Raw genomic sequence first — 45891 nt, forward strand, 5'->3', positions numbered from 1 at the left:
ATCTGTGGCTGCCACACTGCTTTCATCGGTACTCACGCCGTGTCTCGCCGCGGCCCAGGATCGCTCGCAGTCGCGGTCGATGGTGTCGTCCAAACAGGGCGTGGTGGCCAGCGAGAGCGTGCTGGCGTCGCAGGTCGGCGCCTCTGTGCTGGAGCGCGGGGGCAATGCCATCGACGCCGCCGTGGCCATGAATGCGATGATGGGACTCATCGCACCGATGAACGACGGCATCGGCGGCGATCTGTTCGCGATCGTGTACGAGGCGAAATCGGGCAAGCTGTACGGGCTCAACGCGTCGGGCTGGGCGCCCAAGGCGCTCACGGTGGACCATCTGCGCGCCAAAGGACGCACCAGTATGCCGGCACGCGGGATCGACGCGGCGACGGTGCCCGGCGCCGTGAACGGATGGGAGAAGCTGCTTACCCGATTCGGCCGCAAGAAATTCGCCGAGGTGTTGGCGCAGCCGATTGCCTACGCTGAAGCCGGCTTCCCGGTGGGTGAAGTCGTGAGCGTGTTCTGGAAGGACAGCGAGAAGGTGTTGCGTGAAGACGCGGCCACCACGAAGACCTTTCTACCCGGCGGCCGCTTGCCGCAGTCGGGCGAGCTGTTTCGCAATCCGGAGCTCGCGTGGAGCTACCGCCAAATCGCGAGAGGCGGCGCGGCGGCATTCTACAAGGGGGCCGTGGCGGCCAAGTTGCTGGCGAGTAGCAAGAGTCACGGTGGCACGATGACGGCCGCCGACCTGGCGGAGTTCGACAGCGAATGGGTGGAGCCGATCTCTACGACGTATCGCGGGTGGACGGTGTACGAGTTGCCCCCCAACGGCCAGGGCATTGCCGCGCTTGAGATGCTGAATATCATGGAGACGTTTCCGCTCGCCTCGATGGGGCACAACTCGGTGCCGGCCTTGCATCACATGATCGAAGCGAAGAAGCTGGCGTATGCCGACATGCAGCAGTTCGACGGCGATCCGCGATTCGTGAAGATCCCGGTCGAGGCGATGCGCTCGAAGGCGTATGCGGCGGAGCGCGCGAAGCTGGTGAATGCGACGAAAGCCACCTGCAGTCCTGATGCCGGCATGCCCAACGGTACCGACAACGGTACCGACAACGGCACCACGTATCTGAGCGCGGTGGACAAGGAGGGGAACATGATTTCCCTGATCCAGAGCAACTACTCCACCGTGGGTTTCGGTGCCGGTATCACGGTGGCTGACGCCGGATTCGTGTGGCACAACCGCGGCGCCGGGTTCTCCTTCGATCCCGCCAGCGCCAACGTGCTCGCCGGTCGCAAGCGTCCGCTGCACACCATCATCCCGGCGTTCATGGAGAAGGGCGATACGCGGGTGGCGTTCGGCATCATGGGGGGCTGGAATCAGGCGCAGGCCCATGCCCAGTTCGTGTCGAACATCGCCGACTTCGGCCTGAACATTCAGGGGGCACTCGATGCGCCGCGCTTTTCGAAGGAAACGTTTCTCGGCTGCGACGTGAACTTCGAGTCACGCATCCCGGAACGTGTACTCAAGGCGCTGGCCGCGATGGGTCATGAGGTCGTGATGCGCGGTGACTACTCGAGCACGCGCATGGGCGCCGGTCAGGCCGTGATGCGCAATTTCACCACGGGGATCAACTCCGGCGCCTCGGATCCGCGCAAGGATGGGTCGGCGGTGTCGGAACTGCTGCCGGTTCGGCCGACCGCGCCGGCGGCTGCCGCGAAGCGCTAAACGCTCGCGCCGGATGCAGGCACAGCCGTGGCACTGATTGTGGGCGCTAAGTTCTCCATTTCGACGTTGCGCGTGACGGTGACAGCTACATTGTCCGTCATGATCACCGTGCCTACGTAAGCAGGGAGCGCCATTAGTGTCACCACATGCCGAACCGCCGCGGGACGAAGCGTCGCAGCTGGCGCGTCGGCTTGTCGCGCAGGAGCTGGTAGGGGCGAGCGGAAACGAAGCGGCGATGGTATCGCGGCTCGTGGAGCGGGTGTACCTCGGCCTCTCGCGATGGTTTGGGCCGTACGGCGCCCTCGCCCTGATGACGCGTGCGATCGCTCGGGCACGATCTGACCACCCACTCCTGGCCGGTGTCGTCGCCAGTGCGACCACTACGCCAACGGTGACTGGCTGGCCCAACGGATCAACGACCGAGTCGGCGGCCGCGTTAGCCGACGCCGCCGTCGCGCTCATCTCAACGCTGCACGCGTCGTTGGCGCGACTCATTGGAGACGACTTGGCCGAGACCCTGATCGCGCAGAGCGACACGGCGCAAAGCGACACGGCGCAAAGCGACGCGGCGCCGTCGCCAGTCCCCACGGAGATGCCTGTCTTCCCGAACTTGAGCGACGCATGACCGACGAATCAAATCGCAGCGAACTATCGGGAGGTGCGGGTTCGCTCGTGCGCACCATGCCGCCCGATCGACGCGGCCTGCACACCATTCCGACCGGCGTCGCCGGTCTCGACGCCGTGCTTGGTGGGGGGATTCCGCAGTATTCGTTCAACATGCTGGCCGGCGGACCCGGCGCCGGCAAGACGACGCTTGCCCAACAAATTCTGTTCGCGAATGCCTCGCGGGAGCGGCCGGCGTTGTACTTCACGGTGCTGGGTGAGCCGACCGTCAAGATGCTGCGCTATCAGCGCCAGTTCAGCTTCTTCAAGCCGGAGCTCGTGGGGAGCGCCGTGCACTACCTCAATCTCAGCGAAGAAGCGCTGTCTGGGGACCTGAACGCGGTGCTGGGTCGCATGACCGACGAAGTGGAACGGCTGAATCCCGGCATCATTGTCGTGGATTCGTTCCGCACCATTCAGCCCACGGCGAGCGCAAACCGCCGCCTTCCCGAGCCGTCAACGGCGGCCGACGCGATGGCGCTCGAACAGTTCGTCCAGCGGCTGGCCTTGCTCCTCGCGACGTGGGAAGTCACGTCGCTCTTGATCGGCGAGTACAACGAGCCGGAGCAGCGTCAGCCTCTGTTCACGATTGCCGACGGCATCCTGTGGCTCACGCAAGCGACCGATCGCAATTCGGTCGTGCGCAAGCTGCAGGCCGTAAAGGTGCGCGGACAGGCACAGATGCCAGGACTGCATACGTTCCGTATTACCCGCGATGGGTTGCAGGTGTTTCCGCGCATCCCCGAACAGCAGGCGGATCGCAGCCACGCTCGGCCCCGCGCGAGTTTCCGGGTTGCGACCGGTGTGCCAGGGCTCGACGACATGATGGGTGGTGGCATTCCGTCGGGCGATGCCGTGATGGTGGCCGGGCCGACCGGTACCGGCAAGTCCACCTTCGGCATGCAATTCGTGGCCGAAGGACTGCGACGGGGCGAGTCGGTCGTGGTCGCGGTGTTCGAAGAGTATCCCGAGGCGTATCTGGCGCGCCTGAGTGCCCACGACATCGACACCGACGCGATGGTTGCCTCGGGCAAGCTCGTCGTGTCGTATCTCCGTCCGCTCGACCTTTCGGTCGACGAAACGCTGGCTGACATTCTGATGAGTGTGCAGACGACTGGTGCCGTGCGCGTGGTCATCGACTCCCTCACCGGCTTCGAGATTGCGCTGGCCCCAACCTTTCGCGAAGACTTTCGCGAGTCGTTGTACCGACTGGTCGGCGCGCTCACGGCCACTGGCGTCACGGTGTTCATGATTCTCGAATCCATCTCGACCTCACCGGATGTTGGCTTCACGGGTGAGCGCGTGTCGTTCATCACCGACGATATCATCGTGCAGCGCTACGTCGAGGTCGACGGGACGCTGGCGAAAGTGGTGTCGGTCATCAAGATGCGAGGCAGTGCCCACAGCTCGGCGTTCCGTCGCTATCAGATCTCCGACAAAGGAGCGACGATTGGCGACCCCGTCACCGATATCGACGGCCTGCTCACGGGGAGTCCTACACGACGCGTGGTCGATTCATGAAGCCCGCGTGATCGAGCTCAAGGAGCTCCACCAGCTCCAGCAGCTCACCGAGCGTGTCCTGCTCAGTGCCCTGCGAGAACAGGACGCGGCGGATGCCGCTGAGAATAAGCGCGGCGACGCGCAGTTCCTGGCGGATGCCGGGCTCGAACTGAGTGCGTCGCTCGATCAGGAGTTGACGTACAGAGCGATTGCCAATCTCGTGCTGCCGCGTCGCGCGGCGTGGTGCATCGTCGATGTGATCGAATCCGAGGGTGTGCTGCGGCGTATCGCCGTGATCCATCCCGATCCGCTCAAGCATGCCGCCGCTCGCGCGCTCGTAGACTACTGGAGGCCAGCGGCCGACGACGTGATTGGGGTTCCCGCGTTGGAAGTCCCCCCGCGCACGATTGAACGCAGCGACCCTCGCATCATCGTGACGGCCGCCGAACGCACTCCCGATACGAGTCGCGTGGTCGAGTGGCTCGGCACCGGGCCGGTTTTGATTGTGCCGCTGCTCGCCGAGGATCGTTTGCTGGGCGCGATCACCTTCGTCGGGCTACAGCACTCCTCCCCCTTCACGGTCGATGAGATCGCGCACAGTGACGCGCTGGCCGCGCTTTGCGCTCAGGCACTCGCGGGTGCCCGGCGCTTCGCCACAGTTCATGAGACCTCGCTCATCGCTGAGGCGAGTCGCGCCGATGCCGAGGTAGCTCGTGAGGTGGCGGAGAGCGCGAACAGCGCAAAGGATGGTGCGATCGCGATGGTCAGCCACGAACTTCGTTCACCGCTCGGTGCGATCGCCAACAATATCCAGATCTTACAGCTCGAGATCTGCGGGCCGGTCACCACGTTGCAGCGGGCTGTCCTGGACCGCATCGCGACGAGCCATGCGCACGTCATGGCACTCGTGGATCAGTTGCTGGACCTGCAGCGTATTGCCGTCGGCAAGATGCACTTCGAGATGGCGCCGGTGTCCGTGGCGTCCGCCATCGTAGACGCCGCCGACATGGCCACGTGGCATTTCACGCGGGCGAACGTGCAGCTGGAGCTGGGGGTCGATGAGAGGCTGGGCGAGCTGCATACCGACCGTCGCAAGTTCACCCAGATCATCCTGAATCTGTTGGCGAACGCAGCCAAGTTCACGCCGACCGGAGGGCGGGTGCTCCTCTCCGCTGAGCGTCTCGACGCCGCGATCCGTGTACGGGTAAGCGACACGGGTATCGGCATCGCGGTGGATCATCACGAAGCGGTGTTCGAGCCGTTTGTGCAGGTACGCGACGCTGCCCACCTGCACTCCGGTGGCGCCGGCCTAGGCCTCGCGATCAGTCGGCAGTTCGCGCGGGGGCTCGGTGGTGACTTAACGGTCGAAAGTGCGCCCGGCGAGGGGAGCACGTTCACGCTCGCCATTCCGGATACCCGCCCCGAGGCCGTCGCCGACGGCACGAGCCTATAGCCGCAGGCGTCGAACAACGGCGTCCCTTTCGTACTCTGTAAGGGGACGCCGTTGTTCGCCAGCGAAGCTAGAGGACCTTCCGTCCCTGAATCACGCGCACCAGAATAACCACCACGGCGATGACGAGCAGGATATGGATGAGGCCGCCCATCGTGTAGGCGCTGACCATGCCGAGCAGCCAAAGCACGACGAGGATAATGGCGAGTGTCATGAGCATGGTGTGTTCCCGGTAGAGGTGGTCATTGTGTCCGGACCGGCGTACCCAAGTGTGGGTATGCCGCGCCGTTCGACTGTTCCTATCGCAATGCTGGTGCCAGCGACTCAGAATGTCGTGTCGTCCCCGAGCACATCGTGCGACCAGCGCAACATTCCGCCCGTCACCGACGCGACGCGGGTGAACCCAGCGGTCTTCAGTTGGCGCGCGGCGTCGGCACTGCGTTTCCCACTACCGCAGATTACGACCAATTCACGTGAACGGTCGAGCGACGACATCGCGCCGGCCAAGGTGCCCAGCGGAATCAGGCGGGACCACGCAACGCGATCGTGCGCCGCCTCGTGTGGCTCACGTACGTCGATCAAGTCGAAGTCGTCTCCGCGCGCGTGGCGCAGCGCCAACGCGGCGGGTGTGATTTCAGTCACGTCCTCACCAGCGGTGGCGGTCGCGGGCCCGGCGGCGCCGCAGAATGCGTCGTAGTCGACGAGGTGGGTGAGTGTACGCGTGCCACAGGCCGGGCACTGTGGATCGCGTGTGATCGACACCGATCGGAATTGCATCGACAGGGCGTCGACCATGAGCAGGCGCCCCGCCAGCGTCTCGCCCGTATGCAGTATGAGCTTCAGCGCTTCCGTGGCCTGAATGGTCCCGATGAGTCCCGGCAGCACCCCGAGCACCCCGCCTTCGGCGCAGTTCTGTACCATGCCCGGTGGTGGTGGCACGGGATACAAGCAGCGGTAGCAGGGGCCGTGTTCCGTCGCGAACACCGATGCCTGTCCGTCGAACTGAAACACCGACCCATGCACGTTCGGCTTCGCCAACAGCACGCACGCGTCGTTCACGAGGTAACGCGTGTTGAAGTTGTCGGTGCCGTCGATGATGACGTCGTACGCGCCCACCAGCTCCATCGCGTTCGCCGATGTCAGCCAGGTCGGGTGCAGCTCCAGCTGCACATGCGGATTCACGTCGAGCAGCCGGTCGCGGGCCGACTCGAGTTTCGGCCGCCCGACATCACGCGTGCCGTGCAACAGCTGACGCTGCAGATTCGTCACGTCCACCACGTCCTGGTCGACGAGGCCGATCGTGCCGACACCCGCCGCCGCCAGATAAAGCGCGGTGGGCGAGCCCAGTCCTCCGGCACCGACAATGAGCACCCGTGCGGCTTTAAGGCGTTGCTGCCCTTCACGTCCGACGCCGGGGAGCGTGAGGTGCCGGCTGTAACGGTTGAGCTCGTCGGCGCCGAGCGGTGGGAGCGCTGTGCGGGCATCGGCGTGTCCGTGATCTGGTGCGTCCACGATGAATTCCGGAAGGAAGTGGAGTCAAACGTAGGAACACGTTGGTCATGGGCGATGCCGTTCGCAATCGTGACGATTCCTGAAGCGCCCCGTATACTTGCCACGACACCTGTAAGCGAGGAGCACGACATGAGCCGAGTGCGTGTACTGGTTGGGACCCGGAAAGGTGCGTTTATCCTGACGTCGGATGGCGCACGGAAACACTGGTCGGTCGACGGTCCTCATTTCCCCGGCTGGGAGATGTACCATCTCAAGGGATCTCCGGTCGATCCCGATCGCATCTACGCCTCGCAGTCGAGCGGATGGTTCGGACAGGTGATGCAACGCTCCGACGACGGTGGCAAGACGTGGGCACCAGTGGGCAATGCATTTGCCTACGACGGGATTCCCGGCACACACATGTGGTACGACGGCACGCCACATCCTTGGGAGTTCAAGCGCATCTGGCATCTCGAGCCGTCGCTCACCGATCGCGACGTCGTCTTTGCCGGCGCCGAAGATGCGGCGCTGTTCAAGTCCACCGATGGCGGTGCCACGTGGCACGAGCTGTCAGGACTGCGCGGACATGGATCCGGCGCCCACTGGCAGCCTGGCGCGGGCGGTCTGTGTCTGCACACGATCGTGCTCGATCCCACCGACGAGAATCGCATGTACGTCGCCATCTCGGCCGCCGGCGCGTTTCGCACGGTCGACGGCGGTGTGACGTGGACACCCATCAACAAAGGACTGCGCTCGGGCGGCATCCCCGACGAAGACGCGGAAGTGGGACACTGCGTGCATCGCATCGCGATGCACCCATCGAATCCGCAGCGTCTCTACATGCAGAAGCACTGGGACGTGATGCGGAGCGACGACGGTGGCGACCACTGGCACGAGGTCAGCGGCAATCTGCCCACCGACTTCGGCTTTCCCATCGATGTGCACGCGCACGAGCCGAACACGATTTACGTGGTGCCGATCACCAGCGACGCGCACCACTTCCCGCCCGACGGGAAGTTGCGGGTGTATCGCAGTCGCACCGGCGGCGATCGGTGGGAAGCGCTCACAGAGGGTCTGCCGCAGCAGGACTGCTATGTGAACGTGTTGCGCGATGCAATGGCGGTGGACACGCTCGAGTCATGCGGCATCTACTTCGGCACCACGGGCGGGCAAGTGTACGTGTCGAGTGATTCTGGTGATCACTGGGACACGATCGTCCACGATCTACCGGCCGTGCTGTCGGTGGAAGTGCAGACGTTGTCATGATCCGTGTAGTGCTTCCGTCGCCGCTACGGGCGTTGGCGCAGGTCGGCGCGGAGATCTCCGTGCCCGTGACCGGCGAGGTCACGCTGCGCCGTGTGCTCGATGTCGTCGAAGCGCAGCATCCCGCGCTGCGCGGGACCATTCGCGATCAGGTCACGCAGCAGCGGCGGGCCTTCGTGCGCTTCTTCGCCTGCGAGCGCGATCTGTCGCATGATTCGCCCGATGCGCCGTTGCCGCCGAGCGTGGCGACGGGGAACGAACCGCTGCTCATCGTCGGTGCGATGGCTGGCGGATAGCGAGGTCGGCGTGAGCCTTACTCGGTGTACGCCAACTGGCTAACGTTGGGTATGTCCAACTTCCGTTTCGAAACGACGCCGCGTGTGATCTGTGCTGACGGCGAGAGCGAGCGATTGGGGAGCCTGCTCCGTGAGTTCGGGATCAGCCGCCCGCTCGTCGTCACCGATCGCGGCATCGTGAGCGCGGGGTTGCTCGAGCCGTTGTTGGCATCGCTGCGCGCATTGGGCGTCGAGGTCACCGTGTTCGACGAGGTGCTGGCCGATCCGCCTGCATCCTGTGTCGAGGCCGCCGTGGCGATGGCGCTGGCGTCGCAGATCGACGGCGTGATCGGCGTTGGCGGCGGGAGTTCGCTCGATGTCGCTAAGCTGGTGGCGCTTTTGTCGCGCACGGAGCAATCGCTCGGCGCGATCTGTGGCGTTGGCTTGGCGGTTGGCCCGCGCTGGCCGCTTCTTCAAGTGCCGACCACTGCGGGCACCGGTTCGGAAGTCACGCCGATCGCGATTGTCACGACCGCGAGCGGCGAAAAGCAAGGCGTCGTGTCACGGTTGTTGTATCCCGATGTCGCCGTCCTCGATGCCACGCTCACGCTGGGGCTGCCGGCGCGCGTGACCGCGATGACCGGCATCGACGCGATGGTGCATGCGATCGAAGCGTACACCAGCCGTCACGCCAAGAACGTGCTGTCCGACACGCTGGCCGTACGCGCGCTTCGGTTACTCTCGGATCATATTGGCACGGCCATCGAGGACGGCTCCGACCTCGCCGCGCGCCGCGCGATGCTGCAGGGGTCGATGCTGGCCGGGATGGCGTTCGCCAACGCGCCCGTCGGCGCCGTGCACGCGCTCGCGTATCCGCTCGGTGGACAGTTTCACGTGCCGCACGGATTGAGTAATGCGCTCGTGCTGCTGCCGGTCCTCGAGTTCAACTTGCCCGAAGCGGAGCCGCTGTATCGCGAGCTGGCCGATGCCGTGCGCGCTGGAGAACGCACGTGGCACCGTAGCGCGAGCGGACGCGCCTTTGTCGATGCGATGGCCACCATCGTGGGTGAACTCGGCCTCGAGCGCACACTCGGAGATGTGGGCATCATCGAAGCGGACCTGCCGGGTCTCGCCGCCGACGCCATGAACGTGCAGCGGCTGCTGGTGAACAATCCGCGCGACGTAAGTTACGATCAGGCGCTGGCCCTCTACCGTGAGGCGCTGTGACCGAAACATCGGGTCCTCGAGCGGAGTACGCGCACCTGACGGTGATCGATACGCGGTGGATGGACAACGACGCGTACGGACACGTCAACAACGTGGTGTATTACAGCTTCTTCGACACGGCGGTAAACCGCTGGTTGATCGAGCGTGGCCTGCTCGACATCGCCGGCAGTGAGGCCATCGGCCTGGTGGTGGAGACACAATGCCGGTACGCGTCGCCGATCACCTTTCCCGACCGCGTGACCGCCGGCATCCGCGTGGTGCATCTCGGGCGCTCGAGCGTGTGCTATGAGTTGGCACTGTTTCGCAACGAGGACGAGGCGCCCGCGGCCACCGGGCACTTTGTGCACGTGTACGTCGACCGGGCCTCACGTACTTCGGTGGCGATTCCTGAGACGGTGCGTCGCGCCCTCGAGTCCCTCTGTGTTTCGCCCGCGACAACACTTCTGCCTTCGACCAGCTGATCCGTATGCGTGCTGTGCTGTGTAGTGCCTTCGACCAACCCGAAACGCTCGCGGTGGACACCGTGGCCGATCCCGCGGCTGCCGCCGGCCACGTGGTCATCGCCGTGCACGCCGCCGGTGTGAACTTTCCCGATGCGCTGATGGTGATGGGGCAATATCAGGTGCGTCCGCCCTTGCCGTTCATTCCCGGCGGAGAAGCGGCTGGTGTGATTGTCGAAGTGGGTACCGGGGTGAACCACCTGCACGTCGGACAGCGCGTCGTGGCGTTCACGCGAACCGGTGCGTTCGCCGAACGCCTCAGTGCGCCGGCGTCGGCCGTCACGCCGATTCCCGACGCGCTGGCATTCGAGATTGCGGCCACGCTGCCGCTGGCGTTCGGCACCGCGATGCACGCGCTGATCGATCGTGCGCGTCTTGCACCTGGGGACACGTTGCTCGTGCTCGGCGCATCCGGTGGCGTCGGACTGGCCGCCGTCATGATCGGCAAGGCACTCGGTGCGCGCGTGATCGCGGCCGCCAGCACCGACGACAAGCTGGCACTGTGCCGCGCGCACGGCGCCGACGAGGTGATCAACTACACCACCGAATCGCTGCGCGATCGGCTCAAGGCGCTCACCAACGGGCTCGGCCCCGACGTGATCTGCGACCCCGTGGGTGGTGATGTCACCGAGCCCGCGTTCCGCAGCATCGCGTGGGGTGGGCGGTACCTCGTAATCGGATTTGCCGGAGGCGCGATTCCATCGCTGCCGCTCAACTTGCCGCTGCTAAAAGGCGCGTCGGTGGTCGGCGTGTTCTGGGGCGCGTTCGAGCAGCGCGAGCCGGCCGCCAATGCTCGGCACCTGGCGCAGCTGATGCAGTGGGCGGTGGATGGCACGATCGTGCCGGTGGTCAGCGCGCGGTATCCGCTGGCACAGAGTGCGGAGGCACTGCGGGCCATGCTGGATCGACGGGTGGTGGGGAAGGTGGTGGTGGTACCGATCACGTGATACCGTCTTCCGCGGTCGTCATCCGTACAGCCACGAAGGCCGATCTGCCGGCCCTCGGACGCCTCGCCGTGCTGCTGGTGCGTCTGCATCACGACTTTGACCGCGCACGGTTCATGGCGGCCACCGACCAGACCGAGCGCGGTTACGGATCGTATCTCGGTTCGCAACTCGCTGAGCGGGATACGACGGTGCTCGTGGCTACCGTCGAGGAAACGGTGGTCGGCTACGCGTGGGGCAGTTTGGAGGGCATCGACTACATGTCGCTCCGCGGCCCGGCGGGCGTGTTGCACGATCTCGTAGTTGACGAGGCGCACCGACGCCGCGGCATCGGCAGTCTGTTGCTCGAGGCGGCCATCGCGTCGCTTGAGACGGCCGGAGCCCGACAGGTGGTGCTCTCCACCGCCGCGCGGAACGAGAACGCGCAACAGCTGTTCACGCGTCACGGATTTCGGGCCACCATGCTGGAACTGACACGTGATATGGAGCACCATGAATCCGAGCGTCGCGGCGAGGCGTAACCCTCGCACAGCGCAGCCGACCGGGCTGCCTTCTCAACGCGACTTTCCGGAGAGTTTCTCAATGCATAGCGTACTCAAGACAATCGCCGTATCCGCGATGTTGATCCTTCCCGCCGCCGTGCAGGCGCAGGGCATGTCGGACGGCACCAAGATGGTGGGCGGTGCCGCGATGTACCCCACCAAGGACATCATCGACAACGCCGTCAATTCCAAGGATCACACCACGCTCGTCGCTGCCGTGAAGGCCGCTGGCTTGGTGGAAACGCTGAAGGGGAAGGGGCCGTTTACGGTATTCGCGCCGACGAACGCGGCCTTCGCCGCGCTGCCGGCCGGCACGGTGGACAATCTGCTCAAGCCCGAGATGAAGGGCGCGCTTGCTGGCGTGCTCACGTACCACGTGGTGGCCGGCAATCTCGACGCCGCCGCGATCGTGAAGGCCATCAAGGCTGGCAACGGCACGGCCACGCTGACTACCGTGAACGGCGGCAAGCTGATGGCGATGATGCAGGGCGCGAACGTGGTGGTGAAGGATGAGAAGGGCGGCGTGGCCACGGTCACGATCGCCGATGTGAAGCAGTCGAACGGCGTGATCCACGCGATCGACCACGTGTTGCTGCCGGCCAAGTAAGCCGCACCCCGATACCAATGCCTGCGGTGAGGAAGCTCCATTACGTTAGATGGAGCATGCCCCACACGCCTTCTGCCACGTCACGCACACCCGAAGACGTCCTCCGCGACGTCTTCGGGTTTGATGCGTTCCGGCCCGGACAGCGCGAGGTCATCGATGCGGTGCTGGCCGGCAAGGATTGCATTGCGCTGATGCCGACCGGCGCGGGCAAGTCGCTCACGTATCAGCTGCCGGCGCGATTGCTCGAGGGTACGGTGCTGGTGATTTCTCCGCTGATTTCGCTCATGAAGGATCAGGTGGACGCGGTGGCGGGACTCGGATTCACCGTCACCGCCATCAATTCCACGCTCGACTTCGATGAGCGCCGTGCCCGCATGGACGCGTTTCGCGCCGGCGACTACGAATTGGTGTTTCTCGCTCCCGAAGCGCTCGACGGCTACCTCGGCGATTTTGTGCGCGACTGTCCCATCTCGCTGCTGGTGGTCGACGAAGCCCATTGCATCAGTCAGTGGGGACACGATTTCCGACCGTCGTACCGTCGCCTGCAAGGGCTCAAGGAGCAACTCGATGTGCCGGTGCTCGCGCTCACGGCAACCGCAACGAGGCGCGTGGCGCTCGATATTCTGCGTCAGCTCGGCATGCGCAAGCCGGCCGGATTCAAGGGCTCATTCTTTCGGCCGAATCTGCAGATCGCGACGCGCAAGAAAGGGCAGGGGGGCAATACCCGCGCCGAGATTCTCGCGCTCATTCGCGCGCACGATGGAGAGAGCGGCATCGTGTACTGTCAGAGCCGCAAAGGGGTGGACCAGACGGCGGAGTTCCTCGCCGCACAGGGCGTGCGTGCACGGCCGTATCATGCGGGGCTCGAGCCCGACGAGCGCGCGCGCAACCAGGAGGCCTTCCAGCGCGATGACATCGACGTGATTGTGGCGACCGTGGCCTTCGGCATGGGCATCGACAAGTCCAATGTGCGATTCGTGATTCATCGCGACATGCCAAAGGACATTGAGTCGTGGTATCAGGAAATCGGCCGCGCCGGTCGTGATGGATTGCCCAGTGATTGCGTGATGTTCTACTCCTGGGCCGATGTGAAACTGCACGAGCGTTTTCTGGACAATCTCGACGATGACAGCGTGCGCGAGCGCACGCGCCTCGCAACCGTGGCGCTGTTCGATCTCGTGGAGCGCTCGCGGTGCCGCCATCAGGCGCTGGTGGCGCACTTCGACGAAGTGATTGCGTCATGCGGCACGTCGTGCGATGTGTGTACGGGCCATCGCGCTGACGAGCGCATTGCGGAACTCGTGGAATCACAAGTGGGCACGGCGCGCGGTCGTCGCGCCGCAGTCCCAGTCGGCACGGGCGGGCGCACCTCGCGCGGTCCCGACGCGGCCATGCTCGACGACGAGGAACGCGAGCTGTTCGAGCGGCTGCGCGCGGTGCGGCGCGAACTCGCCGATGAAGCCGGCGTGCCGGCGTATATCGTATTCGGCGACAAGGTGTTGCTGGAGATGGTGGCGCGCCGGCCGGGCAGTCCGCGCGAGTTGTTGATGGTGCCGGGTGTCGGTGAGGCAAAACTCGAGCGGTATGGCTCGGCGTTTCTGGATGTGTTGCGGGGCGGATAGCCCTGCAAAGCGCGCAAAGCTGAGCTGGCTCGAAAGCTGCGGTGTATGAAGGGAACCACTCGGGCGCCGAAGCGGCTCGGGATGATCTTCTCTTCAGGGAGCTCCGTATGCGTCAGGCATGCATTCGCGTTATCGCGCTTTCCACCTTCGCGCTCACTGTTGTCGGTACCTCCGCTCAGGCGCAGGGCGCGAGCCAAGGTAAAGCAAAGAAGTCAGTCAACGCGGCGGGACAGAAGATCCCGCCCGGGCTCGCAAAGAAGCCCGGTGGCATGCCGCCCGGCCAGTACAAGAAGCGCTATGGCACGCGCGAAGGCGCGACGGTACTGGGCGACATCTTCGGCCGTAACGGCTATCCCGTGCGTCGCATCACCCCGTATGGTGAATCACAGTACGTGTACTACCGCATGCCCGATGGCTCGGAGCGTCGCGCTATCGTGAGCCCGGGCGCCGATCAGTTGCGGTTCAGCAACGTGCCGGCGACGCTGCTGCAGCAGGTGATCGCGCAGCTGTACCCGCGATAATGCCCGATACCGCAGGATGCAAATGGGGGGACGGCGGGAGGGGAACGATTCGTGTGCCTGGCGGATAAATTGATCGGCAGATCCCGCGTAGCGGACAACGGAATTCTCATCTCACCGTGCATTCATGATTCGACTTCGTTGCGGGGCACTCGTGGCGGCCCTTCTGTTGGGATTGGCCACCACGCTCTCCGGGCAGCAATCAGACAGTGGACGCGTACACGTCGCCGTTCAGGAGTCGATGGGCATGCTCGCCGGTTTCACCGTGCAGGCCGCCGGGCGAAGCGCGCAGACCGATAGCGTCGGTGTGGCCCGCTTGATGCTTCCGGTTGGGCGCCAGGTCATCGTCGTCACGCGCACAGGGTTCGCGACGACGCGGGTGGCGGTGGTCGTGGTACGAGACAGCCTCGTAACGGTGAGCGTCAGCGCGTCGATGAGCAATGCGGCGAGCGACGCTGCGGCGAGCGGTGCCGCCATGAGCGACATGGCCATGCCGATGGCGGAGGTTCGCGTCAGTGCCACGCGCATCGAGCGGCTGGCCGGGGAGTCGCCCATTCGGGTCGAGGTGGTCGACGAGATGGAGGTCGACGAGAAAACGTTGATGTCGCCGAGTGGCATCGGCATGTTGCTCAACGAGACACCAGGGCTGCGCGTGCAGGCGTCGGCACCGGGGCTCGGCACGGGAAGCGTACGCATTCTTGGGCTTCCCGGTCAGTACACCGTCATGCTCGCCGACGGGCTACCGTTGTATGGCGCGAGCGCAAGCGCACTGGGGCCGCTCGACATCTCACCGGTCGATCTGCAGCGGGTCGAGATCATCAAGGGCGCGGCGTCCGCGTTGTATGGCGGCCAGGCGTTGGGCGGCGTGATCAACCTGGTGTCGAAGGCGCCCACCGGAGGCAAGGAGTTGCTGCTCAATCGGCGCACGTTGGGTGTGACGGACGGCGCCACGTGGCTCAGCCATCGCTTCGGAAAAGGCGTTGGCGTGTCCTTGCTGGGCGCCGGGACCACGCAGAGCGCGCAAGACCTCGACAACGATGGGTGGTCTGATCAATCACGCGCGTCACGATGGAGCGTGCGTCCACGACTGCATGCGGTGGATTCACGCGGGCGCTCGCTGTTCCTGACCGCCGGCGTCGGCCGCGATGATCGCACGGGTGGCACCTTTGCTGGGGGGCGCGCGCCGGACGGGGCGCCATTCGTCGAGGCGTTGAAGAGTGGTCGCGCCGATGTCGGCGCTACCGCGCGCATGCCGCTCCAGAACGGAGGCGCGCTGTCGATGCGCGTGGCTCTGGCCAACAACGACCGGGAGCGGACATTCGGCGCGGGTCCACGCGAGGACGACCGCACCACCACCGGATTTCTGGAGCTCACCCGATCCTTCGATGCCTCGCAACGCGCGATCGTGCTGGGTGGGGTGCTGCAATTCGACGAATACGAGAACGGATTGAACGCCGCGTTCGATCACCGCTGGCTGATACCTGGTGCATTCGTGACCGCCGAGCGGGCAGTGGGCCCGCTGACCGTGTCCGCGAGCGTGCGGGCGGACGCGCATCCCGATGCCGGCGTACAGCTCACCGAGCGTGTGGCGGTGCTGGCGCGACCGGCGGAAGGCTGGTCGGTACGGGGCAGTGTTGGCACCGGCTACACCACGCCGACGGGGCGCACGGAAGAAACCGAAGCGACCGGGCTGCGCGCGGTACGCTTGGACCGCGCGCTCGATCCCGAGCAGAGCGTGGGCGCCATGATCGATGTGAACGGAACGGCGGCCGGCGCGGAGCTGCTGTTGACGGCGTACGGTTCGAGCATCGCCGACGCGGTGCAACTGGCCGACGTGCCGGGAGCGGTAGGTCAAACCGCGCTGCAGAATGCGTCAGCGCGCACGCGTGTCGGCGGCGTCGAGGCGCTCGCGGTCTGGCGATTCGCCGGCGGGAAGTTCATCGCCAACTATGGCTACGCGCGCGGCAGCCGACCGGACGTCGCGACCGGCGCTCGTGAAGGGCTGCCGTTGCTGCCGCGTCATCGCGTAGGCGGAGATCTCATGCTGGAGCGTCCCGGCGTATACCGTATGGGCATCGAGGGCACGTGGTTTGGCGCGCAGCCCCTTGATGACAATCCGTTTCGCACCACGTCGAAGCCGTACCTGTACATGATGGCGATTGCCGCACGGCAATTTGGTCCGGTTGAACTGGTGGCCAACTTCGAAAATTTGCTCAACGTCCGGCAGACGAACACCGATCCGCTGGTGCGTCGCACGCCGGGCATGGGCGGACGATGGACGACCGACGTGTGGGCGCCGCTCGAAGGGTTCATGGCAAACGTGGCCGTCCGGTATCGCTGGAAGTAGGAGCGCGCCTCGTATATCGCATGTCCTTCACCCGCGTCGCATCGAGCGCAAGGTGGGTGACCGCGCCGGCGGTATTGCGCTGGAACCGCGCTACGTAAAACGAGAATCGGAACACGTCGTTGCTCCGCTCTGGTTGCAGTGCGGTCAGGGGTAGTCCGCGTGCGGCAATCATTGCGCGCCCACCCTGCACAGTGACGTAGAGCGTGGCGTCGACGGCATCGCCCACATAGGTGCCGACGTAGGCGCGCAATACGGCCGGTGACACTATGCGCGTCACTTTCCGACGCAGTGGTGGCCCCGCCAACTCTCCAGTTGCGAGTTCGCGCCCGGTCAAGATCAGACCGCCAGGTGTGGAGTCGGAGTCGACAAAGGTGAACTGAACGATTCCTGCCCCGGCGAGATCGACGGAAAAACGTCGGTTCGCCAGCGTCAGGGCGGTGAACGCGCGACCATTTGGCAGCGTGAAGACTAAGGCCGTGTCGGGCACGTCGATGCGAACGCCGGCATCGCGTCCGTCCAGCATGACGTACTCGCCTGCGTATGACCGGAGTATCGAGATCGGAACAGCACCCGTCGAGGTCGGCGGTGGCGTTGGTTGCGACGCCACGGAACGCATTGATGCGTCGGCGCCCAAGAACAGCGCAATTACTGCTGGGCCGAATGTATCCATGCCGGCGTATGCGTTGCACACGGTCACCACCGACAAGCCGATCGCGGGTACTCTCGTGAGGTACGTGTAGTTGCCGACTCCGCGGTACTCGATCAGCGGTACTACGGCAGAGGCGCCGCGGTACAAGCCATAGGCGAATCCATCCGTGCGCGCCGATGCCGGAGCGCCTTGCTCGAGGGCCTCAAGCAGCGAGTCGATGCCCGTGGTCGGGTCGTGAAGTGCGCGGGCAAATCGCGCGATATCGTCGGCACTGCTTGTGACCGCGATCCCGCCGACCGGCGAGATGCGGTATCGGAGCAAGGAGCGCCAGCCGCTATCTGTCGCCTCATGAAAGAGTGCGTGCGCGGGTGCCACGAATCCTTGATCCGCCCCGATCCGCGTGTCGCGCATGCCGAGCGGCGTGAAGAGCTTCGTCTGCAGGTAGTTGTTTAGTGACTGGCCGGACGTGCGCTGCACGAGCAGGCGCAGCAGCGCGTAGTCCGTGTTGCTATAGGTATGGCCGCGACCGGGCGTAAAGCCGAGTCGTCCCCAACGCGAAAGTGCCCGGAACACACCGTCTTCCGAGATGCGGTCGGAGAGGTCGAAGCCGGGGTCGAGCACCCCGTAGTCGGCCAGTCCGCTCGTGTGGTGCAACAGCTGTCGTACCGTCACTGCTGCCGCGTACGGGGGCAGCTCGGGGACATGACGGCGCGCCGCGTCATCGAGCGAGATCACGCCGTCGCGCGCAAGCATCGCGACAGCAAGCGCGGTAAAGACGCGCGCTTCGGAGTACGGGATCCAGGTCGTGGTCGCGGTCGTCATCGGCACGCCAAAACCGATGTGTGCCATGCCGTAGGCCTTCCGGTAGATGACGCTGTCGCCGTGCACCACGGCCACGCCACATCCCGGTGACGTCGTGCGCTGATACGCCGAGAATATCGAATCGATGCGGGCGACTGGCGGCACGCGCACGGACTGTGCCTGAAGCGCGCGCACGCCTCCCGCGAGCATGAGCGCACTGCATACCGCGGCCAAGAGAGCCGTGGTGCCACGGTGCGGCGGACTATCGCGAAACACAGCAGAAGCGAAGTTCATGAAGCACCCTAAAGGGAGAGACAAGCTGGGGCGACGAGAATTCGATGAGCTATTCAGATGCCGCGTATCGCCTGAATCGCGTCCAGCACGGCGAGATCCGCGATGTCCTGCGCGCGGCCGGCTCGCCACGACGCGATAAGCAGCGCGAGCGAGATCGTAGGTATCGGTACATCCTCCACTTCGAACACGGCGATCTCGTGGTTCGCCTCGGCCCAACTGACATTCCACGCCCGGGTGAGCACGTCAACATTCGGCGTATCACCGATCATGGTGACGCCCCGACTCAAGATGTCATCGGGGACCAGTCGATGCGCGACACCGAAGGGCAGCCCCGAAAGAGCCAACAAGACGCGTTCCGCGTTGTCGTGCGTGGCATCGATCCGGAGGTCGACCTCTCGTGTGGCGCGCGAGGATCCCCACAGCTGTATCGCGGTAGCGCCGATCACCACCTACCGCGCGTCGTGCGCGTTCAAGAGACGAGCGACACGGCCACCCGCGTGCGCACTTCCCTCACGTGGACGATCGGTGCTGTCGCCAGGTGGTGAACACATCGAACGTGCGAAAGATTCGCGGAGACTCGAACTGCTGGGCGCCAATATCGGGAACGACCGCAATCTCGTCGGCCTCAAGCACACGGGCCTCGGCCGACAGTGACATGTCGCGCGACAGTCGTGTGCGTCGTGTCGCATCCAACGGCGAGTCAACGACGTGGTCGTGATCGGCGACATATCGCCGGACGGCTTCCGCAACGATCAATCTCCGCGAGCGATCCAGCGTGCGCGCCAGCCGGTCGGCGGCAGCGAGGTCTCCATCCGGTAGCGTAACGGCGATCCTGGCACAGCGTTCGGTCATACTTGATCATACTCTATCATACCACCCAAAATTAACGAGGATGCACGTTTGCCGAGCGTTCAGCGTCCAATTAGCCCCGTCCTCTCCGAAATAATCGGCAAGCCGCTCATTCATCTTGCCGGCCTACTCCGGCCAGTCTTGAAGATCCGGTCGTTTGTCACACAGGATCGTTCGCATGCTGCCGATACTCCGAGGTAGACGCGATGCCGCGTGTTCGCCTACTCAGGAGTGGCGGGCCGGGCGTTGGCTCGGACTGACATGTGGAGAGTCCGTGATGATCGATAAAGAACACCCCGATTCGCTGTCGCCGTTTTCGCTGTCGCTGCAGTCGGCAACCGACGACCCCACGCTGAGAATACTCGGGGAAGCGGTGGCGTCGGCCTACGATGCCGTGATGATCACCGATGCCGTGCTCGATTCGCCGGGTCCGCACATCGTCTTCGTGAACGCGGCGTTCGAGCGCATGTCAGGATGGAGCGCTGAGGAGCTGAAGACGCTCACGCCTCGCGTTATGCAGGGCCCCGAGACCGATCGCGCCACGCTGCAACGCCTGCGCGCCGCGCTGGTGGTCGGTGAACCGTTTCAGGGGTCGACGGTGAACTACCGTCGCGACGGCTCGCCATTCATCATGGAGTGGAGCATCAGCAGCGTGAAGGACGAGTACGGTGCGCCGCGGTACTTCGTCGCGGTACAGCGCGACATCACGGCGTTTCGTCGCCGACTGGCCGACGCCGAGGAAGGCGCGCGAACAGATGCTCTGACCGGCCTCGCCAATCGTCGCGCGTATGATGCGAGATTGTCAGCGATGCTGGCCCAACCCGACCTCGTCCTCGGGTTGCTCGCGATGGACATTGACCGCTTCAAGCAGGTCAACGATACGTACGGACATGGCGCCGGCGACGCCGTGTTGATCGAGGTGAGCCGCCGCATGTCACGCATCGCAGCCGCGACGCCTGGTGCGCTGTTGGCCCGTACCGGCGGCGAGGAGTTTTCGCTCCTCGTGCCTTGCACCGATGCGAAGCAATCAATTGGAGAGTTGGCCGAAGCGGTTCGTGCCAGCGTCGCCGCGGGTCCGATTGCGATCGATTCAGGTGCGCTCAACGTCACGATCTCCATCGGAGTCGCCAGCACCACGTCGCCAATGGCGACTGCGGAGATGTTGAGCCGCGCGGCCGATCGTGCGCTGTATCGGGCCAAGACAGGTGGTCGGAACCGCGTCGAAGTGACAGTCGGCGACGGCGGAGCGGCCTAGCTCTCCTGATCGAGGCGCAGCTAGACGAGTCCGAGCCTCCTGCGAGAAAATCGCAAGGAGGGCATTCCCGCGCTGGCTGCGACTTGTCTGATTTCCATGAGCGACGGCCCCACTCCTGCATCGTCCGAGGATTCGCGCGCACTGTTTTATCGGTGTGCCCGAGCGGGTTCTCCTTCGCCATCGTCGACATGGACTTGCATTACATCCGAAAGGGCACGGGAAAGCCGTTGCTTCTGCTCCACGGGCTCGGCGGTAGTTGGCAATCATGGACTCCACTGCTGACTGCGCTCGCGGCCGAGCGAGAGCTCATCGTTGTTGACCTGCCGGGGCACGGAACGACGCCGCTCCCATCTGGTGACGTATCGTTTAGCGCGTTAGCGGATGCGGTTGCTGCATTTTTAGCCTCGCACCGCTTGCTTGGCATCGACGCCGTGGGAAGCTCAATGGGAGCACGGCTGGTGCTCGAACTGGCGCGACGAGGCGGTATCGTCGGCGCGGTCGTCTCACTCGATCCGGGTGGATTTTGGCAGGGGTGGGAGCGCACCTTTTTCGCCACCACGATCGGCCTGTCGATCCGGCTTGTTCGCGCACTGCAGCCCGTGATGCCGGTGCTCGCGGCCAACACGCTTACGCGCTCACTTCTCTTGGCGCAGTTCTCGGCACATCCATGGCGCCTGCCGTCATCGATCGTTCTTCAAGAGATGCGTGATTACGCATTGGCGCCCTCTTTCGATGCGCTGCTCCATGATCTCGCGCATGGTGCCGCGCAAGCAGGTGTGCCGGCTGGCGCTTTGCGTCACCCCATGCTCATCGTGTGGGGACGTCAGGACCGCGTGTGTCTACGTCGGCAGGCTGCGCGGGCAGTCGCGCGGTTTCCTGATGCGCGACTGCACTGGCTCGACGACTGCGGACATTTCCCGCACTGGGACCAGCCCGCCGCGACGGTGCGGTTGATTCTTGAGGCGACGCGTTGACGTATTTGCGGTGCGTTCTATCTGTGGCGTCTCGTCGCGGCGTTCGTCGTTGAAGGTCGGCAACACGACGACCGGTGTTGAGCGCCGTTCACCGTACCATCGCTCGAGCACGATATGATGTCCCGCCTGGACCCCGAGTTTACCGCCCTTCTCAGCCCACGGTTCCAATTGGCCGAGCTGGAGCGCCATGCCAGCAGCATCTTCGGATTGTGGCCGGATCTTCGGCTCGCCTATGTGAATCCGGCCTGGGCCGCCTTCGCAAACGGGAATTGCGGGCAGCCATCCATTGAACAGCAGTGGGGGCTTGGTTCGCATTACCTCGACGCGATTGCTGAGCCGCTTCTGCCATTTTACGTCGGACTGCTAGATAGCTCGCCCGATCCTCAGCAATCGCGCGCTCCGGTCTCGCATTTATACGAGTGCTCGAGCGCCGAGCAGTACCGCACGTTCAGCATGCAGGTGTACGCGCTTCCGGAACGCGCAGGCTTTATTGTCGTAAATTCGCTGGTGGTCGAGACTCACCATGATCCCGCCGAGCGACCGCCGATGGGTGCCGATCGTAGTGCGTACGTCGATCCGCGTGGCGTGATAATACAATGCTCGCACTGTCGCCTTGTGCAGCGCGCTGCCGATGCGACGCAGTGGGATTGGGTCCCCGCGTGGGTGGAGCGGAGCCCCAAGGACACGAGCCACGGTCTCTGCGCCGTGTGTTTCGAATACTACTATCCGGACGTCGCCGACTGATTGCCGCGCGCGTGCCGACCGCGTTCGGGACCCGCGTTCCACCGATGAATCCTCGCGAGAAACCATCGTCTCTGGCGCGTGGTGCAGTGTCTCCGCCCCACGCCGTCGGTGCCGAGGTCGTGGGCCGAGCGCCGTCGACGTACTCGCCAGGTCACGCCCTTCACCCCGGCGGCCGTGGTGGCACTACTCTCGCGTAGCATAGCGGTAACGGCCGGGTCCGGTCGCGAAGGTGTGTTCATCACGGGAGGCACGGCGTGGCACAAGGGCACAGAGTTCACGGGAAAAGCGCAGGGCGTTCGGGCATTTTGGACGCGGCGCGGTTCGGCACGCTCCTCTCGCTGAGCCTTGCGTTGCTTGTCGTGGTCAGCTGTAAGGGCCGCCGTACGGCTGCAGATGCCGCCAAGGAATGGACGCCGAGCGCAGGCGATGTGGTAATGGGCGTGCCGATCGGCGACGTGACGGCGTCGATCCAGACGCAGCTTACGACTCGGCCGGAAAGCATCCCCGCCGACCGGTGGCGGCACATCAAGCAGCTGTATACGACGTACGGACACGTCCCGCTCTGGCTCGAAGCTGACGGCTTCAGTCAGTCGCGGAGCAAGGCATTGTTGCGCGCGGTGGTCGATGTGCGCACCGATGCCCTGCGTCTTGATGCGTATCCGCTCGAGGAACTGGTCGCGACAGTCGGTGCGGTGCAGGCGACGAAACAGGCCAGTGCGACGCAGCTGGCGAGCGCCGACGTGCTCCTCACGGCGACGTACGTGGAACTCGCCGAGGATCTCCTCACGGGACAGGTCGACCCGAAATCGATCGAGCAGGACTGGCATATCGCGACGGGACACGAGCCGATCGACAGTGCCGTTGCGCGCAGCCTGCGCGATCCGCAACTCGACTCGGCCATCGCTCGCATGCGTCCGCGTGACGCCGACTACGATGCGCTGCGCCGATCGCTCGTGCGCTTTCAATCCATCGTGGCGAGCGGCGGATGGGCAGTGGTGCCGGCAGGAAAGGCACTCAAGCCCCGCCAGACGGACAAGCCGGCGCGACTCGCGGCGCTCCGTGCGCGACTCCGTGTGGAGGGCTTTGGTGCACCGGGGGCTGCACCGGACAGCGCACCAACCGGTACAGCAAGCGCAAACGTCTACAACACCGAGCTGGCCGGGCTCGTCGCCGACTTCCAGGCGCGGCACGGCATCGCCGTGGACAGCGCGCTCGGCGCCGAAACCATGCAGTCGCTGAACGTGCCCGCGCAGTATCGCTTGGCACAGATTGCCGCAAACCTCGAGCGGTATCGCTGGCTGCCGCGCTCGTTCGGCGGTCGGTACATCATCGTGAATGTCCCCGCGTTCCGGCTCGAGGCGCACGATTCGACCGGCACGCTCGAGATGAAAGTGATCGTTGGCGAGGAATTCGAAGGAAAGACGACACCCGTCTTTGCGGACTCCATGGAAACGGTCGTATTTCGCCCCTACTGGAACATCACGCCGGACATTCAGGAGCAGGAGACCGCACCGAAGATCGCCGCAGACGCGAAGTACATGGACGCGAACGATCTCGAATACTTCAAAGATGGTGGCGAAACGCGCATCAGGCAGAAGCCGGGGCCGAAGAACTCGCTGGGGCTCGTGAAGTTCCTGTTCCCGAACGCGTTCAACATCTACCTGCACGATACGCCTGACGATGCGCTGTTCGCGAAAGATGTGCGGGCTTTCAGTCACGGGTGCATTCGTCTCGAGAAGCCCGAGGAGCTGGCCCAGTGGGCACTGGGCTGGGACGCGGTGCGCGTCGATTCCGCGATGCAGCAAGGGCCGGACAACCAGTCCACGAAACTCGCGAAGAAGATTCCCGTGTACATCGTGTACGCCACGGCGTACGAGCGCGACGGACAACTCTACTTCGGCAACGATTTGTACAGCCGCGATGCGGCGCTGGTGGAGGCCGTGACTGGAAGCATCGCCCCGCCAGAAACGGCGCTGCGGAGCCTCGAGGCGCTACGCAAGCTCGTGCAGGATTGAACGCGTCGACGGTGCCTACTCGGTGAAGATCACCAGCAACCCGCACGTCTTTCGCGTCGCGTTGTATTCGAGCGGCATCGTCGCGCCACCTTTGCAGACCTCGATCGCCAGAATCTCATCCGGGGCGAGCGAGTTCAGGTCGAATAGCTCGTCACCACCCTCGCTGATTCCCGGCATGTTCCTGAACGAATCGTAGCCTCGGCGCGTCGCGAAGTACGCCATCCCACCGCCGAGGCGTACGATGTCGGCGCCGCTGACCGACTGCAGCACATCGGACAGCGAACGCCCTCGCTCCTGTTCGAGCTCACCGGCCGTGAGGAACGACCCGCCAATTCTGGAGCGCCGGTGCTCCTCGAACGACGCCAGTCGACGGTCGGCGGCGCTCGTGACGACGAGCACCGTCGACAATCCCGTCGATCGAGATAGGGGTGAGGCGAAAGATCTGCTCAGCGCCATCGGAACTCGTGATCATCAGCGACAGAGTGCAGTTCAAGGGGTCAGAGTCGTTGAACGGCAGTTGAACGACTCTTACCCCATGAACTGCTGCTGACCCTCGTGCACTGCCCACGCCGCTTGTTCGCGCACGACCTCCTGCGCATGCGCGAAATCCGCCGGCAGGCTCTTGCCGGGTGAGCGGTTCGCGCGTAACACACGCCAGCGTTCGCGCGATCGGCAATCGGGCCGTATAGTGAACCGACCCCAATCGCGTTGCGGATACTGCCAATCCATCACCCACCCGTCGTGCAACGTCGTCTCGCCCTCGCGGCCGCCGCCCTGCTCCTCGTTGCAGCCTGCACGCCGCGCAACGTGCCCGGCCGGTCGGACGCCTCGACGGCCCTGTCCGCCGTCCCCCGGGCGCTCTGGGTCGAGGCGACGGACGCGCTGCTCCCGCCGACCGCCGAGTGGACAAACAAGGTCGAGCTGGCTGATCTCAATGGTGACGGACTCCTCGACCTCGTGTTTGCGAACGGAGGCGACTACTCGACGCCTGGTACTCCCGAGCTCAATCGGGCCTTCTACAACAGCGGTCCGGGAAAGCCGTTCGTAGAGCGGACCGCGGAGGTCTTCGGGGCCACGCCGGACATCGCGCGCGTCGTGAAGGCGCGCGACTTCGATGGCGACGGTCGGGTCGATCTGTTCGTCGGGACGACGTATCAGACGCAGAGCCGGCTGTACCTGTCCAACGGCTCCGGCGGGTTCGTCGAGCGCACCGCGTCCCACCTGCCCGCCGTCCTGCTCAGCGTTGGCGACGCCGAGCCCGGTGACGTGGACGGTGATGGGGATTTAGACCTCGTGCTCGCCGACTGGGGCCCTGGGAACAACATGAGTAATGCGGGCGGTCGGGTCCGGCTCTGGCTCAACGACGGCGCGGGGCGCTTCACCGACGTCACGGCGGCGCGACTCCCGGACGAGCTGGTACGGTTCTCGTGGGATCTCGAACTCGTCGACGTGGACAACGACTTCGACCTCGATGTGCTGGTGTCCTGCAAGCGTTGCGGCGGCGGTTCGCTGTATCGCAACGACGGGTCGGGCAAGTTCGCCGCCGACCCACGTGGCCTTCCGCAGTACACGAACAACTACGAATACGAGGCAATGGACCTCGATGGCGACGGCTTCCTCGATCTGGTCACCGTGAACGACGGCGACATCGTGGGCGGGGACGGCTCCAGCCGCCGGGAGCACGTGCTCCGCAACAATGGCAAGGGTCGCTATCTCGACGCGACCGACGCGTGGTGGCCCGACCGCGAGAACATCGGCGAGGACGATAACGTCGTGGCGTTCCTCGACGTCGACTCGGACGGCGACTCCGATTTCGTGATCGGCTCGCTGAGCGGGCCCGACCGGCTCCTGCTGAATGACGGAGCCGGCCATCTCCGGACCGCCAACGATGTGTTCGTGGGCGAGAAGACCCCGGGCACGCTTGGACTGGCGTTGGGCGACCTCGACGGCGACGGGCGAATGGACGTCGTGCAGGCGCAGGGCGAGGTGAAGGGCGCCGAACGTGAGCGGATCTTCCTGGGCCGTGGCCTCGCGCCCGATGTCGCCCCACCGGTCGTGGGGCCGGTCGCGCAGGCGCCGTCGGACAACGGCGTGGTCGTCCGTGCGCGCGTCCACGACCGCAAGGGTCCGACGCTGCCGACCGAGTGGCGGCGTGTCGAGGTGCGCTGGACCTCCTCCAGTGGCCCGGGCGCGACGCCGCTCGTCTGGTATGGGGAGTATCTCTGGCGTGCCGTGGTCCCGACGAAGGCCGACGGCCTCCGGGTGTGCGCCGTAGACGCCGCAGGGAACGAGACTTGCCGCGCCGTATCGGCGCCTGGATTAGGCCGTGACCGTTAACTTTTCATCGCCATGAAGCCTTTCGTCACGCTCTTCGCGTTCTTCACCACTGCGTTCGCCGCAGCTGCCACTCCACTCGCGGCGCAGTCCTCCGACGACTTCTTTGAGTCCCGGGTACGGCCCGTCCTGGCAAGGCAGTGCGTCGAGTGCCATTCAGAGGCTCGGACGCGCGGCCGCCTGAAGCTCACCACGCGGGCAGAGCTGCTCACCGGCGGCAAGTCGGGACCCGCCATCGTCCCCGGTGACCCTGACGCCAGCCTGCTGATCAAGGCGGTCCGGCACCAGGTCGCGAAGATGGAGATGCCGCGTGACGCGCCGCCCCTCTCGGCCCGTGACATCGAGGGGTTGGCGGAATGGGTTCGCATGGGCGCGCCGTGGCCGGAGTCCGCCCCCCGTATCGTGCTTGTTGCCGCGGTGTCCGGAGCAAGCGAGGGCGGCATGACACCCGGCGCCCGGATCTTCGTGAACAAGGTTCAGCCGGTGCTCGAACAGAAGTGCTTCGCGTGCCACACCAGTGAGGAGCGCGGGGGGCTGCGGCTCGACTCGCGCGAGCGCATCCTCAAGGGAGGAAAGCGGGGGCCCGCGGTCATTCCGGGCAACCCCGAGCAGAGCCTGATCATCGCGGCGCTGCGCCACGAGCGCGAGGATTTGCGCATGCCCCGCAACGCGGCCAAGCTGTCGGACGCCGAAATCCAGGGGTTCACGGAGTGGATCCAGGCCGGCGCCGAGTGGGCGAAGGCCGAGGCACCGATCGCGGTCCAGCGCCGCGCCGTCACCAAGACGGAGCGCCAGTTCTGGTCGTTCAGCCCGCACCCCGTCATCACAGTCCCCACGCCGGGGAAATCGGGGTGGGCGAAGACCGACATCGATCGCTTCGTGCTGGCCAAGCTCGAGCAGCGCGGGCTCACCCCCGCCCGTGCCGCCGACAAGCGCACGCTCATCCGCCGGGCGACCTATGACCTCATCGGACTCCCGCCCACGAGGAAGGAGGTGGACGCCTTCCTCGCCGATACCACCGTCGTCGCCTTCAAAAAGGTCGTGGACCGGCTGCTCGCCTCCGAACACTACGGCGAGAAATGGGGCCGGCAGTGGCTCGATGTCACTCGCTTCGGGGAAGACGACACCCGCGGCCTGGCGATGGACGGCTCGGGTCGGGAGCGGTACCCGATGGCCCACATCTATCGCGACTGGGTTGTCGACGCCTTCAACGCCGACATGCCGTACGACACATTCGTCAAGGCGCAGCTGGCGGCCGACCTGATGCCAGAGAAGAGCCGAAAAGACATGCTCCCGGGGCTCGGCTTTCTCGGCCAAGGCCCCTGGTACTACGATCTTGCCGATCCCCCGGTCGCGCGCGCCGACGAACGCCACGACCGCGTCGACGTGACGACGCGCGGCTTCCTCGGGCTCACCGTCGGGTGCGCGCGCTGCCACGACCACAAGTACGACCCCATCGGGACGCACGACTACTACGCGATCGCCGGCATCTTCAACAACGCCAACTATCACGAGTATCCGATCGCCGACTCGGCCCGCGCCGACAAATACAAGAAGGACAAGGAGTTCATCAAGAAGATGAACGACGGCATGGGCGAGTACATGCGCACCGAGTCCGACCAGCTCACGCGCGTACTCACGCTTCAGGTTTCGAAGTACATGATGGCGGCGTGGAAGGTGACCGGCCGCGAGCAGTTCCCCAAGGAGCGTGCGGCTATCGAAGCGCGCCTGGATCTGGAGACGCTGGAACGATGGATCGCCTTTTTGAACGATCCGCCGAAGCACTACCCCTTCCTGACCGACTGGCAGGCGATGATCGCCGCGCCGGTGGGCACGACCGACGAAGCCAAGGCCGCGGCAAAAAAGAAGGCGCAAGGGCTGGCCGATGCCTTCCAGCGCCTGCTCATCGACGTGTCGGTCGAGCAGAAGAAGCTCGAGGAGAAGAACAAGAAGATCATCGCCAAGGGCACGCCGCTCGACGAGGTGAAGTCCATCCCGATGCCCAATGGCTTCGAGAGCTTCTTCGACCAGCACCAGCTCGAGCTCGCGACCATGGATCGCTCGCGGTTCAACCTGTTTCTGGACGTATACGCCGTCGATCTCGACAACGAACTCGACACGTTCTTTCCGAAGCCGGCACTGCTCCGCTTCAATGGCTGGGGGCTGGAGCGTCAGCTGAGTCGCGTCGCCGCGGACCACCTCGCCGCCATGCGCGAGGAGGTGAAACGCCTCCAGAAGGAACTGCCGGACATCCCGTTCGTCATGGGCGTCCAGGACAAGCCGAAGGGGTCACTCGAGGACATCGCGCTACACATCCGCGGCAGCCCGCTGAACCTTGGCGAAAAAGTGCCGCGCGGCTTCCTGCACGTGCTGCAGCCCGACACTCCCAAGGTGTACGGGGAGGGCAGCGGCCGGCTGCAGCTGGCTGAGGACATCGCCAACCATCCGCTTGCCGCGCGCGTGATCGTGAACCGCGTGTGGGGCTGGCACATGGGCTTCGGGATCGTGCGTACGCCAAGCAACTTCGGCTTTGCTGGGGCGAAGCCCACGCATCCCGAGTTACTCGAATATCTGGCCACGCAGTTCGTCGCAAACGGACGGTCCATCAAGCAGCTGCATCGGGACATCATGCTGTCCGCGGTCTATCAGATGGCCTCGGAACACGACGCGAAGTCCGCGGCCATCGATCCCGAGAACCAGGATCTGTGGCGGTTCAACCGTCAGCGCCTGAGCGCCGAGGGTATCCGCGACGCGCTGCTGGTGGTGTCGGGCCAACTCGTCGACACGATCGGCGGGCCCTCGCGCGAGCTCGATGACGAGAAGAACAACCGCCGCACGCTGTACTCGAACGTGAGCCGGTTCCAGCCGCACATCTTCCTGCAGACGTTCGACTTCCCGAGCCCGAGCCTGAGCGCCGAACGGCGGTTCGCCACCAACGTTCCGCTCCAGAGTCTGTACTTCATGAACTCGCCGTTCGTGTTGCGACAGGCCCAGGCCCTGGTGAGGCGCTTGGCCGACTCGACCGCGGCTCCTGGTGTGGCGCCGGACTCAGGTGCGGGCACACCAGCGGCCTCTCGCCGAACCGCCTTGAAGCAGGTGGCGACGACCGCGGCGGATACGGGCGCGGCTGCCGCCGGCCCTCCGCCGCCGAAGCGCTTCGACGATCGCGCGATGATACGGGCGGCGTATCCGCTGCTGTACGGACGGGAGGCGACCGCGGACGAGATCGAGCTCGGGCTTGCGTTCCTCACGAATCAACGCGCGTCGTTGCTGGTGAGCGAGACCACGAAGGCTGCGGCCGAGGCCAAGAAGACCGACGCCACGAAGGCCGATGCAACAAAGGCCGATGCAACAAAGGTCGACGCAACGAAGGTCACGGCCGAGACCAAGAAAGATCAGGACCTGTTCGCGCGCCGAGTCTCCATGAAGGCGTGGACGCAGTACGCGCGGGCGCTGTTCAGCGCGGCAGAATTCCGATTCATCGATTGAGAAGCGCTTTCTAGGAGAACGGATGTCAACAGGGCACGGGCAGGGCGGGCATGACGATGGCTGCGGGGTGAATTCCCAGCCCCGCACGCGACGCGAGGCGCTCAGAACGATGGGCGCCGGGTTTGGCATGATGGCGTTCGCGCAGATGGTCGGCGCTTCCATCGCGGAGGCGTCGAGCTCGGTGCTGTCTTCGATGGGTGAGCGGGTGATCAAGCCCGACTTCGCGCCGCGCGCCAAGCACGTGATCTTCCTGTTCATGAACGGGGGGGTGTCGCAGGTCGACACCTTCGACCCCAAGCCCGAGTTAACCAAGTACGACGGGAAGCCGATTCCGAACGCCATCAAGACCGAGCGGAAGACCGGCTCGCTCATGAAGTCGCCGTTCAAATTCTCGCGTTACGGGAAGTCTGGGCTCGAGGTGAGCGAGCTGTTCCCCGAGGTGGGGTCGGTCGCCGACGACATCTGCGTCATCCGGTCGATGCACACGGAGATCCCGAACCACGAGCCCTCGCTCCTCATCATGAACACCGGGCACATCCAGCCCGGGCGGCCGTCGATGGGGGCCTGGCTCACCTACGGGCTCGGCACGGAAAACAAGAACCTCCCTGGGTTCGTGGTCCTCTGTCCCGATCAGCCCACCGTGGTCGGGCCGCCGCTCTGGAGCAACGGCTTCCTGCCCGCCATGCATCAGGGCACGTTTATCGCCGACAAGGCGCCGCGGCTCGCGGACGACTTCGACCCGTATGAGCTGATCCCCAACATCCACTCCGACTCCACGTCGCTCGACGACCAGCGAAAGGAAGTGGACTTGGTCGAGAAGCTGAACCGGATGCGCATGGCGCGCGTCGGGCCGAATGACGAGGAGCTCGAGGGCGCCATCAAGGCGATGGAGACTGCCTATCGCATGCAGACCGAAGCACCCGACGTCTTCGACATCCGCAAGGAGAGCGAGGCCACGCAGAAGCTCTACGGCCCGGGAAGCACGGCGCGCGGCTGTCTGATGGCGGTGCGACTCGTCGCGCAGGGTGTCCGCATGGTGCAGGTCTATTACGCCAAGGGCGACCCGTGGGACCACCACGACGACATCACGAAGCACCGCGTCAACGCCAGGCACTCCGACCGGGCGTTCGCGGCGGTGGTGAAGGACCTCAAGTCACGCGGCCTGTTGGATGACACGCTGGTAGTCTGCGGCACCGAGTTCGGACGCACGCCGGTGCTCGAGACCGGCGGTGGTGGCGCGGGTGGTAGGGTCACCAACGGGCGCGATCACAATCCGCACGGGTTCAGCATCTGGCTGGCGGGTGGCGGCGTGAAGGGCGGCATGACCTACGGCCGCACCGACGACTTCGGCTTCAAGGTCGTCGAGAACCCCGTGCACATCCACGACCTGCACGCGACCATTCTGCACCTGCTTGGCATCAACCACGAGAAGCTGACCTACAACTACAGCGGTCGCGACTTCCGGCTGACCGACGTGGCCGGCAAGGTGATCCACGACATCATCGCCTGAGGCGACGAGCAGGCAACGGTTCAAGGGGTCGGAGTCGTTGAACGGTTCAAGGGGTCGGTTCAAGGGGTCGGAGTCGTTGAACGGTTCAAGGGGCGGTTCAAGGGGTCAGAGTCGTTGAAACACTCGGCGCCTATTCGATGTGGAGGCACTGACCTTTGCCGTGTTCGCCGAGCGCCTGAAAGCAGGGGCGGTTTCGTCCGATCGGATGGTCACCCACGGGAAGTCGGCGTCGAGCAGCGCGTAGTTCATGAGCAATCGCCCGAGTCGACCGTTACCGTCGAGAAACGGGTAAACGGTGACGAACTCCACATGTGTGAGGACCGCGCGCGAAATCCCCCTGTCTACGGGGAGGCCCCGCTTCTCGCTTGTACGCTCCGGTCGGCGTTGGGCAGCTGCACTCCAGCGAAAACGCTCAGAGCGGCCCCTCCACGCCGGTCGGCACACCCCGAGGCGTCATGGACGGGACGTTCGACCGTCGCACCGCGTCGTAAAGCTGCATGCCCGCGATCATGCCGAGGATCGGGGCCACCCAATACAGCCAGTGGGCCGTCCAGATGCCGCCGACGATTGCCGGCCCCAGCGTGCGGGCCGGGTTGAAGCTTCCGCCAGTGAGCGGACCCGTGACCAGAGCGCCCGCAAAGACCGTCGCACCGAGCACGACGGGGGCGATGCTGGCCGGCACACGGTCGTCCGTGGCGACCGCCATGATGACGAAGCCCAGCAGGCCGGTGAATCCCATCTCGATCACGAACGCGCGCGCCAGCGTCACTGACGGCACCGTTGCCCCGAAGTCGCCCACGGGCCCCAGTAGCCAGGCGAGCAGCGCCGACGCCGCGATGGCGCCGACACATTGGGCCAGGATGTACGGTACGACATCACGCGACGGAAACCGGCGCACCGACCAGAAGCCCAGCGTCACCGCCGGATTGATGTGCGCACCGCCCAGGTGTCCGCTGGCGGCCACGATGACCGTCACCGCGAGACCGAAGGCCAGCGCGACGCCCGCATGACCGAACGCGCTGGTCGAGGCGGCCACCATCGCCGCGCCCGGGCCGATGGCTACGAGCGCGAACGTGCCGAGTGTCTCCGCCACGTAACACCGAACATCAGGGCGACCTGCCGCGTCGCTCACGACGACTCGTGGATACGGCGCGCCTGCTCGGCGAGTGTGGCGGAGTCGAACGACTCGACGGGCAGGGCAAGCAGCGCATTCACGCGTCCCTCCAGCGCGCCGAACGTTTCCTCGAACGCGAGTCGCGCCGCTTCGGGTGTCGTTTCCTCGGCCGGGTCGGGCAGGCCCCAGTGCACCGTCGCAGCGCCGGGCAGAAACGGACACGCATCGCGGGCGTTGTCGCATACCGTGATCACGAGGTCGTGGTGCGCACCCGCCACTGCATCGATATGCTGCGGAGTGCGGCCCTCCCACCGAATGCCGTGCGCACGGAGCGTTTCCACCGCATAGGGATTGACGCGCGCCGCGGGATGGGAGCCTGCACTCGACGCGGCAATCCGTCCTGCCCCTCGCGTCTGCAACAGGGCCTCAGCGATCTGGCTCCGCGCGGAGTTGCCCGTGCAGAGCACCAGCACGGACAACGGGCGGGACATCGTCGAGTTGTTGATGTCAGTCATCGTCATGAGTCGAGGGAGGCAGGCAGGAGGCGGGCCGTCGCGCCGAGCTTTCGCGCCATCGCGGTCGCGGATGCGGGGCAGGCGCTCCTGAACTCCAGGGTGTTCGCAATCTCCGCGGGCACGGCGTCGCGCGTGACCGTCTCGAAGCCGAAGCGCGGGAAGTAGTGCTCGGCGGTCATCGTCAGCAGGTACAACGCGTGGATCCCGCGTGCCTCTGCCTCACACACCACGCGCTGCACGAGCTGGTGTCCGAGGCCATGCCGCTGCCAGTCCGCGCGTACGGCAACCGACCGCAAGAGCGCGTTGTTGCCGCAGACCTCGAGGCCGGCGACTGCCACGACTGTAGCATCGAAATCCGGCGCTGACGCGACGATGAACTGTCGTGCGTCGGAGGCAAGCAGCTCGGTAACACCATCGACGGGAAGGCTCGCACCGGTGAGCAGCTGCAGGATCGCTGGAGTGTCCTCGACGGTCGCTGCACGCATTGAAGCCCGAGCAGCTGCCGGCTTGGTGGCCCGCACAAACGCCGCCATGATCTTGCCTTCCATCGCGGCGACGTTCGCCGTGTCGAGGCCCGACTCGGTCAGGAACTGGACGGCGTCTTCCGGCTTGTAGATCCGCGTGGGTTCGATGTCCGTGTGCGTGAAGCCCGCCTCGGTCAGCAGCGCGTGGAACTCCGATTCCTCGAGCGCGCCCGCCACGCAGCCCACCCAGAGCTCCATGTTGCGCCGCACGTCGTCGGGCATCGCGCCGCGCGTGACGACATCACTCACCGCGAAGCGACCACCAGGCTTGAGCACCCGGAACGCTTCCGCGAGTACGCGCCGCTTGTCGCCAGAGAGATTGATGACGCAGTTCGAGATGATCACGTCGACCGAGTTGTCGGGGAGCGGGATCGCTTCGATCTGGCCTTTCAGAAATTCGACGTTCTCGACCTTCGCCTCGGCCGCGTTCTGCCGCGCGAGCGCCAGCATGTCGTCCGTCATGTCGAGGCCATAGGCCTTGCCCGTCGGTCCGACGCGGCGCGCCGAAAGTATCACGTCGATGCCGCCGCCAGAGCCGAGGTCGAGCACCACGTCGCCAGCGTTGAGCTCCGCCAAGGCCGTCGGGTTGCCGCAGCCGAGCGAGGCGAGCACCGCGGCGGACGGCAGTTTGTCGGTCTCGCCATTCACGTACAGGTTCGACGTGATGGGGTCGACGCTGCCGTTGAACGCGTCGCCGCCGCAACAGGAATTCACCGGGCCGCAGCAGCTGGCGGCCTCGCCCGTCGCCAGCACACGGCGCGCGGCGTCGCCGTACTTCTCCCGCACGAGCGTGGTGAGCGGGGAGTCAATCGTAGGGATGGGCATCGGGGTGGTCACGGCATCGTCTCCGAGCAAGAAATGTTGATGTGTTGAACGCGAGACAACCAAGAAATGAGCGAGCGCTAGCCGCAGCAGCGGGCGTTGGCGGGCAGACGCGGGCGGCTACCCGATGCGACCGGGCGCATGTCGACGACGACGTCGTGCGCTATCGCCAAGGCCTCGGGTACGATCGTGTAGTACGACCACCGCCCCTCCTTTCGGTCGGTCACGAGACCGGCCTCACGCAGCACTTTGAGGTGGAACGAGAGGCGAGACTGCGCGGCATCGAGCACGTCCTGAAGGTCACAGACGCAGCGCTCGCCGTCCTGAAGCAGATGGAGAATGCCAAGCCGGGTCTCGTCAGAGAGGGCGTGGAACAGACGCGCGACAGCGGTCAGGTCGGGAGTCGTTGGTGTAAGCACGAGCGTAGAATACACCAACGAATCTTGATGTGTCAAGCACCTGTCATCCACCGCACGCCGAACCTGCACTCGCACGATCTCGTGCTCAGGCGCCAGCATCGCCTCGAGCACCGCGAGATCTTCGTCCGTTCCGACATTCCCCAACACCACACACGCATTTCGCTCGAGCATCCACTCGGGAACAGAGCTTTGCGCGGCCGAGCCACAAGGGGAAGTACGCGGAGGAGGGCCGCGAGCGGGTCGACCACTGCGATTCCGCCGCCGCCAAACGGCGTGGTTCGGGTTGCGTGACGCCGCTCCTCTATTCGAGGTGTGAAGGCGTGGGGGCAGCGCTGGCCGCCGCTTGACCCACTGTTCGGGCACTACTAGGATGGACCGCGCCGAGTCGGCCGGTTTACGGCGGCGCAGTGCCCACCTGCGACCAGAGCGTCATCATGGCAGCACTCCGAACGGTCGCCGCCGTGCTTGCGATCGCCACCGCACAGCTCACCGCCGCGTCCCAAACGGCGCGCGTCTCGCCGAGGGCCCAGCGCCAGATGCTGCCGGCGCACAGCGACGCGCCGACTTCTCAGCCGCTTCGCGTCAGCGCGGTCTCGCGTATCACGACGAACGACAACCGGCGACCCGCAGGGCGTCTTGAGCGCGGTGTCTACACGTTGCGACTCGAGGTACGCGAGGGAATGCTTTTCCCGGAGGAGGCGAATGGTCCGGGAGTTCCGGCCTTGGCCTTCGCTGAGGTTGGGGCAGCGCTGCAGGTGCCTGGACCGCTTGTCCGGGTGCCGCAGGGCACGGAGGTACGCGTGAGCATTCACAACCCCCTCCCTGACTCGTCTATCACGGTCCACGGACTTGGTACGCAGTCCCGCGCCGACGACTCAGGCCTGCGCATTCCGGCCGGTGCCACGCGACAAGTGACCTTCAAGGCGGAGACCCCGGGAACGTTCTTCTACTGGGGCACGACTGGCAACCGCGATCTGAATGACCGTGAGTGGCACGAGAGCCAGCTCTCGGGTGCGCTCGTCATCGATGCGCCAGGCGCGCCCGTCGAAGACCGCGTGTTCGTCATTGGCCATTGGTTTCGTCCGGGTGACTCGACGCTGGCGGTACCTCGGCCCGATCAGGAATTAATGGTGATTAACGGCCGGTCGTGGCCGCACACCGAGCGCCTGACCTTCACGCAGGGGGATTCGGTGCGCTGGCGGTGGATCAATGCTTCAGCCGTGTCGCATCCGATGCACCTGCACGGCTTCTACTTCTACGTGGAGAGTCGCGGCGACGCGCGCACGGAGCGGACGTACAGCGGAGACGCGCGTCCGTTCCTCGTCACGCAGCTCATGCTGTCGGGCGAGACGATGCGCGTCTCCTGGGTGCCCGAACGGAGCGGCAACTGGCTGTTCCACTGCCACTTCGCGTTCCATGTCTCCCATCACCTGGTGCTCAAACGCGACGTTGTGGCGCGAGGCGCGGTCGCCGATTCGACCACTGCCGGAGGGGCCACCCACGCGTCGCATGCGGCGCAGTCGCCCCGCGGATCAGTGGCAGCGGCTGTTGTGCCACACCAGATGGCGGGGCTCGTGCTCGGCATTCACGTGCGACCGGCGGCCGGTGTGCCGGTCGGTGCGTCCACGTCGTCGGCGCGACCCAGGGCACGCGCGATCCGACTGCTGGCGCAGGCGGCGCCCAACCGATTCGGCCGGCTCGCCGGCTTCGGTTACGTCGTGCAGGACGGCCCGGCTCCTCCGGCGCGAGACTCGATCAGCATCCCGGGGCCACTGCTCGTGCTGCGCCGCGGTGAGCCAGTGCGCATCACCGTTGTGAACCATCTGGCGGAGGCCACGGCCGTTCACTGGCACGGCATCGAGCTGGAGAGTTTCCCAGATGGTGTCCCTGGGTGGAGTGGCGCGCCCGGCCGGATCATGCCGCCCATTGCGCCCCGCGATTCGTTCGTCGCCGAGTTCGTGCCGCCACGCGCCGGCACGTTCATCTACCACACGCACGCCAACGAGCAACTGCAACTGGGCTCGGGCCTGTACGGCGCGCTGCTCGTCGTCGACCCCGAGCGGCCGTTCGATTCGGCCATCGACAAGGTGATCCTCGTCGGTGGGGCGGGAGCAGCGGATTCGCTTCCACAGTTCGGGTTGGAGTCGCCAGGGCTCGTGAACGGCAGCTCAGCGCCCCCACCGATGGACCTGCGCGCGGGGACGACGTATCGCCTGCGCTTCATCAACATCAATCCGGACTTTCGCGTGTTCTTCTCGCTGATGTCCGACTCCGCGCTTGCGGTCTGGCGGCCCGTGGCGAAGGACGGCGCGGACCTGCCAGCTCTGCAACGCGCGGAGCGAGCTGCCGTCCTGCTGACTGGGCCGGGAGAGACCGCGGACTTCGAGTTCACGCCGGCGACGCCCGGCGAGTGGCGACTGGAAGTGAAGACGCAGATCTCGGGGAATGGAGTACCCGGGTGGATCATCCCCATTCGCGTGCGCGTGCGGTGAGCGGTGTGCTGATCGTGGTCGAGCACGTCCCCGAAAAGCTGATCGACAACGACAGCGGTCGCGACTTCGGATACACCGATGTCTCCGGCCGTGAAACCCGAGCGAAAATATGATGTCGAGACCATTCGACCGGCGAACGTTGTTCAAGCACACGGCGCTCTTCACGGGAGCAGTGACCGGTGCGCTCGCGCTTCCGCTCTCGATAGGCAAAGCGGAAGACCTCGACGCCTGGTTGTCTAATCAAGGCGGCCCGTCCCTAAAAGATCAGCGCTCGCCCGGAATAATCGCGCGCGATGAAGCGTATTGGGCGCGCGTGCGAGGACTGTACCATCTTCAGCCTGACGTCGTGAATCTCGATCATGGCTGGACGAATCCACCTCCCCGCGCCGCCATGACCGAGCTGACGGCGAGAGCGCGAACGCTCGAGGCCTTGCCGGCTGAGCAGCTCCCGAAGCAGTGGGAAACGATAAGCACGACGAAAATGAGAGCGGCACTCGCGGCGGCGATGAACGTACAGCCGACCGAGATTGCGCTTGTCCGAAACGCAACCGAAGCACTCGACACTGTGCTGCTCGGATTCCCATTGAAAGCCGGCGACGAGGTCGTGTGTTCGGCGCACGATTACTACGCGATGCTCGATGCGCTCGAACAGCGACGCGCGCGGGACGGCATCGTTCTCAAGATGATCAACCCCCCGGTGCCTGCACCGTCGATGAACGCGCTCGAAGCGCTATATGTGGACGCCATCACGAGCAGAACACGGCTGGTCCTGCTCACGCATCCGAGCAATCTCACCGGACAATACCTTCCAGTGCGGCGGATCTCGGAGCACGCACATCGCGTCGGGGCCGAAGTGGTCGTGGACGCGGCGCAGTCACTCGGACTCCTCGACGATCCGCTCATGTCACTGGGCTGTGATTACTACGGCGCCAGCGCACACAAGTGGCTGGGAACACCCGTCGGACTCGGTGTCCTCTGGATGCGCCCGGAGCACGTCGCGAAAATCTGGCCCCTCCTCCCACCGATGAAGGAGGAAAAAGGCATGGCCCGGTTCGAATGGATCGGGACGGCACCGGAGTACGTCAATCCGGCATCGATTCCCGCCATCGCACTGCATGCTGCTCTTGGCGCCAGCCGAAAGGCGGAGCGACTGAAGTACCTGTCTTCATACCTGCGGGAAAAGATCACCCGAGCTTTTCCCAATGCGCGATTCTACGCGAGCCACGAGTTGAGCGGCACGCTCACGCACGTCGAATTTCAGGGAGTGGATCCGATCGCCCTCCAGAAGCGTCTCCGCGAGCAACACGGCATTCTGATTCAAGGGATGGGCGGCATCAGGAGCGACCCGTCACTCCGCGCGATTCGCATCTCTCCCAACGTGTTCACGGCCAGAACAGAGCTTGATCGATTTGTCGCGGCAGCATCGCGCGAAATTCCACGCCTGGAGAAGCGGGGATAGCTCGAAAGCGGGCGGGCAGGCTCGTGTCGGGTGGACGCCTACCCGTTGACAAGTATGCCGAAATGTTCAAGATTCATGAAGTGTGAACATAGCCCACCCTCGTGAACGTCAAAAAGCCATGCCTCCGCTCAAGCCTCAGGACATCGCCGTCGCTTTACAGCTCCTGATCACGCCAGGCGCGACGTATGCGGCACTTTCCGCGGCGACGGGACTGAGTCAGGGCGAGGTGCACAACGCCGTGCGACGGCTGCGCGGCGCACGGTTGGTTCTCGCCGGCGCGTCACTGGTGCACCGTGCGGCGTTGCTGGAATTTCTCGGATCCGGTGTGGCGTATGCCTTCCCGGCGGAGGCCGGAGCCGAATCGCGCGGCGTTCCGACGGCGCACTCGGCAGGCGAGCTCGCGGCGGAGTTCGGCGGATCAGATCCTCTGGTGTGGCCAAGCGTTGCCGGGAGCGTCCGCGGCGCGAGCGTGATGCCATTGTATGCTGCGGCGCCGGCGACAGCGGCACGCAATCCCGAGCTCTACGAACTGCTCGCGCTCGTGGATGCCGTGCGCCTCGGTCGCGCACGGGAGCGCACGCGCGCCAAGCAACTGCTGCGCGAGCGGATCATGTCGGCGTCGTCCGTGGTAGCAGCGGTGTAACCGGCATGACGGGCAGTCCCAATCGAGACCGCCTGGTGCGGACGGCCCGCCTGCTGCGGCCACTGCTTGGGGAGTTCGTATTCGTCGGCGGTCAGGTGGCCGAGCTGCTCGTCACCGATGCATCGGTGGTCCGCATGCGTCCCACCGATGATGTGGACGTGATAGTGCCAGTGACGACGCGTCGGGCATATCACGACCTCCAGAGGCGACTGATGGCGTTGGGATTCGCGCCGGATCAGCGAGCAGGTGCCCCAATCTGCCGCATGCGCACCAGCGATGATCTTGTGCTCGACGTAATGCCGCTCGACGAGGACATTCTCGGTTTCAGCAACCGCTGGTACGCGTACGCCGTGGAGAGCGCCACCGGATTCATGCTCGAGCGAGGGCTGGTCGTGCGCATCGCCGCATCGACTGCCTTTCTGGCGACGAAGTGGGTCGCGTTTGCGTCGCGTGGAGCGGCGGATCCGATGAGCAGCCACGACCTCGAGGACCTGATCACCGTGGTGGCGGGCCGTTCCGAGATCATCGACGAGGTCCGCGCAGCGCCACCCGCGGTCCGACAGTTCATTCGCACCGAGACGGCCGCGTTCCTCGATGCGCCGTGGGCCAGCGGAGTTCTTGAGGGCAATCTGCCTGACGCGCGACGCGTGCCGGGGCTGGTTGATGCGGTTACCCGTCGGTTTCAGCAGCTTGCGTCGCCGGACGGAGCGAGCTGATCGCCCACGCCGCCTGTTCGCGCACGACCTCATGTTCATGCGTGAGCATCGCGTGCAGCACCGCAAGATCCTCGCCGGTACCCACATTCCCCAGCACCACGCACGCGTTCCGCTTGAGCATCCACAGCTTCGCCCGCTTGATCGCGCTCCCCTTGAACGCCGCCGCGTAATCCGCGGCGTCCATCATGCAGATCGCGCGCGCCAACGCCCGCGTGCCTTCGCGTGACTCCTCATCAAGAAACATCGCGCGCGGACGGAACGCCTCTTCGCGCAGCGCGCTCGTGAACGACACGTTCCACGGACACACCTCCTGGGAGGTGTGTCCGCAAAACCGTTTTGAGTTGGCGCTCGGGACCGGGAGGCGAACTCGCAATGCGCCAACGAGTTAGACCGCGGACCCTTCGCCGGGCTCGGCTGGGACTCTGCTGCTGGGGCGGCGTGTTGAGGGCATGGGAGTGGGCTCGTTCGCTGCATTTTAGCCATCAGATCCGTTGCAAGATGCATGGCAATGGCGTTGCATACTGACTAGTTCTGGTGTTGCTTTCGCGAGAGTTGCTCACCAAATCCGCCCCTGCCTTCCCATCATGCCCTACCGTCCTCGCATCGTCGATCCGGAGCTCGCGGCCCGTCTCGCGGCCACCGGTGCCGTGGTCATTGAGGGTCCGAAGGGCTGTGGTAAGACGGCCACCGCACGCCAAGTCGCCCGGAGCGAGGTGCTGCTCGACGTTGACGAGAATGCGCGGCGAGCGATCGCCATTGATCCCAGCCTCGTCCTGGACGGCCCGGTGCCACGGCTCTTCGACGAGTGGCAACTCGAACCCACACTGTGGAACCACCTGCGGCGTGCCGTCGATGCGCGTCAGCAACCGGGCCAGTTCATCCTCACCGGTTCGGCCGCGCCAACCGATGACATCACCCGACACACCGGCGCGGCGCGGATCACCCGGCTTCGGATGCGTCCGATGTCGCTCTTCGAGACGGGTCATGCGACGGGCGCGATCTCGCTCGGCGCGTTGCTCGCCGGGGAGGCTGCCCGCAGCCAGGAATCGACGCTTACAGTCACCGACCTCGCGACGCTGGTGGTGATCGGTGGCTGGCCCGGCAATCTCACGCGCACCAGCGCGCAGGCGATGCAGGCATCGCGCGACTATCTCGACGAGATCCGCCGAGTCGATCTCAGTCGTGTGGATCGGTCGACGCGTGATCCCGGCAAGGTGGGGCGACTGCTGCGTGCACTCGCTCGGCACGTGGCAACGGAGGCAAGCCTCGCGACGCTGATGGCCGACACCGTGGGTGCGGAAGGCGCGGATGGCGCACTCGCCCGCGAGACGGTGCGTGACTATCTCGACGCGCTCGAACGCGTCATGATCATCGAGGATCAACCGGCGTGGGCGCCGCATCTCCGCTCTCGATCGCGGATCAGGAATGCGGCGAAACGGCATTTCGTCGATCCGTCGTTGGCGGCCGCCGCGCTGCGTGCGACGCCAGCGCGATTGCTCGCCGACCTGAATGCGCTCGGGCTGCTGTTCGAATCGCTCGTGGTGCGCGACCTGCGCGTGTATGCGCAGGCCTCGGACGCCACGGTGCTGCACTATCGTGACAACACCGGACTTGAGGTCGATGCGATCGTCGAAGTGTCCGATGGCCAGTGGGCGGCCTTCGAGGTGAAGCTGGGGCAGGGGCAGGTGGATGCGGCAGCAGCCTCGCTGCTCACCTTCGCGACACGGGTTGATACGGCGAAGTGCGGTGCACCGGCAGCGCTCGGCGTCATCACAGCGTCAGGCTACGGCTATCGGCGTCCGGACGGAGTCCATGTGATTCCGGTTGGAGCGCTGGGGCCGTAGGCGGCGAAGGTCGCTGCGTCGCGAGGTCAGCGCTCGAGCCCAAGGACGGACGCGAGGAAACGCTTGGTCTCATCCGCCACATCGCCACCGAGTTCGGCCATGTGGCGCTCGCGGTATCGCTGCACGCGCAGCTGCGCTTCACCGCGTTGCCCCAGTGCGAGCAACGAGCGAACGACACCACGGAGGGCCGCGTCCCAGAAGGAATCCTCCTGTAGCGCGCGCTGAAACGTCGCCAATGCTTCCGGCACCTGCTGCGCACTCAGCAGGTCCTCGGCATGCTCCAGCAGTAGGGCCAGATACTCCGCGCGAAGCTGGTCCCGCTGATCGTCGGCCCAACCGCCAAACTGTTCATCCGCGCAGAAATCACCGCGCCACCACGCCAGCGCCTCGGCCCGCGCGGCACGACGTACTTCCTCTGTCGTGCCGAGGCGAACGCGCCGCCCCGCCGATCGGAACGCCTGAATATCAACAACAAGGCCGCGCGCAACGCCCAAGCGATATCGGCCGCGCGCATGTTCGATCAACGCGGCCTCGCCAAGTGCGCGCCGCGCGTGATGCAACGTGACGTGTAAGTTGTTGCGCAGCTGCGAGGGTGACAGATCAGGCCACAACGCAAGGCCGATGGCGTCCTTGGTGCACCCATCGGGACGACAACCAAGAAGCGCACATAATTCGCGCGGTTTGGCGTAGGGCCACGCGCCGTGTCTCGTTCGTGGAGCCGTACGGGACCGAGCAGCTGCAAGGTGAGTGACGCCTCGTTGGTCTCTGCCTCTCGAGATGCCGGCGTCCCACCCAGACGGACGGCTGGGAACTCGGCTGTCTGTTCCGGGACCAGGCCGGCGAGCAAGAACATCGCGTCGAGCGGAGACGTCGTCGATTCAGCGATCACCGCGTCGGCCACGTCGGTGCCAAGTGTCTGCCGCAGCGACTCGTACAATGCCGCCGCATCAGGATCATCTTTTAGAGTACTGCCGCAACGCGCCAGCACACCTCGAGCAGCTCCATGGAGTCGAGCGGCTAGCGCATGATCACCGCGCGCGAGCGCCGCACTCGCCAACACGTTGAACGCGTTCGCCACAAAGAGTGTCGGCTGTCCGTCCGAGTCGGCCAGCGTAGTGCCCGCCAGCCGCGACGCTTCCCCCCATGCCTGACGCCGAACCGCAATCGCCGCGCGTTCGCCGCGGGCATACGCCATCGTGGAGTAGGCGCCACAGTCGCGCAGCATCTGCTCCGATTCGCGCGCGTACCGCTCTCCACGATCGAGATCCTGCGGCAGCAAACGCCAGCAGTAGCTGGCGGCGGCAATCCCCAGCGCCCCGCGCAACAAGCCGAGTGGCACCGTGTCCAGCCTTTCGAGCAGCTCACTGACGAAACCGATCGCTTCATCGGGGTGCGCGGCCACTAGCGACCGCGCCCCCACATCCAATGCGCTCACCAGCAGTCTCGGATACTTCAGTCGACGCGCGGCGGCCACGGTGTCGCGTGACATGGCGTGAAGCGCCGCGCCGTCAGCAGTCGCCGCGAAATAGCCGAAGTACTGCGTGGCGATTGTCGCACGGACCCAGGTTCGGCGTTCCATATCGGTGCCATCCGCCGGGGAGACCCCATCGCGCCGTAGCGCGTGCATCACGCGTGTGCACAGCTGCGCATTCGCACTCCAGTCCGTGACGTCGAGCAGGATACAGACACTGTCGCGCAGTACGCGCGCCGCTTGGACGCTCTCTCCGGGCGTGCAACACCACCACTCGATGGCGGCACGAATGTTGGCCAGGTCGGGCACCACACGAGCGCGCCACACGTCGTGGTCGGCGCGCTCCATCTGTTCGGCAGCGTGTGCGACGAAGTGTGCGAGCGCTGTGCGGTATGCGGCCGCGATCGCGTCACGCCATGGCTCGACCGCCAAGTGCGCGGCGGCGAACCGGCGCACTGGCTCGAGCATGCGGTACCGAACGTCCTCACCGGTGTCGTCGACGCTGACGAGCGAGCGATCCACCAGTCGCGGCGGCAGGTCGAGCGCGTCCTGTGTCGTGCTGGCCGGCACCGCGCCAAGCGCCGCCTGGCCCACGGCCTCGAACACCTCGAGGGACCACCCACCGACAAAGATGGACGCCGCGGCAGCAACGGCCTGCTCCGAGGCCGTGAGTTGCTCCCAAGTCCACGCCAGCGCGTCCTCCATCGTGCGGTGACGCGCAGGGGCCGTGCGCGGACCGCCGCGCAGGACCCGCAGGGCGTCGTGGAGGCGCGCGCGCATCTGCATCGGTGACAACGTGCGCACCCGCGCCGCCGCCAGTTCGAGCGCGAGGGGGACGCCGTCGAGCGCGCCGCAGATCTCGATGACGGCGCGCATCGTCTCGTCGGTGATGCGCAACGCCGGGTTGGCCTCACGCGCCCGGGCGAGGAACAGCGTCACCGCCGCTGTTTCCCGCGTCGCGTCATCGCCCGCGACGGCGAGCGGCGGCACGGGCCACGTCTTCGCCGGGAACACCAATTGGCTCACGACTTGTGCACAGCACACGCGTTGCCGGCGCGGACCGCAGAAGCCGGACGACGAAGTCGGCCACGACGTCCACAACGGGCTCGCAATTCTCGAGAATGAGCACCGGCGGCGTTGTGTGGCAGGCCACGCTGATCGTCTCGCGCAGCGACGGCCCCGCGCGCGGCGCGAGATGCAGGGCGGCCGCGACGGTGCTGAGGACGTCCGTGTCGGTGGCGGCTGTCGTGAGATCGACCCAGCGTACGACCTGGTCGTGGCTCAGCCGCTGCGCCACGGCGAGCGCCGTGCGCGTCTTGCTGATGCCGCCGATCGCCAGCATCGCATGACGGACACACCACCGCAGATCGAACCACCCCCGCCGGTCGGTGAAGATCTTTGGCGCAGTCGTTGTGGCACTGCTGCTCGTGTTTGTGATCATGCACTTGTCTGGCGGTGTCTTCCGCGGGCACGGCGCGTGACGTTCTCGCCGTGGGTCCGCAAGGCCGCGCTCACCGCCCATGTCACATCATCACTTTGCTGGTTCGGCGCGGTCGCCGCTTTCCTGGCGCTTGCCGTATCGGGGCTCCGGAGCGCGGACCCACTGCAGGTGCGCGCCGCCTAACTCGCCATGGACGTCACCGCGTGGACGGTCATCGTGCCGCTTAGTGTCGCGACACTCCTCACGGGCTTCGCCCAGTCGCTCGGTACATCGTGGGGGATCATGCGATATTACTGGGTGGTCGCCAAGGTAGTGCTGACGGTGCCGGCCAGCGCGATTCTGCTGCTGCACGTGCGGCCGATCAGCTATCTCGCCGACGTCGCGGCGGCGGGGACACTCGCATCCGGTGGCGAGCACCGACTGCGTGAGCAGCTCATCGCGAACGCAGGCGCGGCGTTGTTCGTCCTCGTGGTGACCACCATCTTGTCGATCTAGAAGCCGCGCGGCCTCACGCCATACGGGCAGCGAAAGCAGCGCGCGGAACGACCGTTCTGATTACTATCGCATGCTGCTCATGCTTGCCGCGGTCCCGCGTACTGTGCGCGTGCCAACGTGAAAGTCACTGACGGCTCGCCTCGAGTGCGACTCCAATGCGTCGTGTTGTCTGCGGCGCAGACACTGGAGATGAGAGCGTCCGCAGGAACGCCTCGATCTGGCGGCGCTCGTTCGCCGAGAGCCGAAGGGCCCTGAGCTCGCTATGGCCGGCAGGTGCCGCGGGCGCCGTATTGTAGTGTGCGATCACGGCCGTGAGCGACGATATCTGACCGGCGTGCATGTACGGCGCG

The 45891-nt window shown here is 65.4% G+C and carries 42 protein-coding genes and 1 pseudogene; 27 read left to right on the plus strand and 16 right to left on the minus strand.

Going from position 1 to position 45891, the window contains the following annotated elements; all coding sequences use genetic code 11:
* The 4 genes from ggt to RMP10_RS07010 form a co-directional block, all read left to right on the plus strand.
* On the plus strand, positions 1–1723 hold a 1723-nt coding region (ggt, locus tag RMP10_RS06995; RefSeq protein WP_310569651.1), incomplete at its 5' end, for a gamma-glutamyltransferase.
* A gap of 136 nt (positions 1724–1859) precedes the next feature.
* The gene (locus RMP10_RS07000) at positions 1860–2348 is read left to right on the plus strand and encodes a hypothetical protein (RefSeq protein ID WP_310569652.1); all 489 of its coding nucleotides are present in this window, start codon (positions 1860–1862) and stop codon (positions 2346–2348) included.
* Positions 2345–3907 carry an ATPase domain-containing protein gene (locus RMP10_RS07005; protein WP_310569653.1) on the plus strand — a complete coding sequence of 521 codons (1563 nt, stop codon included), beginning with the start codon at positions 2345–2347 and terminating at the stop codon, positions 3905–3907. The genes RMP10_RS07000 and RMP10_RS07005 overlap by 4 nt, the downstream gene beginning before the upstream one ends.
* Before the next feature lie 7 nt (positions 3908–3914).
* Positions 3915–5339: a HAMP domain-containing sensor histidine kinase gene (locus RMP10_RS07010; protein WP_310569654.1), complete on the plus strand. Its 1425-nt coding sequence runs from the start codon at positions 3915–3917 to the stop codon at positions 5337–5339.
* A gap of 67 nt (positions 5340–5406) precedes the next feature.
* On the opposite strand, the gene RMP10_RS07015 is transcribed toward RMP10_RS07010, so the two are convergent.
* Together RMP10_RS07015 and moeB are read right to left on the minus strand one after the other, a co-directional pair.
* Positions 5407–5556 carry a lmo0937 family membrane protein gene (locus tag RMP10_RS07015; RefSeq protein WP_309669700.1) on the minus strand — a complete coding sequence of 50 codons (150 nt, stop codon included), beginning with the start codon at positions 5554–5556 and terminating at the stop codon, positions 5407–5409.
* Positions 5557–5660: 104 nt separating this feature from the next.
* The gene (gene moeB, locus RMP10_RS07020; RefSeq protein ID WP_310569655.1) at positions 5661–6848 is read right to left on the minus strand and encodes a molybdopterin-synthase adenylyltransferase MoeB; all 1188 of its coding nucleotides are present in this window, start codon (positions 6846–6848) and stop codon (positions 5661–5663) included.
* Between the two features lie 129 nt (positions 6849–6977).
* Here moeB and RMP10_RS07025 point away from each other — a divergent pair, with 129 nt between their 5' ends.
* From RMP10_RS07025 to RMP10_RS07070, 10 genes are all read left to right on the plus strand, one after another.
* On the plus strand, positions 6978–8093 hold the full coding sequence (locus tag RMP10_RS07025) for an exo-alpha-sialidase (protein ID WP_310569656.1): 1116 nt from the start codon (positions 6978–6980) through the stop codon (positions 8091–8093).
* Entirely contained in the window at positions 8090–8386 is a 297-nt protein-coding gene (locus RMP10_RS07030) for a MoaD/ThiS family protein (RefSeq protein ID WP_310569657.1), read from the plus strand. The genes RMP10_RS07025 and RMP10_RS07030 overlap by 4 nt, the downstream gene beginning before the upstream one ends.
* 51 nt (positions 8387–8437) lie before the next feature.
* The gene (locus tag RMP10_RS07035) at positions 8438–9592 is read left to right on the plus strand and encodes an iron-containing alcohol dehydrogenase (RefSeq protein WP_310569658.1); all 1155 of its coding nucleotides are present in this window, start codon (positions 8438–8440) and stop codon (positions 9590–9592) included.
* Positions 9593–9651: 59 nt separating this feature from the next.
* Positions 9652–10053, plus strand: a complete 402-nt coding sequence (locus tag RMP10_RS07040; protein WP_345785780.1) for a thioesterase family protein — start codon at positions 9652–9654, stop codon at positions 10051–10053.
* Positions 10054–10058: 5 nt separating this feature from the next.
* Positions 10059–11039, plus strand: a complete 981-nt coding sequence (locus RMP10_RS07045) for an NADPH:quinone oxidoreductase family protein (protein WP_310569660.1) — start codon at positions 10059–10061, stop codon at positions 11037–11039.
* On the plus strand, positions 11036–11557 hold the full coding sequence (locus tag RMP10_RS07050) for a GNAT family N-acetyltransferase (protein WP_310569661.1): 522 nt from the start codon (positions 11036–11038) through the stop codon (positions 11555–11557). The genes RMP10_RS07045 and RMP10_RS07050 overlap by 4 nt, the downstream gene beginning before the upstream one ends.
* Positions 11558–11654: 97 nt before the next feature.
* The gene (locus tag RMP10_RS07055) at positions 11655–12185 is read left to right on the plus strand and encodes a fasciclin domain-containing protein (protein WP_345785781.1); all 531 of its coding nucleotides are present in this window, start codon (positions 11655–11657) and stop codon (positions 12183–12185) included.
* Positions 12186–12241: 56 nt separating this feature from the next.
* Positions 12242–13807, plus strand: coding sequence for an ATP-dependent DNA helicase RecQ (locus RMP10_RS07060; protein WP_310569663.1), 1566 nt, complete (start codon positions 12242–12244; stop codon positions 13805–13807).
* A 107-nt stretch (positions 13808–13914) separates the two neighbouring features.
* Positions 13915–14328, plus strand: a complete 414-nt coding sequence (locus RMP10_RS07065; protein ID WP_310569664.1) for a hypothetical protein — start codon at positions 13915–13917, stop codon at positions 14326–14328.
* 124 nt (positions 14329–14452) lie between these two features.
* A complete protein-coding gene (locus RMP10_RS07070; protein WP_310569665.1) occupies positions 14453–16672 on the plus strand; it encodes a TonB-dependent receptor in 2220 nt (739 codons plus the stop codon).
* Here RMP10_RS07070 and RMP10_RS07075 read toward each other — a convergent pair.
* The 3 genes from RMP10_RS07075 to RMP10_RS07085 all read right to left on the minus strand — a co-directional run bounded on the left by RMP10_RS07075 (position 16635) and on the right by RMP10_RS07085 (position 19268).
* Complete coding sequence (locus RMP10_RS07075; protein WP_310569666.1) at positions 16635–18398, minus strand: serine hydrolase domain-containing protein; 1764 nt, start codon at positions 18396–18398, stop codon at positions 16635–16637. The two genes, RMP10_RS07070 and RMP10_RS07075, sit on opposite strands and share 38 nt — an antisense overlap.
* A gap of 71 nt (positions 18399–18469) precedes the next feature.
* The gene (locus RMP10_RS07080) at positions 18470–18862 is read right to left on the minus strand and encodes a hypothetical protein (RefSeq protein ID WP_310569667.1); all 393 of its coding nucleotides are present in this window, start codon (positions 18860–18862) and stop codon (positions 18470–18472) included.
* A gap of 64 nt (positions 18863–18926) precedes the next feature.
* Entirely contained in the window at positions 18927–19268 is a 342-nt protein-coding gene (locus RMP10_RS07085) for a hypothetical protein (RefSeq protein ID WP_310569668.1), read from the minus strand.
* 274 nt (positions 19269–19542) lie between these two features.
* Here RMP10_RS07085 and RMP10_RS07090 point away from each other — a divergent pair, with 274 nt between their 5' ends.
* The 4 genes from RMP10_RS07090 to RMP10_RS07105 all read left to right on the plus strand — a co-directional run bounded on the left by RMP10_RS07090 (position 19543) and on the right by RMP10_RS07105 (position 24253).
* The gene (locus tag RMP10_RS07090; protein ID WP_310569669.1) at positions 19543–20520 is read left to right on the plus strand and encodes a diguanylate cyclase; all 978 of its coding nucleotides are present in this window, start codon (positions 19543–19545) and stop codon (positions 20518–20520) included.
* Between the two features lie 188 nt (positions 20521–20708).
* Positions 20709–21494 carry an alpha/beta fold hydrolase gene (locus RMP10_RS07095; RefSeq protein WP_310569670.1) on the plus strand — a complete coding sequence of 262 codons (786 nt, stop codon included), beginning with the start codon at positions 20709–20711 and terminating at the stop codon, positions 21492–21494.
* A gap of 114 nt (positions 21495–21608) precedes the next feature.
* Positions 21609–22238, plus strand: coding sequence for a hypothetical protein (locus RMP10_RS07100; RefSeq protein ID WP_310569671.1), 630 nt, complete (start codon positions 21609–21611; stop codon positions 22236–22238).
* Between the two features lie 434 nt (positions 22239–22672).
* Positions 22673–24253 (plus strand): L,D-transpeptidase family protein, encoded by a 1581-nt coding sequence (locus RMP10_RS07105; RefSeq protein WP_310569672.1) that lies wholly within the window; start codon positions 22673–22675, stop codon positions 24251–24253.
* Between the two features lie 15 nt (positions 24254–24268).
* On the opposite strand, the gene RMP10_RS07110 is transcribed toward RMP10_RS07105, so the two are convergent.
* Positions 24269–24652: a Plug domain-containing protein gene (locus RMP10_RS07110; protein ID WP_310569673.1), complete on the minus strand. Its 384-nt coding sequence runs from the start codon at positions 24650–24652 to the stop codon at positions 24269–24271.
* Between the two features lie 342 nt (positions 24653–24994).
* On the opposite strand from RMP10_RS07110, the gene RMP10_RS07115 reads away from it, so the two are divergent.
* From RMP10_RS07115 to RMP10_RS07125, 3 genes are read left to right on the plus strand one after another with little or no spacing between them, the layout of a single operon-like run.
* Entirely contained in the window at positions 24995–26590 is a 1596-nt protein-coding gene (locus RMP10_RS07115) for a VCBS repeat-containing protein (RefSeq protein WP_310569674.1), read from the plus strand.
* A 12-nt stretch (positions 26591–26602) separates the two neighbouring features.
* Positions 26603–30076, plus strand: a complete 3474-nt coding sequence (locus RMP10_RS07120; protein WP_310569675.1) for a DUF1553 domain-containing protein — start codon at positions 26603–26605, stop codon at positions 30074–30076.
* A 22-nt stretch (positions 30077–30098) separates the two neighbouring features.
* Entirely contained in the window at positions 30099–31586 is a 1488-nt protein-coding gene (locus RMP10_RS07125) for a DUF1501 domain-containing protein (RefSeq protein WP_310569676.1), read from the plus strand.
* A 105-nt stretch (positions 31587–31691) separates the two neighbouring features.
* On the opposite strand, the gene RMP10_RS23390 is transcribed toward RMP10_RS07125, so the two are convergent.
* The 5 genes from RMP10_RS23390 to RMP10_RS07145 all read right to left on the minus strand — a co-directional run bounded on the left by RMP10_RS23390 (position 31692) and on the right by RMP10_RS07145 (position 35151).
* Entirely contained in the window at positions 31692–32030 is a 339-nt protein-coding gene (locus tag RMP10_RS23390; protein WP_345785779.1) for a Fic family protein, read from the minus strand.
* Positions 31999–32718 (minus strand): aquaporin, encoded by a 720-nt coding sequence (locus RMP10_RS07130; protein WP_310569677.1) that lies wholly within the window; start codon positions 32716–32718, stop codon positions 31999–32001. Before RMP10_RS07130 ends, RMP10_RS23390 begins: the two co-directional genes overlap by 32 nt.
* A complete protein-coding gene (locus RMP10_RS07135; protein ID WP_310569678.1) occupies positions 32715–33221 on the minus strand; it encodes an arsenate reductase ArsC in 507 nt (168 codons plus the stop codon). Before RMP10_RS07135 ends, RMP10_RS07130 begins: the two co-directional genes overlap by 4 nt.
* Positions 33218–34576, minus strand: a complete 1359-nt coding sequence (gene arsN2 / locus RMP10_RS07140; protein ID WP_310569679.1) for an arsenic resistance N-acetyltransferase ArsN2 — start codon at positions 34574–34576, stop codon at positions 33218–33220. Before arsN2 ends, RMP10_RS07135 begins: the two co-directional genes overlap by 4 nt.
* A gap of 65 nt (positions 34577–34641) precedes the next feature.
* Complete coding sequence (locus tag RMP10_RS07145; RefSeq protein WP_310569680.1) at positions 34642–35151, minus strand: metalloregulator ArsR/SmtB family transcription factor; 510 nt, start codon at positions 35149–35151, stop codon at positions 34642–34644.
* A gap of 263 nt (positions 35152–35414) precedes the next feature.
* On the opposite strand from RMP10_RS07145, the gene RMP10_RS07150 reads away from it, so the two are divergent.
* The 4 genes from RMP10_RS07150 (at position 35415) to RMP10_RS07165 (ending at position 40290) form a co-directional block, all read left to right on the plus strand.
* Positions 35415–37472, plus strand: coding sequence for a multicopper oxidase domain-containing protein (locus RMP10_RS07150; protein ID WP_310569681.1), 2058 nt, complete (start codon positions 35415–35417; stop codon positions 37470–37472).
* Positions 37473–37581: 109 nt separating this feature from the next.
* Positions 37582–38931, plus strand: coding sequence for an aminotransferase class V-fold PLP-dependent enzyme (locus RMP10_RS07155; RefSeq protein ID WP_310569682.1), 1350 nt, complete (start codon positions 37582–37584; stop codon positions 38929–38931).
* Positions 38932–39049: 118 nt separating this feature from the next.
* Entirely contained in the window at positions 39050–39574 is a 525-nt protein-coding gene (locus RMP10_RS07160; protein ID WP_310569683.1) for a hypothetical protein, read from the plus strand.
* A gap of 5 nt (positions 39575–39579) precedes the next feature.
* Positions 39580–40290, plus strand: a complete 711-nt coding sequence (locus RMP10_RS07165; protein ID WP_310569684.1) for a hypothetical protein — start codon at positions 39580–39582, stop codon at positions 40288–40290.
* Here RMP10_RS07165 and RMP10_RS07170 read toward each other — a convergent pair.
* Positions 40244–40582 (minus strand): HEAT repeat domain-containing protein, encoded by a 339-nt coding sequence (locus tag RMP10_RS07170; RefSeq protein ID WP_310569685.1) that lies wholly within the window; start codon positions 40580–40582, stop codon positions 40244–40246. The genes RMP10_RS07165 and RMP10_RS07170 overlap by 47 nt on opposite strands.
* A 292-nt stretch (positions 40583–40874) precedes the next feature.
* Between RMP10_RS07170 and RMP10_RS07175 the strand changes: the two genes are divergently transcribed.
* Positions 40875–42134 carry a DUF4143 domain-containing protein gene (locus RMP10_RS07175; protein ID WP_310569686.1) on the plus strand — a complete coding sequence of 420 codons (1260 nt, stop codon included), beginning with the start codon at positions 40875–40877 and terminating at the stop codon, positions 42132–42134.
* Positions 42135–42160: 26 nt separating this feature from the next.
* Here RMP10_RS07175 and RMP10_RS07180 read toward each other — a convergent pair whose 3' ends face one another.
* The 3 genes from RMP10_RS07180 to RMP10_RS07190 are packed head-to-tail and all read right to left on the minus strand — an operon-like array spanning position 42161 to position 45046.
* Complete coding sequence (locus RMP10_RS07180) at positions 42161–42658, minus strand: bacterial transcriptional activator domain-containing protein (RefSeq protein ID WP_310569687.1); 498 nt, start codon at positions 42656–42658, stop codon at positions 42161–42163.
* Positions 42655–44631 carry a hypothetical protein gene (locus tag RMP10_RS07185; RefSeq protein ID WP_310569688.1) on the minus strand — a complete coding sequence of 659 codons (1977 nt, stop codon included), beginning with the start codon at positions 44629–44631 and terminating at the stop codon, positions 42655–42657. The genes RMP10_RS07180 and RMP10_RS07185 overlap by 4 nt, the downstream gene beginning before the upstream one ends.
* Positions 44567–45046 (minus strand): hypothetical protein, encoded by a 480-nt coding sequence (locus tag RMP10_RS07190; protein ID WP_310569689.1) that lies wholly within the window; start codon positions 45044–45046, stop codon positions 44567–44569. The genes RMP10_RS07185 and RMP10_RS07190 overlap by 65 nt, the downstream gene beginning before the upstream one ends.
* A 189-nt stretch (positions 45047–45235) precedes the next feature.
* Here RMP10_RS07190 and RMP10_RS07195 point away from each other — a divergent pair, with 189 nt between their 5' ends.
* A complete protein-coding gene (locus RMP10_RS07195) occupies positions 45236–45541 on the plus strand; it encodes a hypothetical protein (RefSeq protein WP_310569690.1) in 306 nt (101 codons plus the stop codon).
* 124 nt (positions 45542–45665) lie between these two features.
* On the opposite strand, the pseudogene RMP10_RS07200 reads toward RMP10_RS07195, so the two are convergent.
* Positions 45666–45891 (minus strand): annotated as a pseudogene (locus tag RMP10_RS07200) (hypothetical protein); the annotation flags it as partial.

The sequence above is a fragment of the Gemmatimonas sp. genome, assembly GCF_031426495.1.
Taxonomy (GTDB): Bacteria; Gemmatimonadota; Gemmatimonadetes; order Gemmatimonadales; family Gemmatimonadaceae; genus Gemmatimonas.

Excerpts from the sequence above, each read along its gene's own strand:
- RMP10_RS07055 (WP_345785781.1), top strand. The coding sequence starts at position 11,655 with ATGTTGATCCTTCCCGCCGCCGTGCAGGCGCAGGGCATGTCGGACGGC.
- RMP10_RS07135 (WP_310569678.1), bottom strand. The coding sequence starts at position 33,221 with ATGACGATGACTGACATCAACAACTCGACGATGTCCCGCCCGTTGTCC.
- RMP10_RS07025 (WP_310569656.1), top strand. The coding sequence starts at position 6,978 with ATGAGCCGAGTGCGTGTACTGGTTGGGACCCGGAAAGGTGCGTTTATC.
- RMP10_RS07195 (WP_310569690.1), top strand. The coding sequence starts at position 45,236 with ATGGACGTCACCGCGTGGACGGTCATCGTGCCGCTTAGTGTCGCGACA.
- RMP10_RS07165 (WP_310569684.1), top strand. The coding sequence starts at position 39,580 with ATGACGGGCAGTCCCAATCGAGACCGCCTGGTGCGGACGGCCCGCCTG.
- RMP10_RS07095 (WP_310569670.1), top strand. The coding sequence starts at position 20,709 with ATGGACTTGCATTACATCCGAAAGGGCACGGGAAAGCCGTTGCTTCTG.
- RMP10_RS07045 (WP_310569660.1), top strand. The coding sequence starts at position 10,059 with ATGCGTGCTGTGCTGTGTAGTGCCTTCGACCAACCCGAAACGCTCGCG.
- RMP10_RS07190 (WP_310569689.1), bottom strand. The coding sequence starts at position 45,046 with ATGATCACAAACACGAGCAGCAGTGCCACAACGACTGCGCCAAAGATC.
- RMP10_RS07150 (WP_310569681.1), top strand. The coding sequence starts at position 35,415 with ATGGCAGCACTCCGAACGGTCGCCGCCGTGCTTGCGATCGCCACCGCA.
- RMP10_RS07155 (WP_310569682.1), top strand. The coding sequence starts at position 37,582 with ATGATGTCGAGACCATTCGACCGGCGAACGTTGTTCAAGCACACGGCG.
- RMP10_RS07160 (WP_310569683.1), top strand. The coding sequence starts at position 39,050 with ATGCCTCCGCTCAAGCCTCAGGACATCGCCGTCGCTTTACAGCTCCTG.
- RMP10_RS07070 (WP_310569665.1), top strand. The coding sequence starts at position 14,453 with ATGATTCGACTTCGTTGCGGGGCACTCGTGGCGGCCCTTCTGTTGGGA.
- RMP10_RS07100 (WP_310569671.1), top strand. The coding sequence starts at position 21,609 with ATGATGTCCCGCCTGGACCCCGAGTTTACCGCCCTTCTCAGCCCACGG.
- RMP10_RS07125 (WP_310569676.1), top strand. The coding sequence starts at position 30,099 with ATGTCAACAGGGCACGGGCAGGGCGGGCATGACGATGGCTGCGGGGTG.
- RMP10_RS07060 (WP_310569663.1), top strand. The coding sequence starts at position 12,242 with ATGCCCCACACGCCTTCTGCCACGTCACGCACACCCGAAGACGTCCTC.
- RMP10_RS07065 (WP_310569664.1), top strand. The coding sequence starts at position 13,915 with ATGCGTCAGGCATGCATTCGCGTTATCGCGCTTTCCACCTTCGCGCTC.
- RMP10_RS07145 (WP_310569680.1), bottom strand. The coding sequence starts at position 35,151 with ATGCTCGAGCGAAATGCGTGTGTGGTGTTGGGGAATGTCGGAACGGAC.
- RMP10_RS07030 (WP_310569657.1), top strand. The coding sequence starts at position 8,090 with ATGATCCGTGTAGTGCTTCCGTCGCCGCTACGGGCGTTGGCGCAGGTC.
- RMP10_RS07005 (WP_310569653.1), top strand. The coding sequence starts at position 2,345 with ATGACCGACGAATCAAATCGCAGCGAACTATCGGGAGGTGCGGGTTCG.
- RMP10_RS07035 (WP_310569658.1), top strand. The coding sequence starts at position 8,438 with ATGTCCAACTTCCGTTTCGAAACGACGCCGCGTGTGATCTGTGCTGAC.
- RMP10_RS07105 (WP_310569672.1), top strand. The coding sequence starts at position 22,673 with ATGGGCGTGCCGATCGGCGACGTGACGGCGTCGATCCAGACGCAGCTT.
- RMP10_RS07120 (WP_310569675.1), top strand. The coding sequence starts at position 26,603 with ATGAAGCCTTTCGTCACGCTCTTCGCGTTCTTCACCACTGCGTTCGCC.
- RMP10_RS07040 (WP_345785780.1), top strand. The coding sequence starts at position 9,652 with ATGGACAACGACGCGTACGGACACGTCAACAACGTGGTGTATTACAGC.
- RMP10_RS07090 (WP_310569669.1), top strand. The coding sequence starts at position 19,543 with ATGATCGATAAAGAACACCCCGATTCGCTGTCGCCGTTTTCGCTGTCG.
- RMP10_RS07015 (WP_309669700.1), bottom strand. The coding sequence starts at position 5,556 with ATGCTCATGACACTCGCCATTATCCTCGTCGTGCTTTGGCTGCTCGGC.
- RMP10_RS07085 (WP_310569668.1), bottom strand. The coding sequence starts at position 19,268 with ATGACCGAACGCTGTGCCAGGATCGCCGTTACGCTACCGGATGGAGAC.
- RMP10_RS07175 (WP_310569686.1), top strand. The coding sequence starts at position 40,875 with ATGCCCTACCGTCCTCGCATCGTCGATCCGGAGCTCGCGGCCCGTCTC.